Source organism: Sebaldella sp. S0638 (assembly GCF_024158605.1).
Classification (GTDB): Bacteria; Fusobacteriota; Fusobacteriia; order Fusobacteriales; family Leptotrichiaceae; genus Sebaldella.
The window spans coordinates 1-47,940 of record NZ_JAMZGM010000025.1; the positions used below are offsets into that span (position 1 = coordinate 1).

Below are 47,940 nucleotides of genomic sequence, written 5' to 3' on the forward strand. Positions count from 1 at the left end.
GCTGTCTATTTTGTGATACTCATTTTTTTATTTAAAAATTCTTCTTTTTTTCCTTGACATTTTATAACTGGTCTAAAATACATACTTTATTATTTCTTTATTCAGTATTTTTTCTACATCTTCAAAAAGCTTCTTATCTTTCATTCCGCTTCCGAGTTTTAGATTTGATTTATCTGCTTTTATTATTATTATTTCCTGTCCGTTTTTTATTTCGGCACTTGTTACCGGAAATCCTGTTTTCTTGTCAAAAGTCATTATAAGATCAGGAAATGTTGCTATTCTCTTACTGTCTGTCTCTGCCGTCATATACTCATTCCAGAAAGTAAGTTCATATTCATTTACCCACAGACTTCCTACATCGAATCCTCCGGCAGTATTCAGCTGAAATCTTCTTATGCTTCCTTCTGTAAGCACAACACCGTCTAATACTTCTACTACATTTTTTACAGCTTTTTCCGGTGATTCTTCTAACCCGTCATAAAAAGTTTTCCCCAGCTCTATTGCATGATGTATACCGCCTATAGCCGCATTCTTTTTCAAATACTTGGCACTCACAGGATTTCTGGCTACTGCTACTAATCCTCCGGCGCCTATTGCTGCTTGTCTTACCAGCTTTGCCGCATTATCTATACTTCCTTTTATCATTACTTCTGTATACATTCCGTTTTCTTTATTTCCACCTGCTGCTGTCTGATATGTCACATAATTCTCTATATCATGAAGACCGATACTTCCCATTACTCCGGTAGGGTGTGCTCTACCATTACATGGAGCATCTATAAGAGGTATACCGAGTTTTGCAGATTGAAGCCATCCGTTAATTGAAGCTATTCCGCCGTTTTCATTGGTGATAATTCCTGCTATCTCTTTTCCCGAAATTTCCTTTAAAAGCTCTATTGTCCTCACATAATCATCACCTGTTATATATTTGTCTTTAGCGGCTGGTGCGCCTACAGCTGATACTGTTACCACTATATCATCATCCTGCAGCACCTCAAGGGGCATTAATTCCGGACTGCCGTATTTCAGAGCCTCTCTCCCGAGAAGAATTCCTTCTTCTCTTGAGCCGCCGCCTCCGCCGCCGAGTATTGTTCCTCCTACCAACGCATACTTTAATATTTCTTCATTTAAAATCATTGTTAATCCCTGCTTTCTGAGTTTTCTATTTACTCATTATTCCAATGGCAACAAGAAGTGCATAAACGAATCCTCCAAGTCCGTCACCGGCTATTAATCCTGCATCTATAAATTCTATAACTTTATTTCCAAATATAAGTCTGATTATTACTGCTATTATTACTCCTATTCCGTAAATAGGATTATTTATCAGAAGACCAGTGGCAAAAAGCACACCCACCATTCTTTTAGGCCCGCCTATGATCTGCAGTACAGCTCCCGGTATTGCCCAAAGCAGTAATGACTTCAGTACCTGAGGATCTGATGCTTTACTTATAGCCTCTGCAAATGTTTTACTTACAGGAGCCAAAAGCGGTGTTTCATGTCCTAAAACAAACATTTTCAAAGTGGCAAGAACTACTATTATTCCTATAATACCACCTATCATCTCAATTATTACCTGCTGTTTTCTTCCGTATTTCTCATGCTCTACATTTACTCCTCTTCCTCTGATTATCCATCCTGTTTTCAGATCGTATCCCATATCTGCAAAACAAGGTCCTGTAGAACTTATATATCCTGTTAGCAAAGCCAGTGAAATCAACGGAAATTTTAAAAATATCCCTATTGTCATAAATATTGTAGTGATGGCAAAAGCCGGAAACCATCCGGAATGCATTGCAGCCATTCCTACTATTAAAATAGCTACTGTACATGATACAGCTGCCCATAAAACCCATAAAACAAGCATAAATACGCTCATTTCTGTTACTATTCCCGAAATAAATGCTATTACTACTGCTCCAGCTAAATATAATAAAAATCCTGTCATTATTGTCTTCTTAGCCTCAGCCTTTGTAACTGTATTTTTTGTATGTACAGCCGTATCTTTCGTTTTATGTTTTGTATCTTTCAGTATTATAACCAATGACTGAATAAGGGCCATAAGTCCTGCGCCTATCATAATTCCACTTGGTATGGAAGTTTTCCCTAATTCAAGCCCGTTGAACAGTACAGGTGAATATCCCCGTATTAACAAGCCTACTCCAAGTCCTATCATTGAGAAGATATTTGCTATGAATACTATTCCTATTCCGGCAGCGGGTATATTAAAAGGTACTTTTCCAAAAGGAACTTTGAAAAGTCCGCATAATGCCCCTATTACTATACCTATCAGTAATTTTATCCCTTTAGTACCTCCTTCGTCTCCTGCTTCCAGTGCCTGCGCTGTAGCTACACCCGGAGGCCATGCTTCATCTGCAGGAAATATTTCAGAATCAAATATTTTCCCTACCACAAAAATGGAGATTGTTACTCCAATTACTGATCCTATTGCCATAGGCAGTATAAATTCATTTTTCCCAAGAACAATGAATATTCCTACAGCCAGCAACCCACAGTTTGCCGCTGAAAATCCTGCACCTGATACTATTGTCTGCAGCATATTCTGACGTTCAAGTGATTTGAACTTCTTAAATGATGATACTGGTATTCTGGCTATTACCATTGCTATAATTGCACCTATCAGTGATGTATTCGGAGTTACCCCTACTTTTCCTATTATCTGCATACAGATGATTGCTGATAATACAGCCAATACTATCCCCAATATAAGAGTTACCGGTTCAAAAGCACTAATTTTATCGAACTTTCCCCCTGGAGATACGTTACCTAATTTTTTCTCACTCATAATTCCTCCTAAATTCGCATTACATTTACTATTTATATACTAACATTATTTTTCACCTACCGTCTAATATATTCTATTTATGTTGTATTATTTTCATTTATAAATAAAATTACAGGTACTCTTCTTCATTAATTAATTGTGTATTTTTAAAAGAAAATTTGTGTGATATCAGCTTTGATCTGAATATAGAATTGGATTTGTTTTTTTGTATATGAAAAGTAAAAAGGCTGTCTATATAATATTATTAGACAACCTATGTGTTTTTTATTTACTTAGCAACTTTATCAGCTAATTTTTTTCCAACTTTGAATTTTACTACTTTTTTAGCAGCTATTTTAATTTCTTTTCCTGTTTGAGGGTTTCTTCCTTTTCTAGCAGCTCTTTTTTGAACTCCGAAAGTTCCCCATCCCACGAATTGAACTGTTTCTCCTTTAGTTAGAGATTTTTCTACAGTTCCTAAAAATTCATTAACTAATTCTTCTGATCTCTTTTTTGTTTCTCCTGTTGCCTTTGCATATGCCTCAATAAATTCTTTTTTTGACATATAACTACCTCCTAAATTTTAGTCAAATCTATTATACACCTTTTACCTCTCAATTTACAACACTTTTTTACTATTTTTTGCTAATTTATTTTAGAATTACTGTAAAAGGAACATTCCCGAACGATAGACCTCTTTATTTCAGGCACTTCCAGAGATCCAAATAAAAAGCCGGTCACATTAAATATTTCAATTTTTTTTTGTTCTTTCTTCAATTAATTCCTTGATTTTATCCTTTACCTCTTCTGCACTTAAAGAAGTTGAATCTAAAATTACGGCATCTTGTGCAATTTTTAACGGACTTTCCTCTCTATGCATATCATCATAATCTCTTGTTGTTATTTCTCTGAGTATTTCCTCATATTCCACATTTTCACCTTTATTTCTCAGTTCTTCACATCTTCTTTCGGCACGTATTTCTGCATCTGCATTCAGATATACTTTCAGATCAGCATCAGGAAATACTACAGTTCCTATATCACGGCCATCCAGAATCACATCTTTTGATTTTGAAAATGCCCTTTGAAGCTCCACCATCTTTTCTCTTACTTCTTTAACCACAGAGATCTTTGAGGCATTACTGGAAATCTCCCTTGTTCTTATTTTATCTGTTACATCCTCGTTATCCAGATAAAATCTGTTATCTTTCATATCTATATTCAAATCTTCCAGCACTTTTAATTCTTTCTCACGATCAGAAAAATCTATTTTTTCTTTCATTAATTTATATGCAAATAGTCTGTACATTGCACCTGTATCCAGGTATGTAATTCCTATTTCGTCGGCTATCATTTTGGAGACAGTACTTTTTCCGCTGCCAGCCGGTCCGTCTACTGCTATTATCATATCAAAACCTCTTTATTTATATTCAAAAACATAAGAAATCCATTCATTTTCTTCTTTTTCATCTATTTTTCTAAAATTATGCTTTTCAGTTTTTTCCAGTATTTCATGTTTTCTGGTTTTCAGTATACCTGAAAATATTACCAAAGCTCCCTGTTCCAAGACCTTTTCTATATCATCCAAAAGTTCCATAAGAGTATCAGCCAGAATATTAGAAACTACAATATCATATTTTTTATTAATATCATCTACCAGATTTCCTATAACGACGCTGTAATTACTAACCTCGTTATCATCCAGATTTTCTTTGGCTACAGCTTCCACTGCCGGATCTATATCTATTCCGTCTACTTTTTCCGCACCAAATTTTGACCCTACTATCATCAGTATTCCGGAACCGCATCCTATATCCAGAAGATTTTTCTTCCCCGGAACATATTTCTCCAGCATCTTTATACAAAGTGATGTTGTTTCGTGAGTACCGGTACCAAAAGCCATTCTCGGATCTATTTTGATAACAACCTCGTCTTCGTCAGATGTATATTCTTCCCATGAAGGCTTAATCACGATTTTATCTGTTATCTTAGTTGTATGAAAATATTTTTTCCATTCGTCTTTCCATTCATTTTCATCACACTCATTAGTATAAAGAGTAAAAATCATCTCTTCTGTATCAGATAATTCTTCCAGCTTCTCTGAAAACATTTTCAGCTTTAACCGTGCGAATTTATTATTAGGAAAATATCCTATTATTTTCCATGTGTCATTAGCTATGCTCTCCTTGTGAAAATCCAGAACATTTTCAGTAAAAAAATCAATGAACTCAAATTCATTTACTCCGAGTTCAGAAAAAATACCTATGATCTTCTCTTTAGTTTCTTTCAAACGATCAGAATAATAATCTACTTTTACTCTAAGCCATTTCATTTATCTAATTCCTTTTCTATCTGAAGTCCGAATTTTTCATCTGTTAAGTCTAATGCCACAGGTGTAATAGAAACATAATTATCTTTCAGCACATAATAGTCACTGTGATAATTAGACGAATATTCCACTGCATTACCCGTTATCCAGAAATATTCATGTCCATTCGGGTCAAATCTTTTATCAAAATTTTCTTTATAATTTCTGTCTCCCTGAATAGTAAATTTATACCCTTTCAGCTCTTCACTCTTTACATTCGGTACATTTATATTCAAAAGTTTATATCTCGGAAACTGAAAATCTTTTATTTTTTCTATAAAATCTGCTGCAAAAACTGCCGCAGTAAGATAGTTTTTCCCATGATCGAACGGTTCAGATAAAGAAAGGGCTATTGATCTTATTCCCAAAAGTGCAGCTTCTGATGCAGCACCGAATGTACCGGAATAAAACAAGTCTACTCCCAGATTGGCACCTCTGTTTATACCGCTTATCATAAAATCAAACTCTATATCTCTGAATATTTCCCATCTTGCGAGCTTTACACAGTCAGCAGGCTTTCCGTTTACCATATATCCGAAAAAAGTTCCGTTTATTTTATATTTTCTGTATCTCAAAGGTTTATTAATTGTAAGACCATGTCCTGTCCCGCTGGCATCCTCATCAGGAGCCACTACATATACATCGTGTCCTCTCTCAATTAATGTCATAGCCAGTGTTTCTATCCCCTTAGCAAAAATTCCGTCATCATTTGATAGTAAAATTTTCATTTTAAGCTCCTCTTATATTGAAATATGGAGATTTACCCTTTCGATTTTCTCTGTTCTTCCATATTCATTTATATCTACTATTATACCGTTTATTTTTATATTTTCTTTACATACACTCCATCTTGCAGGAAGACCGTCCTTGAATTTCTGTATGCTCTCTTTTTTATTCATGCCGAGTATACCGTCATGTCCACCGGTCATACCTATATCAGTGATATATCCTGTTCCTCTGTGAAGTATTCTTTCATCTGCTGTCTGTGTATGAGTGTGTGTTCCATATACAAGAGACACATGTCCGTCAAGATTCCATCCCATTGCTTGTTTTTCTGACGTTGCCTCTCCGTGAAAGTCCACTATTATATTATTTGTTACTGCTTTTATTTCAGGCAGCAGCTCGTCTATTGCGAGAAAAGGACACGCTATAGGAGGCATGAAAACTTTTCCCTGTATATTAATAACTGCCAGCTTTTTCCCGTTTTTTTCCACTATAGTATAACCTTTACCCGGTGTTCCCGGTGCGAAATTCAGCGGTCTTATCATATTCTCTGTTTCATCTAAATAAGGATAAATTTCTCTTCTGTCCCATGTATGATTTCCCAGTGTTATTACATCTACTCCCAGATTAAATACTTTATTTGCTATCTTCGGAGTTATCCCGAAACCTCCTGCTACATTCTCCCCGTTAACTACAATAAAGTCAAACATATCCCTTTTATTTTCTAAATATCTTGCCAATGCTTCTCTGCCGGGTTCCCCCACCAGGTCTCCTATTATTAACAATTTCATGTAAATATTTTCCTTTCTAAATAACAGAATAAATTTTATAAAATTAAGGACGGTTTTTTCAAACCGTCTGTATTATTTAGCATATTCAACTGCTCTTGTTTCTCTTACCACTGTAACCTTTATCTGACCCGGATACTGCATTTTTTCTTCTATCTCTTTAGCTACTTCCCTTGCTATTAATGTCGATTTATCATCGTCTATTCTTTCAGGGTTCACTATAAGTCTTATTTCTCTTCCTGCCTGAATTGCATATGAACTTTCTATTCCTTCATAGTTATTCGCTATTTCTTCAAGCTGTTCCAGTCTTTTCAGATAATTTGACAATGTTTCCCTTCTTGCTCCCGGTCTTGAAGCTGAAATCGAATCCGCCGCCTGAACAAGGACTGCTTCCACACTCAGCTGCTCTACTTCATTATGGTGTGCTTCCACTGCATTTATAACAGTTTCGTTTTCCTTAGAAAATTTTCTCAGGAATTCTCCCCCGTTTAATGCATGTGATCCTTCCTGCTCATGCGAGAACGCCTTTCCTATATCATGCAGAAGTCCTGCTCTTTTAGCTACTTCCACATTCGCTCCCAGTTCCGCTGCAAGCGTAGCTGCTATATGCGCTACTTCTATTGAATGCTGTAATATATTCTGCCCAAATGATGTTCTGTATTTTAATTTCCCCAGCACTTTCAGAACCTGATTCGGAAGAGTAGGAATTCCTACTTCCAGAATAGCATGTTCTGCTGCATCCATTATTTTTTCGTCTACTTCTTCTTTTGCTTTTTCTACTACTTCTTCTATTTTTGTCGGATGTATTCTTCCGTCTGAAATTAATTTTTCCAGAGTTATTCTTGCTACTTCTCTTCTTACACCGTCAAATGAAGATAATACTACTGCTTCAGGTGTATCATCTATAATCAGATCTACTCCTGTTACTGCTTCTATTGCTCTTATATTTCTTCCTTCACGCCCGATGATTCTTCCCTTCATCTCTTCACTAGGCAGCTGAATTACAGAAATCGTAGAATCTACTACATAGTCCGCAGCAGCTTTTGATATTGCTGTAGACATGATTCTCTTTGAGATTCTTTCTTTATCTCTTTCCACGTTATATTCAAAATCTCTTATCATCACTGCTTTATCATGCTCAAGTTCACCCTGAAGTCTGTTTAATATAACTTCTGCTGCCTCTTCCTTAGTCAGTTCAGATATTTTTGTAAGTTCTGTTTCTTCTTTCTGTATCAGGTCATTAAGGGTATGTTCCTTTGTAACCAGAACTTCTTTTTGTTCTTCCAGTTTCAGTTCTCTTTCTTCCAGTCTTCCGGATCTTACCTCAAGATTTTCTTCTCTTTTCAGTAATCTTTCCTCTTTTACTGATACTTCGGCTTTCATAGCTTTTACTTCTTCGTCAGCCTCTTTTTTTACTCCCAGTAGTTCTTCTTTTACTTTTATCATTTCCTCTTTTTTATAAGATTCCACTTCTCTTTCAACTTCTTTTTTAGTATCATCTAACTCTCTTTTAGCATTGAATATCTCCCCTTTTAAGTTATTCAGCTCTCCATATGTATTTTTATACTCTTTTTCTACTACAGATCTACTAATTAGATACCCTATAAAGAAAGTCAAAAGAAGAAATATTATTACTACTCCAATCCAGACAAATGTCATTCTTCGTTTCTCCTCTCTACTTCCTTTCCGCTACATCCTGTATTTTCCATTCATCGCCGACAAATTTCCATGTTATATTAAAATACATGCTTTCAGATGCATAATTTAGGATCATAACATTTTTAGCTCTTCCGTTTTTTCCGAAATCAGGTTCCGAAATTATTATATTCACTTTTGAAAGACCATATTGTTTTAGATATTTAAGGACTATACTATTCTTAAATGTAGGTAAGAAATACTTTTCTAATTCTTCATATTGATTATTAACCGCAGTTTCCTTAAGTTCAGCAATAGTTTCCCCCAGTAATGTCTTGTTTTCAGTTGTATAATTTATTGCTGCACTTGAACAATTTATATAAATAAGCAATAAAGGTACAAGAAAAAATTTTTTCAATTCTCTTCCTCCGTACTACATGTTATTCATCATGTTATTTTAACATAATAAATCCTTAAAAGCAAGTTACAAATGCTTTGCTTTCCATACTTTAAGAATTTATTCGGTCTATATATAATTATGCTGAAATGTAATTAAACTTACTTTTTTCAGTATAAAATTTTTTACAGACTTTTTTCAAAATGCTGATAATCTTTGAGAGATTTCCATTCTCCTCCCCATGTCCAGCCTCTTTTCTTAAATGCGTTATAGCAGACATCACCCTTCACTATCATACCTTTTCTTATATTTTTTCTGTCAAGATAATCCTTAGAATTTTTTGGTTCTATTATGTTATTTTTAATATAAGGATTTTGCACGGGATTAATATCTATTGCAAAACCGTACGCATGCTTTGAGAAAGATTTTTTCCCAGTCTTCGGTCTCACCGAAAATGCGTATGTGTTATTATCCTCCATGGAAAGTTCGTCAGAATTCCCGTATTCATCAATTAGTCTGATTTTTTCTATGGGAAACTGTGCTTCATATAATTCCTGAAAGATCGCTTCTATATCCCCGGCAAGTTTTTTATTTATGATTATGTTACCGGCTTTTTCCTCATTTTCAAAATTAATATATTTCACCTTAACTAAAACCAGTTCTGACATTTTTACAGGCCCTGTTTCCCTGTAAGAATTACTGCTCATCACTGTTTTTATATCATCCGGAATTTCAAAAATACCTGTCTCTAATGTATTTGCAGATAAAATAAAGTTAAACGCTAATACTGCGAGTAAAATTTTCTTTTTCATTATCAGATTTCCTTCCAAAGTTGTCAAAACAACAGATATTTTATATCGTGTCCACTATTTTTTCATATTTTAAGATTTTTTCGGCTTTTCAGCATATCTCCAAAAGATAATTATTTAAGAATTTTCATTCTAAAACTCTTCCGGAAAAAATTACAAAAAATCAGAACAGCCGTTTTTTTTCAGCAGACATTCTGTATTTCTCACCTACAGTCTGACACTGATATAAAATTTCCAGCAAAATTTCTATTTTTTGCATATTATTTATACATGATTTTCTTCATACAAATCTGACATTTTCGCATTTTCATCGAATATATCAATTTTGCATACCCTCTTACCAATAATACAGCTTATTTTTTCAAAATAATCCGGCAGTACTTATACTACGGATATTTTATAATAACATATTAAATTTTAAAATAAAAGATAATTTTTTTCTGTTATATATATGTGCCAAAAAAAGGATGTTTTTCATATCAATAAAAAACTGTATTTTCAGCTGTTTTCCTGTAAATAATTAAAATAATTTTAGTATAAAAAAACTGTGTCCGCTTTTTCCGACACAGTTTTTTATTATATTATTTTTGCATTTGACAGCATTAATCTTATTCTGTTTATCTGATTTACCTCACTTGCCCCCGGATCATAATCGATAGGCATTATATTCGAGGTAGGATTCAGATCTCTTATTTTCTTTATCATACCTTTTCCGCTGACATGATTCGGAAGACATCCGAAAGGCTGGACACATACTATATTATTTACCCCGTCTTCTATCAGATGGAGCATTTCCGCAGTAAGAAGCCATCCTTCACCCATATTGTTAAGTGAAGACACATAGCCTTCTCTTAATTCTTCCATTTCTTCTATTCTTTTCGGTGCTTTAAATCTTGTATTTTTCAGTTCTGTCATAATAGTTTTTCTGTATCTCTGTAAATATTTAAGCAGGAAACCTGACACTACATTTCTTTTAAAATTTTTCTTATAGTTTCTGTATTCCAGTTTTCCTACCTGTAATGTATACAGGAAGAAATCATATAATTCAGGGACTGAGACTTCTGCCCCTTCTTTTTCAAGAAAGTCCACAAGATAGTTATTAGCAAGCGGCTGGAATTTCACCAGAATTTCTCCCACTATACCTACTTTAGGTTTCAGTTCGTCAGTTATCTCTATATTTTGAAAATCCTTAATTATCTGTTTTACATTTTTATCAAATAATTTTTTACTTTCCGAATTTTCCAGTGAAAATTTTAATTTATCTATCCATTTTTGATAAACCCTGTCTGTTTCACCTTTATTTTTTTCATAAGGTCTTGTTTTATAAACGAGTCTCATTAACAGGTCGCCGTACAATACCCCATGCAGAAAATCTTTTAATATTTTTGGATTCAGCTTAAATCCGGGATTCTTTTCCAATCCCGATATATTGAAAGATATTACGGGAATATGCTCAAGTCCGTTGTCTTTCAGGGCTTTTCTCAGGAAGGAAATATAATTCGTTGCCCTGCATCCGCCCCCTGTCTGTGATATTATAAGTGCCACTTTATCAAGATCATATTTCCCTGATTTCAAAGCATCTATAAACTGTCCTACTACTATGATCGAAGGGTAGCATGCATCATTATGTATATATTTCAGCCCTTCTTCCACTACATTTTTACCTTCATTATCCATTACCTCAGTATTGTAACCCGCTATATTCAGTGCTGTTTCCAAAAACTGAAAGTGAAAAGGAGCCATCTGCGGTATTAATATTTTATGTGTTTTCTTCATTTCTTTAGTAAATACCGGTCTTGTATACTCCTCATTATCAGTAACCGCACAAGAGGAACATTTATCTTCCAGATGTTCTTTCTCATACATGGAAGCCAGAAGTGATCTTATTCTTATCTTTACAGCTCCCAGATTTGTTATCTCATCTATTTTCAAAAGAGTATAAACTTTGTTATTTTCCTCAAGAATTCTTTTTACCTCATCTGTGGTAATGGCATCCAGACCGCATCCAAAGGAATTCAGCTGAATAAGTTCCACATTATCTTCTTTTGCCGCAAAACTTGCTGCCTTATAAAGTCTTGAGTGATATGTCCACTGATCCACCACATGAAGGGGTTTTTTTATTTCGCCGAGATGTGCTATCGAATCTTCCGTTAACACCACCAAATTAAACGAATTTAGTAATTCCGGTATTCCATGATGTGTCTCAGCATCAAGATGATACACTCTTCCTGCAAGTATAACTGATTTCAGATTATTTTCTTTAGCATACTTTAATGCATCCTCACCTGATCTCCGTATATCTTCCTTATATTTATGAAGTTCATCATAGCCTTTGTCTATTGCTTCTTTTAATTCTGATTTTTTTATATTATATTTTTCGCCAAAAATCTTATAAAGTATCTCCACAGTCATTTTTTTGTCGTATATCGGCAGATAAGGACTGATATAATCCAGTTGTTTTAGTTCATCTATATTGGCACCTATCACTTCAGGATAAGAGTTTACAATAGGGCAGTTATAATGATTTGTTGCAGTTTCATCTTCTTTTATATTATATGGAACACACGGATAAAATATAGTTTTTATTCCCTTTGATATAAGATTTTTTATATGTCCGTTAGTGAGTTTCGCAGGATAGCATATAGTATCCGATGCTATACTGTCCATCCCTTTGGTGATTAATTCTTTTGTTGACTTATCCGATAGCACCACTCTAAAGCCCAAATTTGTAAATACAGTAAACCATAGAGGGTAATTTTCATACATATTCAAAGCTCTGGGAATACCTATCTCTCCTCTTGTACTTTTATCTTCCCCAAGCGGTTCGTAATAATCAAAAGTTCTTTTGTATTTATAATCAAACAGATTCGGCAGTTCATGATTTATGTCACCTTTCCCCAGAGGTCTTTCACATCTGTTTCCGGAAATATATTTTCTGCTGCCGAATTTATTTATTGTCATCAGACAGTTATTCGTACAAAGCCCGCATCTTGCCGTGCTGGAATCATGTACAAACGTTTCCAGTTCTTCGGAACTGATAATTGTCGAATAGTCGTTATCATACTTTGCTCTTTCATGTGCGATAAGTGCCGAACCAAAAGCACCCATTAATCCTGAAATAACCGGCCTTATTACTTCTCTTCCAAGAAGCATTTCAAAAGCTCTTAACACTGAATCATTATAGAAAGTTCCGCCTTGTACCACTATATTTTTCCCCAGCTCTTCGGCATTTTTCACCCTTATTACCTTATAAAGAGCATTTTTTACCACGGAAATTGAAAGTCCTGCTGACAGATCTTCTATAGAGACTCCCTCTTTCTGAACCTGTTTTATTTTCGAGTTCATAAATACAGTACAACGTGTCCCTAAATCCACAGGTGCTGATGCTTTCAGCCCTCTCTGCGAAAAATCTTCTATTTCCATGTTAAGTGATTTCGCAAAAGTCTCAATAAACGAACCGCATCCTGACGAACATGCTTCATTGAGCATTATCGACTCTATTACACCGTTATTTATCTTAAAACTTTTCATATCCTGACCGCCGATATCTATTACAAAATCCACATCTGGATTAAAATACTTTGCTGCTTTATAGTGGGCTATTGTCTCCACTTCACCCATATCTAAATTAAATGCATTTTTTATCAATGCTTCCCCGTAACCGGTCACCACAGCTTTTCTTATTTTTATCCTGTTTTTTATAAGCTGATAAAGTTCCGCAAGCTGTTCCTGTACTATCCTTACCGGATTACCTTTGTTACTTCCGTAAAAAGACCATAAAATGCTGTTTTCTTTGTCCAGAAGTATCATTTTCGTGGTAGTGGATCCCGCATCAATCCCTAGATATGCGTCACCTTTATATTCGCTGATATCTCTTTCACTTGCTTTTGCTCTGCTGTGTCTCTCTTTGAAATTATTATAAGCCTCTTCATTTTCAAAAAGAGGATCGGTTTTTTCTATTTCTACATCTGATTTTTTATTTATAATATCAGAATATTTTTTTATAAATTCATTATAATTAACAATACTATTCTCCTCTTCATACAGTGCAAGAGCTGTCCCTATTGCCACATAGTATTGTGAATTCTCAGGAAGAACCACCTGATGATCTTCTAGTTCCAGTGTTTCCCTGAATCTCTCTCTTAATTCCGAAAGAAAGTATAAAGGTCCTCCCAAAAAGGCAACGTTTCCCTGTATTTTCTTTCCCTGTGCAAGACCTGTTATTGTCTGATGCACTACAGCCTGAAATACAGAAGCTGCAATATCTTCTTTTTTTGCTCCTTCATTCAAAAGAGGCTGTACATCTGTCTTAGCAAATACCCCGCATCTTGATGCAATAGAGTACAATCGTTTATGATTTTTAGACAGTTCATTCAGTCCTTGGGCATCAGTCTCCAAAAGTGTCGCCATCTGATCTATAAATGCACCGGTACCTCCTGCACAGCTTCCATTCATTTTCTGATCCAGTATTTCTTCAAAAAAAGTAATCTTGGCATCCTCACCGCCAAGTTCTATTGCCACATCTGTATGTGGTATATAATGTTTTACCGCCTTACTCCCGGCAAGGACTTCCTGTATAAAAGGAACTCCCAGATCTTCAGCCAGTTTCATACCGCCGGATCCTGTTATGGCAACTTTTACATCGCTGTTTCCCAGTATCCCTTCCATATCTTTCAAAATCGTATACAATGTTTCTTTTATCTGTGAAAAGTGCCTTTCATAACGTTTATAAATTATATTTTGCTCTTCATCCAGCAGCACTGCTTTGACTGTTGTTGATCCTGTGTCTACTCCTAAATATGAAATCATCATTCTCATCTGCCTTAATTTTTTTTATTGTTGTAATATTTATTTATATGTATTTTATCACAAATATTTTTTTATACAAGTATTTTGTTTAACCTTAATCTATAATACTCTTAGCTATATAATATCATTTCTTTGACATAGTGTCAATACGACTTTTTTTATTCTTTTATTAATCAAATGCAAATTTTATCTTCCAAACGTTTAGTAAAAATAAAGATTTCCTTTTTTTCTTTAATGAAACATTGCAAAAAACTATTTACACAAAAGAAGATTTTTTATAAATAATATTTCTCGTAATTATTTTATTTTTTATATTTTTCTGATATGTTCATAAAAAAAGAGAAACTCTCTCTTACAGATTTTTCTCTTTTCCTGTTAAAATTCATAAATTTATTATCTTAATTTTCAAAATACTTTTATTCTGCGATATCTTCCGTTTTGGCGCCATTATTGCAGATTTTTTTCATTTCTATACTCCATTTATCTGCCAGACCGTCCAGTTCCTTTCTCATGGCAGAAAAGAATTCTTCATTTTTATAATTCAGAGAAATTAATGTCGGGCCAGCTCCGCTTATATATTCTCCCAATGCTCCGTGTTTTCTTGAAAAAGAAAATATATCTTCCGAATTATTTATTAAAGAAAATCTGTATGGCTGATGTACCTTATCATCAAGAAGAAATCTCAGATTATCATATCTTTTATTATGAAAACTGTCCACAAGAAGTCCCAGCTTTGATGCATTGCTTATCAGATCGGAAACTTTATATTCTTTAGGCAGAACTGCTCTTGCCTTCTCGGTAGAAAGCCTGAAATCAGGAATCATAACATAAAAGTAGACATTCTCATCAAATGGTATCCTTGAGTAATAAAAATTTTCACTGTCATGTGATGCGAGTATCATACCGCCGAAAATAGCAGGGAGTACATTATCAGGATGTCCTTCTATTTCTGTTGCCAGTTTTGCCATTTCCTCTTCAGATAATATCCCGCCGAGAAATTTATCCGCTATGAGAATACCGGCAATTATTGCACTGGAACTGCTTCCCAGACCTCTGGATACCGGAATTTCATTCTTAATTATTTCTACTTTATAATTAGGAACTTTTTTATTATATTTTTCCTCTATTAATTTTATTGTGGAATAAATGTAGTTCTCTTCAAGGGAAATAGAAAACTCCTCGCCATTTTCCAGATATTCTATAGTTTCATTTTCCGATACCATAAGTTCCAGATAATAATCCAGAGCCACTCCGAGACAGTCATATCCTATTCCTATATTTGCACTTGTTGCCGGAACTGTTACTTTAAATTTTTTCATTTTTCCTCCTGTTTTATGCTGTCAGCAAATCAGTACTGTGCAGAATTTTTTGCACATATAAATTATGCCGGCTACAGATTCAGATATTTTACCTTTCTTATCTGTTCAAATTCCTCCAGCTTTTTAATTGACTTCTCTTCTACCACATCGTCTACTGTAAGAAGCATAATAGCACTGTCTTCTTTTCTTCCCACATGCATTGTAGCTATATTTACGCTTTCTTCTCCGAGTATTCTTCCCACATTTCCTATAACACCCGGTACGTCATTATTTTCTACAAGAAGCATATTTTCAGATATCACTACATCTATAGGATATCCGTTTATTTCTACTATTCTCTCTTCCTGATTACCTCCGATTATCCCAACAATGCTGAATTTTTCTCCTTTTTCATCCACTACTTCTATTTTTATTACATCCGGATAATTATAATACTTCTCTTCTTTCTTTATAGAATGAAATTTTATGTCTCTTTTATCTGCAAGAACCAGAGAGTTTATATAATTAACCTCTTCTTTCAGCACAGGATATAAAAGCCCTTTCATAAAAGAAGAATCTATTATTGCTGTTTCCTGACTGCTTATATTACCGTAATATATAAGGTTTACGAATTTGATCGCGCCTTTCTTTACCTGATAATATATTTTCCCTAGCTTTTCCACAAACTGTATATATGGTTTTATTACGGCAAACTCTTCTCTTCCCATTGTAGGCAGATTTACTGCTGTTTCTACTATCTCGCCGTTTAATCCGTTTATTAGCTGTTTCACAACCTGTTTCCCTACATTTTCCTGAGCTTCATGTGTTGTTGCTCCTATATGCGGCGTTGTTATTACATTATCAAATGCGTATAAAGGACTCTCGCTTCTAGGTTCCTTTTCATGTACATCAAAACCGTAACTGGCTATTTTTCCGCTTTCCAGACCTTTGGCCACGGCAGCTTCGTCAAAAACTCCTCCTCTGGCTGCATTTACCAGTCTCACTCCGTCCTTCATCTTCTTTATCTGGTCATAACTTATTATCTTTAACGTTTCTGCTGTTTTAGGCGTATGAATAGTCACAAAATCAGATACTTCCAGAAGTTCGTCAAGAGTTTCTGCTTTTTTACATTCATATCTTCTGAATCTTTCATCTGATATATAAGGATCATATGCTATCAGATCCATCCCAAAAGCTTTCATTCTCGTAGCAACAAGCGACCCTATTCTTCCCAGTCCGATTATTCCCAGTGTTTTATGAAAAACTTCATTTCCTACGAATATTTCTCTTTCCCATTTTCCTGATTTCAAATATCTGTCTGCTGGAAGAATGTTTCTTGCAGTAGCAAGAAGCAGTGCTATAGCTAGTTCACATGCTGAAACAGTGTTGCTGTCAGGAGTATTCGCCACTATTACTCCGTGATTCGTGGCTTCTTTTACGTCTATATTATCTATCCCGTTTCCTGCACGCCCCACTATTTTCAGATTCTTTCCTTTGTCCAGTAATTCCTTATCCACTTTTATAACACTTCTGACTATTAATGCATCATAATTTTCTATAATATCCAAAATTTCTTCTCTTGATATTCCTATTTTGATATCCGTTTCTATATTTTTCTGTGCTTTCAAAATCTTGACTGCATTGTCATCAATAAATTCTCCTACTAAAACCTTGTACATAATACACCTCTTCCTTTATTTTCAATAGCTTTCTATCTGAATTTTTTCCAGTTCAGATTAAATATATCTGTTAAGTCTCCAAATAAATTTATTATATATTGTGTAAAACTATTTTCCATTCTCCATAAATTATTTATATATTACCAGACTTTTTCTATTATTTCAATTCCCAAAATGATATAATTTTTATATGTCATTATTATTTTCTTATATAAAATATACCTGACGTCTATCTTTAAGGCTGTATCTGTGAACTATACACATATTTACAAATAACATCTTTTTTTCTTTATGTACAGTTCACAAGAAATAAAATAATTTCATAAACTTTATATTTTTAAAGGATTTTTTTCGATATTAATTGTAAAATATAAAAAATTATTTTTTTACACAAAAAAGATTGAATATGACACTCTGTAAAATTATAAATAAGTTTAAAAAATCGCTATTTTTGAAAAAACAGAAAAAAAATTTTACATCATTCAGTCCTTTAAACTCAATGTTTAAAGCAGATAAGTATAATCTAAGGTTTGACAACTTAATATATATATGGTAAACTTTAGTATCAATTTTTTAGGAGGAAAACAATGAAAAAATTATCATTAATTATATGCATACTTACGTTAACAGTTGCATTGTATGCTAAAAGGAGTGATAATAATGGTGTCAATAACTTCATAAACAGAGATGAATCATTTGCTTCAAGCTTAGATATAAAAGTAAAGGATCCTAATACTGCTAAGGCTTCTTACAGTAATACAGATTCAACAAAATCAGGTGCTGTCAGAGACAGAATTATAGATTTTGCAAAAACTAAATTAGGTTCCACATATGTATGGGGCGCTACAGGACCAAATGTGTTCGATTGTTCAGGATTTGTAAAATTCGTATTCCAGAATGCTGCTGACATTAGTTTACCAAGAGTATCAAGTGATCAGGCCACATATAAGCCTAGAATATCTTCTATGAACATGAGAAAAGGAGATTTAGTTTTCTTTGAAACTACAGGAAGAGGTCAGATTTCACACGTAGGTATCTACATGGGAGACAGTCAGTTTATTCACGCATCTTCTGGTGGAAAAAGAGTTATGGTTTCAAGTCTTGATGGTGGATACTATAACAAAGCATTTAGATGGGCTATAAACCCGTTTTAAGATAAATGATGTTAGAGTATACATCATTTTACTATAGTAAAACCGCTGTAAAATTACAGCGGTTTTTATATTTCAAAGCTGTACTTAGAAAAGTACGGCTTTTTATATTTATTAATTAAGATTTATCTTCACACCCACAGAGAATATATTATTCGATATTTTCTCTCTTTCTATCTGCATGTCATAATTTGCATACCACGACCATCCTGAATCTGTATTGGTATTTATTCCTATTCCTGTCCATACAGAGGTACCAGAAAGCCCTATTCCCCTCACAGTGAACTTTTCTTCAGGCATACCTGTATATACTAAGATCTTCGTTATTCAGGCTTTTTTTCACTGTAACATGACCTGATACTATACTCTTACCTGCTGCCCATCTAAAATTCCCCTCAGTTCTTATTCCGGCTATTGCAGAAGTTTGATTATATGTTTTACTTTCTGCTTTCAAGCCCATTAGATTGCTGCCTTCTGAAAAACTTCCCCTTTTCAGACTGTCATACTGCATTCCCAGAAATGGTATTACAGCTGAATTTTTTGCGGTATCAAATCTGTAACCTGCTTCACCGTATGCTGACAATCCATAGTCATCATGCGATACATCTGTTTTTTTGCTGCTTTTCCCTGTTAATATTTCTCTTTCCACATCTGATGATATGTAAGCTGCACCGGCTCTCCCCATTATATACAGATTTTCCCCGTTAAAATTATGTTTCCCGTATACAGAAATTCCTATATTCTGACTGTCTGATTTTCCTGCATATCTGTCAAAATCAGCCTTGGCTTCTGAAAAAGCAACCGCTAATCCTAACACAGTATTATCTGTCACATATTTATCAATTCCGGCCTGTGCACCGTATAAATATGTATCAGCTTTTGCATATCCCGATTCATACAAACGTCCCGCCGCACCTATTCCGCTGAACCATATTCCTGTTCTGCTGTTTTTATTGCCAAGCATGCTCATTCTGTTTGCCAGTTCTCTGTTTACTGCCTGTGACTGCTGAAATGTCAGTGCCTGTGAAGACGCATATATCTGTCCTGAGATACTATCTAAAGCGGCGGCTAATTCACCCGCATTCATTCTCTGTATTTCTGCTGCCTGCATTTTGAATTCCCCGTTTTCATATGACTTATCCAAAACTTGGAATATCTGCTCAAGATTTTCAGAAGAATTTAGCCGTGTTTTGTCTGAACCATATTCTGCTATTGCATAGCTAACTGTATCTTTTCTCTTTATACTCAGCTCTACATAACTAGTTTCATATTTAAGTTCGGGATTTAACAATTCGGAAGCTTCTACTTTTCCGAATTTGTCGGCTATCCCTTTTTCTGCTGTTATCATCACTTCTTTTCTTCCGGTTTCGTTAATATAACCGTAGTTATCCCCGCTGCTCTCAGGTAGAAGTATTCTCAATTTCGATCCGCCCAGAAGTGCTTCTCCTGTTATGCTTAATTTTGCTCCTATTTCATTTTCAAAAACCGACTCAGAACCACCTATATAATCTCCGCTTATTTCCCCGCCGTTCCCTGTGTTCCTAAAATTCCCGCTTTTATTAATAACACTGTTTAATATTTTTCCCCCGTTAGTTGAAAATGTTCCCCCGCTGTTTATATTTATCTGTGATGCCACTTCTCCGGTTACTCTTAATTCTCCGCCGTTTATTATACTTTCCCCTGTATAAGTATTTTTCCCCGACAAAACTAATATTCCGCTTCCTACTTTTATTATTCCCGCATTTCCGCCTATATCATTTTCAAAAATTGACGTAACTTCCTCAAAATCCACATGTACATGTTGGCCTAAAGCAAGACTTGTATCAAATAATGACGGTCCTTTTATTGCTTTTGCCGCGTTAACAAGTCCCCATCCGTATACTTCATCCACTCCTGATGCTCCCATATCAGAAGCTGTTGACAATATAGTCTGTCTCAAAAGATCACCGTTCATCCAGGGATATTTTTGGTTCACCAGTACCGCTACACCTGTAATAACCGGAGCTGAGAATGAAGTGCCAGCTCCCGTTACACTTCTCGCGTTAAATATGTAATCACCTACGGCGGATACACACCAGTTTTTTGCCACACCGCATCTGTTGGCATAATCACTGATAACTCCTGTTTTGGAATCTATCGCTGTTACTGCTATCCATCCTTTTTCCATCTGCGGATATAAATATGGAATTCCAGCTTCAAGCTGAGGCTGCTTACTACCCTGATTTCCCGTGGACCATATAAAAAGACTGTCACTTTTTGATTTTTTTTCATAAAAATTATTTAGAGAATTTAAAAGAGAAAAGTTTGATTTGCCTGCATTTGTTATTGAAAGTGATTCTGTCCCGAAAGACTGGTTATAAATTCTGACCCCTTCATTATAAAGTTGGGTATACATATTCAGATTTGTTTTTATGCAGCGGTCTTGACCGTCAGAACATATTGCTCCCGCAGGTGCTCCTATGATTTTCACACCCGGTGCCACCCCCATTGTTCTGCCGCCTATTATTTCCGCTACCAGAGTTCCGTGTATATTTTTACTTTCTACATCTTTCATATCTGCGCTTAATCTGGATTTCCCGTCTTTATCACGGAATTCCCAATTATTTATGTCAAATGTCGAATCCACGACTCCGACTGTAACATTGCTTCCGTCATAACCCTGCTGCTGTATTTCTCTTACTGTATGAGGATCATTCTTATTATAAGGTATTGAAGGATTAACAGGTGATGGCTGGCTTGTTTCTCCTGAGCTTTCGCTTCCGGAACTTCCACAGCCTGCTAAGAGTATTAAAATTACAGGTAATAATAGAATTTTTTTCATAATTACCTCCTGTTTCCATTAAAAAATTATTTCATACAGAAATGAAAATGAACAAGAATTTTTAGAAATGTCTGAATATTTTTACAACTAAAAAAGAAATTTTCATCATAACAAATAGGGAGATTTTTTACAGATCGGCTGATAATTCTGATTTTTAAAAATTTTCGAAATGAAGTGAAAAGAATTCGGATAATACCAAGTTTTTATACCCTGTTCTTCAAATTAATTTTACTATTTATTTTTAGAAACGTCAACTTTTTTTATAAATAAATTTTTTCAGCTTTTTAACATATATTGTCAATATTTTTCCTTTTTTCATTGATACCTGTTTTATTTGTATATTATAAAAGCCAGGACTACCAACCCTGACTTCAAATAAAAAATTATTATTATCTTTTCTAGCATCTATATATTACAATCTTTTTCTTATAATTTTATTATTTTTATCTTTTTTTAGCGTTTGGGGATTTTCCCTTTTCTATTTTGGAGAGAATATACTTTTTTGCACTTTATTATTGAAAAAAATATATAATTTTTTTTATTTTTTTTTACTCTAAAACCCTTTATTTTCAAAGTATATATACCAAAATTAAATTTTCATTCAACAAAAAAAAGTTTATATTACTTGACTTTAAGTTTAGTATTTGTTAAACTTTTTTTGTATATTTTTTTTTTAAGGATGTGATGTTTAAATTGAAAAAATTATTTTTGATGAGCTTTATGCTGCTTACTATATTTTCATGCGGCGGAAAAGATGCTAATAAAGAGTCTAAAACTCTAAGTATCTACACTTGGACATATTTTATCCCGCAGGAGGTAATTGACGGCTTTGAAAAGGAAACCGGTATAAAGGTTCAGCTGGATTATTATGATACTAACGAACAGATGTATGCCAAGCTGAAATCAGGTGCTAGAGGATATGATATAGTTTCTCCTTCTACTGATATTCTGTCTATTATGAGAGAAGAAGGTATGCTTGAAAAACTTGACAAAGAAAAGCTGAAAGATGTTTATTCGAATTTGAAAATGGATGAAATCGTTAAATTTTCAGAATCTTATGACCCTCAGTTTCAATACTCGCTTCCATATACATTCTCAGCTACTGGAATTGCAGTAAATACAAAATATGTAAAAGATTATCCGAAATCATTTGATATCTTCGCTATGTCGCAGTATAAAGGAAGAATGACTATGCTTGATGACATGAGAGAAACACTTGGAGCTGCGCTGCAGTATCTTGGATATTCTGCCGAAACTTCTAATGATCAGGAACTGGAAGCTGCTAAGAATAAACTTCTTGAATGGAAGAAGAATCTAGCAAAATTTGATTCTACTACTTTTGGTAAAAATTTTGCCAGCGGGGAATTTTATATTTCTCACGGCTATGCAGAAAACTATTTTGAAGAATTATCTGAAGAAGATGCGAAAACTACAGATTACTTCATACCTAAAGGAGCTATGATGTATATTGACAGTATGGCTATCCTTGCTAATTCTCCTAATAAAGAAAATGCATATAAGTTTTTAGAATATTTATACAGACCTGAAAATTTCAAAAAAGTCTATGAAGTATTTAAAGCTCCTTCTGTAATAAAAGGTATTGAAGAAAGTTCTTCTATAAAGCCTTATGTTACATTTGAAGATGTAATTAATAATTCCACTCTGCCAAAGGCACTTTCTAATGAAGCGCTGGAAAAGCAGCAAAAAATATGGGAATCTATAAAACTTCAATAAAATAAATAAAAGACCTGAAATAATTTATATTTCAGGTCTTTTTATTTATTGATTAAAATGAGAAAATGACCCCGGTTTTTCTTATTATCCCGTTTTCAAAAAAACTTTTTAATTTTCTGATTTCAGGTACATCGCATTCAAGACATTTCTTCAAAAGAAAATCTCTTGCCTTATGAAGGTTCTCCCCTGTAAACTCCACATCATCGAATCTGCCTATATCAAGATTACATACTTCTCCCAATTTTTCCCAGATGTTAAGCTGCCATAATTTTTCAAATTCATTATCAGTTAACTTCCACTGCATGAAGCAATTATCTTTGTCCCTCTCATTACCCGGATATGAAGCAGAAGTCCTGTAAATTGCTATTATTTTCTCTCTCATATGTGTCTCACCATCCGTTCTATAATAACGTCTGCATCTTTGGGAATTCACATCTTATTTTTACGTTTTATATTGATTATTTAAAGTGAAAACTTCCCCGAAGAAAATTTATTGCAGCTTTATTTCCGCTCTGACACTTACACATCTTATATTCTAAATGTAGTCTATCATAATTTCTTCGGTTTTTCGAGCTTTTTTATTTAAAGAGAAAATTCGGTGTTCCGGTTACTTTTCTGAAGAAGTTTAATTTTCTGTTTTGTTTCGGATCATTTTTGCTATACTTTATTACTTTCAAAAGATAATTATAACTAATTGACAATAATTTATATATATCATTATTTTGTTTGTTTTCCATTTTTCTTACATTAAGATTTAATTCCAAAAATGCTTTTGGATTGGTTATATTTCCGCTGTTTATGAAAGTATATGTGTAAAGCCACACTTTTCTTAATAATGCCAGACTCTCCCGCTCATCTTTGGTAAGAGCTTTCAGATCTATAGACATATGGAGTGCTATAAGTCTTTCTGTTATTATAGTGTCCATACCTAAGAATTCTATATTTTCTTTATCAGGTTTTTTTCTAAGCTGAAAAATGATTTTTTCCCTGTACATATTTGAGTTTATCATAAGCCTGTCAAATTTTCTGTTATCTCTGGCTCCTTTATGTCGGTTCAGAATTATATCCAACATTTCTACCCTTATTTTCAACAGATTTGTAAAATTATATTTTATTTCTTTCTGTGCTGTACTTTTAAATATATAACTTACTAAAAATGAATACAGCCCGGCGAGAAATGTCATCACTCCCCTGTTCCAGAATAATACTTCCTGAGTCTGCACTCCTTTGGTAGAAAGCATTGCTGTTACCGTAATTACTATTACCGCTATAAAATAGTTCAGTCCTACTATAAGGAATATAATATAGTTAAGTATGAGAACCAATGTGTATATTAATGTCTGTGAATTTATATCCTTAAAGAGATATGAAGCAATAAACAATCCTATAAATGTCCCTATTACTCTTGCTACCACTCTCTTGTATGTCTCTTCAAAATACGGCTGTGAAAGCAGTACACTGGTCATGGGCAGCCAGTATCCCATAGGGGAGTTCAGCAGTTTTGCAGTTATGAATGATGTTGTCATCAGTATTGCCAGTCTCATTGAATATCTGAACAGTATTGATTTTCTGCTGAAATTCGATTTAAACCAAAAGATGAATTCATCTTTTCTATAAACAGGAAAAAATTTCAATTTGATTCCTACTTCATTTTTTTCGTATACTTTACTTTTCAGATTATACACATCTTGAAAGAAGTCAACTTCTTCCTCGTCGTTCCAGACAAAGTCGTTTTTGTCTAATTTATTATTTTCATGCAGAAGTAATCCGAAAAAATAAAGCATCTCTGTCATTTTTTTCTTATCTGAGTTTGGATTTATTCTTATGTTTTCTATAAGAAAATGCAGCTTCAGCATTAACCGCATTATTTCCCGGCTTAATAACGATACAAGATATATTCCTTCACTGGATTTATAATATTCTTTCAGACATTCATTATAAGCTTCGCGGGTATTTTCTATTACTCTGTCATATTCCTGTTTATTCCCTGCCAAATACTGTTCTATTTCCTCTATTATAGTCTGTAAATATTTATCTATACAGTTAGTTATTCTGTCTATTGGTTTTCCTTTATTCATTACCATTCCATATACTGCCGCAATAAAGACTGCCGCAAACATTACTTCTATTTTTGTGAATACAAGGGAAAGTGTCGGAAGATTCCCCTGATAAATAGCAAATACATATAATGTAGGAAAATAATCTTTTAATCCCGGTATGTATTCTTCCATTCCGAAAAAAGTTATCAGGAATGTAATCAGGAAACCGAAAACTATTAGTAAAATCCAGTTATGTGTAGAAAAATAACATATAAAAAGTAAAACTGACAAAGATAAAAAGTACATCACATATCTTTTCAATGCTCTGCTTTTACTAAAACCTTTTTTATTTGTATTATAACAATAGACACCCACAAAAATGGCTGTCATCACATTACCCAGCGGAAATAGTCTGGGCAGAATCAGTATATAAATAAAAACAAGACCAAAAATATAATTTGTCTCTTTAAATGGAATCTTATCCAGTATCTCTTTCTTTAATTTCATCTTCATCCTTCTTTTTATATGTTCTCTTTATTCTATAATACCATTAAGCAGCACTTTATACGCTTAATTTTACCTTAGTGTTTTCTTTAGCCGCTCTAACCTTTGTTTTTAGAATCTTATATATTCTCATCATGTATAAACAGTATACCATTATAAAATTTTTTCTAAAATAAAAATATTCCCCTAACATTGAAAAAAGAGGAATATTTTCTTTTTCAGGTATTTGTTCCGAATTGTAAATTCAATACAAATCCTGTATTTATTTAATTAACTAAAAGCCTTTGTCGAATAATTAGTTCCCTATTATTTAATAGTTTTGCCAATATTGTTTCTGTTTCACAGTTTATTGTCTTTCTTTTTTTAATAATATGGTTTCTTCAAAAATACGGCTGTTACTCCTCGTCTCCTATTTTTACCTTGTTATAAATCTCTTTTAATTCCCTTTTTCCCACATGTGTATATATCTCGGTAGTGGAAATATTAACATGACCGAGTATTTCCTGCACAATCCTGATATCAGCACCGTTATTAATAAGCATAGTAGCTACCGAATGCCTGAATATATGCGGGTAAACATTTTTTTCTATTTTGGCATTTTGTGCATATCTTTTTAGTCTTTTCCAGAAATTTTCCCGTCTTGTTCCCAAAAACAGTTTATACTCCAGTTCATGACTTTTTTTCTTACTCTTATTATCTTTATTACTGTTTTCTGCTTCTTTCTCTTTTTTCTCCTGAACCAGAATTTTTCTGTCATTTTCTATATAATCCTTGATTTCGTCCTCAAGCTGTGAATATATAGGTATAAGTCTGTACTTTGACCCTTTTCCCAGAACTCTGATAAACTCATAATCCTGATTTTCCACATCTTTTATTTCAAGTGATAATACTTCTGATATTCTTGCCCCTGTTGCTACGAGTATTTTTATTATGAGCTTATCCCTGACACCTTCCGGTGTATTTGGTATAGCATCAATTATATCTTTTATTTCGTTTAATCTCAATACTTCCGGAAGCTTAAATTCCCTTTTCAGGTTTTTCAGAGATTCTGTAGGATTGTCATTTATATACTTGTTCATATAACAGAATTTATAAAATGTTCTTATTGAAGCTATTTTTCTAAGAACAGTATTTCTTTTTACTGTTTTGGACAGTTTATCCACATACTCTATAATGTCTTCATCTTCTACATCCTGAAACAGCTTCGGAACATCCGAAAAAAACAAATTCAAATCCCTGTTATAGCTGCTCAGTGTATTTTCAGAATTTCCTTTTTCATATCTCAGATAGTCCAGAAATTCTAATATTATAGTTCTGTTTTCCATACTAAACACCTAATATTTCTTTTGCATGCTGAATAGAAATATCTGTATAGTTATCACCTGATATCATTCTCGCTATTTCTCTCACTCTTTCTTCCTCATTCAGCGGTACTACCTTTGTTTCAGTAAGTTTATTTTCCACTTCTTTCTTAATAAAGAACTGCTGATTTCCCTTAGCTGCTATCTGCGGAGAGTGTGTAACACAAATGACCTGTACATCATCTGAAATTGTTTTCAGCTTTTCAGCTACTTTTTTTACAGTTTCTCCAGCTATCCCCGTATCTATTTCATCAAAGATCAGAACTGATATATTATCTACCTTGGAAAAAATGATTTTTAATGCAAGCATGATTCTCGAAATTTCTCCGCCTGATGCTATTTTCCCCAGAGGTTTCAATTCTTCCCCAAGGTTGGCAGATATCATAAACTCTACACTGTCTGTTCCTTTTTCCCTGAGTTCCTCTTTTTTCTCAAAATGTACTTTGAAAACGGCATTTTCCATTTTCAGGTCTTTAAGCTCTTTTTTCAGCTTAGTTTCAATATTTTTTGCCACTTCTTTTCTTTTCTTGCTCAATTTTTCCGCAAAAGAAAAATATTTCTCGGTTCTTTCCTGCTTTTCTGCTTTTAATTTATCCAGCTCGTCATTTTCAAAGCTTATCATCCCGAGCTTCTCTTCTATATCTTCTTTATATTCCAGTATCTCTTTTATTGTGGAACCATACTTCATCTTCAGCTTATTTATGCTGTCAATTCTGCTGACTACCGTTTCCAGCCTGTTTTCGTCAGTAGAAACTTCATCCAGCATATCTTCCACTGTGTAAGAGATATCATCCAGTTCATAATAAATTTTTTCCAGATTATCATAAACTTCCTGATAAGAAGCACTTATATTCAGAAGTTGTTCAAAATTCTTACGCGTTTTCTGTAAAGTACGTAAAATTGATATTTCACTGTCTTTTAGATTCAAAATGGAATCTGCAAGCTTATCTTTTATTTTTCCTGCATTAAAAAGTATTTTATACTCTTCTTCCAGTTCGTCATCTTCTCCGGGTTTCAGTTCCAGAGCATCTATTTCACTTAAATGAAATTCGTAAATATCTTTTTTCTCTTCTATTTGTCTTTTTATTTCCTCTATTTCATTTATTTTTTTACTTAGAGTGCTTATTTTTTGTATTGTTTTCTTTATTTCATCTTTTAGTTCCAAACCGCTTTTATCAAGAAATTTATCAAGCAGTGACAGATGATAATTTTTATTCAGCAAATACTGGTGATTATGCTGTCCTACCAGATCCAGCACATGGCTCATAATTTCCTTTAGTTTCGATACCGGAACTCTCATTCCGTTTACTACTACTTTGGATTTTCCGTCCCGTGACAGATTTCTTGTTATTATGAGCTCTTCTTCCTCTATATCAAAGTCCAGATCATTCAGTATCTTTACCTGCTCTTTTGTCAGATCAAACACCGCTTCTGCGGTAAGTTTTTCCTCACCTGACCTTATCATGTCCGAACTGCTTCTCTCACCTATTAAAAGAGATATTCCATCCAAAATAATGGATTTTCCCGCTCCGGTTTCTCCCGTCAGAGCCACAAATCCATTTTCAAAATTTAAATCAACATTTTTTATAATAGCCAAATTGTTTAATCTGAGTTCTCTTAACATATTTTTACCCCGTCTAAAATATTATATGGAATCTCCCCACTTTAACTTTTCCCTTAATATCATGAAATAATCCCTGTTTTCAGGCTTTATAAGTCTGACTACCTTATCTGACAGCTGTGTTTCTATTTTATCATCTTTATTTACCTTAAAGTGAATCTGCCCGTCAATATTCAGATGTATATCATTATCCCTTGAGTCCAGTTTAAATGAAAGAACTTCCTTACCATCCACTATTATCGGTCTTGCATTCAGACTCTGAGGTGCAAGCGGTGTCAGTGAAACAGAATTCAGTCCCGGATGCACTATAGGCCCTCCTGCTGAAAGTGAGTAAGCTGTGGAACCAGTAGGAGTGGCAACTATAATTCCATCTGCTCTGTATTTATTTATCAAAGTATTATTAGCATAAACATTTACAGATAAAAGTGTTGATTTTATTCCTCCCTTGGCGATAACCAGTTCATTCAGAGCATAATGCGTCTTTTCATTATGTCTTACTTCCAGAAATCTTCGCTCCTCTATTTCATAATCATTATTTAAAAATTTATCCAGTACATATACTGCTTCGCTGTCTCTGGTATAAGCAAGATAGCCGAGACTCCCCATATGGACAGCAAGCACAGGGACATTTTTTTTCAATACCTGCTGTGCTGCTGCCAGTATAGTACCATCTCCGCCAAATGTAACTATCAGGTCACATTCATCTATCTGATGTACTATCTCTATTTTCTTTTCCTCTAAATATGAATAAAATGCTTTTAGAAAATGACTGTCTTTTAAGCCATCTTTCTTAATTATTTTTATCTTCATTTCGAAACCTCTTTATAAGTAATTCATCGGATTTACCGTATTTACTCCTTTTCTTGTTTCAAAGTACAGATTTGCCTCTCTGTTTATATCACGTCCGAGAGTTCCTATCGTCTGCCCCTTTGTGACTTTCTGCCCTTTGGAAACACTTACTCCAGACAGATTCCCATATACTGTAATAAGATTTCCGTGATCTATTATAACTACATTTCCCAGATTATTCAGCGATCCCGAATATATTACATTTCCTGAATCAGCTGCTTTTACTGCCTGTCCCACACTTCCTCTTATTTCTATACCTTTACTTGTAAGTCCCTGAATTTTTTCCTGTCCGTAATTTGTAACTATACTTCCGGACATAGGCATCATAAGAGCTCCTGTTCCTTTAGGAGGGCTATATGTACTTGCTGTTGTTGTTGTAGTTTTCGTAGTAGTAGTTGTCGTCGTCGTTGCTTTTTCCCCCGAAAGGCTGGAATTGTTTCTTTCTCCGCTTGCCCCGCCTTTTTCAGCTTCTCTTTTTATTCTTTCAGCTTCAGCCAGTCTTATTCTTTCTTCCTCGGCTTTCTGCGCTGCTATTTGCTGTGCTCTTAGTTCTCTTGCTATGATAGCCTGAATTTCTGCTTCCAGTTTCTTTCTTTCTGAAACAAGTTTACTGTTTGACTGCTGTATAGTTTTATTTTCAGTTGAAAGTTTACTCTGCTTTGTTCTAAGTGTAGCTATAATTCTATTTTTTTCCTGTTTAGCCACATTCAGCTGTTTATTTTTTGATTCCAGATCATTTCTTGCAGCCATAATACGTGATGCCTGAGCCTGATTTTGTGATTTCAGACTTTCTACCTGTCTTTTTTCACCTTCCACGCCCTCTTTTGTTTTCTCCACTACTTGAATATACTGCTTCTGTTTATTCAAAAATATTTTCAAATCATGATTTCTTTTATCCTGAACAACTATCCCCGAATCTGCAAACAGTCCGAGAGTTTCTTTTCTTCTTCTGACTCTGTCCCAGATTATCATCTTTTTAGCCAGATCTTCTTTATTTACATTTATTATCTCGGAATTTTTATTTATTTCGTTTATGTCTCTTCGTATTTCATCATCATTTTTCCCTATTTCACGAAGTACATCAGTATATCTTTTCTGGGCGTCATCATATTCGGCCTGTAATTTTTTTATTTGAGCTTCTATATTTTTCAGCTGGCTTGTTGTTACATTTTCATCTTTTTTGGCCTTGTTGATTTCACCGGAATTTTTGTTTATTTTCTGGTTATTCTGATTAATCTGTGTATTTATCTGTTTAATCCGGTCATTATTTTTATCTTTCTGGTCTGTATAGATAATTGAGAAAACAAGAATAAAAATAAATGCAACCTTTGTTTTTTTCCTCATAATTATCTACCTCTTATAAAACTTAAGATATCTTCTTGTACTTGAAAAATTTACCACAGCTGTAATAAAGATTCCTAACACAAATGACATTAAAAATAATGCTATAAGTTCGCCTCTTGATGCTCTTGGTACAACACTTGAATTTAGTAAATTAATTCCCTGAAGTATAAAGCCGTACAGCTTTCTGAATATCAGAAAACCTCCCATTGAAGCAAGTCCTATTAAGAATGCTCCTTCCAGAAAATATGTAAGTCTGATAAAGTTGTTGCTTACACCAATATGTGTAAGTGTTCCTACATCTTTCTTTCTTGCTTTTATACCCACACTTGTCAGGTTAAATATTAGTATTACCGCAAATATGCCAATTCCTGCCAGTCCGAATAACAGTATATTGTCCAGACTTTTATCAAATTTTATTGAATTTTCTATTGCTGCTGTTCTCATATCCAGTTCCAGTACTTCAGGATAAGATTTTATCGTATTTTTTAATTCTTCTACATTTGCATCTTTTGATACATAGAGATAAAAACTGTCGCTTAACGGATTTTCCTGATCTGTAAGTTCCACTCCCAATTCACTCTGTAATTTTTCCAAAGCTCTTTCTTTCGGCTCGAATTTTATTGCTTTTATCCCTTTTGTAGAATTCAGCTTTACCTGAAAATTTTCCAGATCAGGTTCTGCCATTGTCTTTACATAGATTATTACCTGATTTGATACATCCAGCTTTGCCTTAAAATCATTCAAATTATAGAAAAAGATTAATAATACGTCAAGCAGGGTAAAAACTACCATCAGAGATATCAATGATGAGAAAAACATTCCCTTTTCTTTGCTTACATTTCTAAACATTTCACTAATCGGATTCAACATCAGTTTTACCTCCATCTAAATCTATAACCCTTATTCTTTCATCGAATAAATTTTCTTCGGAAGTAACAGCTATAACAGTAGTTCCTTCCTCGTTTATCTTGTAAAGATGCTTTAACAGCTTATCTTTATTGTCTCTTTTTAATTTTTCAAATACTTCGTCCAGAATCAGCACTTCCGGCTTCTTTACCAGTTCTCTTGAAAGTTCCACAAGTATTTTTTCCTGATAAGAAAGCTGCCCGATTTTATGTTTTCGTATACTTCCCAGCTCAAAATATTCTAATATCTCTTCCACACGCTCTTTTCTTTCTTTGCTTTTCATTTTCAGCAAATCAGTGGAAATCTTAATATTTTCATAAACAGTTCTGTCGTCTAAAAGCCACAGATCCTGATCTACGTACCCTATTTTTCTTCTTATTTTTGCCCTTTGAAAATTAAACTTTAGCTTGTTTAACTCTTTTTCTCCATAAAAAACTTTTCCCGATGTCGGCCTGTCCATTAAATAGATAAAATGCAATACTGTTGACTTCCCTTTTCTTCCTTTCAGATGTATAAATTCCCCGTTGGAAATTTCCAGATTCAGACCGCTCAATACTTCATAATCGGCGTTCTTATATTTTTTATGAATATCTTCAAATTTAATCATGGTTACTCCTTATTAAATCTTTTAATTTTATAAACTGTTATTTTATTATTATAATTCAGAATCTTCCTTTTCTTTCTTCAAAAAGTAGAATAAAAGTGATAACACGAAAAATCCCAGCGACACCATTATAGCTATGTAAATCCCCTGTGATGTGGCGTATCTCAGTCCTTCACTGTCTTTTTCACTTCCTATTACCAGTACATTCAGCTGTATTGCCTGCTGTACAAGAAAGGCCATTTTCAGAAAAAATCCCTGTATCCCGAACAAAAGTCCTTCTACACTGACTTTATGCCTGCTCGAAATCGATACTGCTATTTCACTTATCATTGCCTGCGGAAATATAAATGCTGCTCCGCTTAAACCTATTCCGCAGATAAAAAATAATATATATGCCAGAATGCTGTTTTCGCTGTTAATAAACAAAAGTCCGGCTCCTCCGAGAATAAGTATAATTATATCTGCTATAATTACTTTCTTGTATGAGTATTTTTTCGACAGTTTGTTTGTAATCGGGAAACATAACGCTGCTGAACCGAACAGTATCACTGATATAAGGGTAATTATCCCCTTCGGCTTCTGCATTATACTTACTACGTAATAGTTTATCATCCCGCGCAGCAGGTTAAACCCTACAAAAAAGAAAAAGAATGCTGCAAAATAAATAACTATATCTTTTTTTAGTATATATCCTGATGACTCTTTAAATTTTACGCTTTCTGTTATTTTGTTATTGCTTATATTTTTTTCATCCAGAAAGAATATACATATGTATATTCCTATAACTGCAATTATACTTAATAAAATAATTGTCAACCTCAAACCCTTTTCCGTGTTATTCCCGCCCAGTAAAGGAATCAGCAGTCCCGGCAGTACCATCGCCACAGCTGTAAATATAAGTCTGAAAACTGACTGTACCGTGGACAGATCAAGTCTTTCCTCTTTGCTGTTGGTAATATCGGGAATTAAGGCGTTATACGGGCCGCCTACCATTGTGTAAAAGATAAAAAATAATCCACCTACAATAGTAAGACTTATGAAAGTTGTCATTGTCGTCATTTTTAGAGGGAAGAAAAATAAAACCATTGTGAATCCCAGCGGAATTCCTCCTAAAGCTATAAAAGGAGTTCTCTTTCCCCATTTTGAATTTGTTTTATCTGATAAGTAACCTACCAGAGGATCTGAAACTGCATCAATAAACCTCGATAAGACAAGTGCCAGCGTAATCAATCCTGCGGGCAGCAAAGGACTAAGTCCCGTTTCTTCCTTAGGCGGAAGATAATAATACGGAAGCCATTGATTAAACAGCTGATCCATTATAAAGTATGAAACTCCTATGCCATATATCCAATATGTTTTTTTATTTAGTCTGCTCTTCATTATCTTCATTCTCCAAAAATTTTCTTACTTCCTCGGTATATTCCTGCTTATTATCTCTGTAGATTCTCACATGTCCGCTGTTTTCAAATACTTTTAATGTCACATTTTTGTATTGGGCTATTTCATTATACTCTTCCATAAGCATTCCGTATGTAGTAGCTTTATCCTGCTTCGACTGCAGAAGAAGAGTGGGTATTCTTCTAAGTAAATATGAAAGTCTCATTTTATGAAGATTTTTATGTACTCTCAGATCAAATATTCTTGAAACTATACTTGTAATAAGTTTTGGAACTTTTCTTTTTCTTGCATCTTCTTTTATTCTTTTTCTCGAATTGGAAATAGGGCTGTCCAATATTAATTTTGTCACTTTCATTCCGCCTTTTCTTATCTTATCGCTAAAAAGCTTAGCCGCAATTGCAGAACCCATTCCGCCCTGAGAAAAACCATAAAGTATAAACTCTTTTTTTCCGTATCTTTCTTTCAGCATCTCCATTGTGTGAAGAATATCCAGCCCGAATCCGTATCCCATGAAAGTTTTCGCTACATCTGCCCTTCCTGAATTTCTCAGATCAGGAAGAAAAATACTGTATTCCTTATCCAGTCCTACTTCCCTGACAAGCTCAAGACACTGAAGAACCGCCAGTCTGTTTGTACCTCTTCCATGTGAGATTATCAACGCTTTATCAGTATTTTCATTTTCTATAAACCATCCGAAAAGTTTTATTTTTTTGGAATTATATTCTATTTCTTTATAGTTAAAACCATAATCCAAAGGATTTATTTTATCTTCAATATTATATTTCTGTCTGTCTTTTTTACTGTTATATATATCTTCAAGTGTTATTCTGGGATATTTTTCTATCTGATTCAAAAAGTATTTTATTGCCAGATATGCCACTGCAAAGAAAAATATCATAAATATTATGTTTATTGCTATAATTATTCCCATGTGCTACCTCTCTTTTATTATTGAATTTAATTTTTCTTTCCGTTTTAACATCAGCTCTTTTAGCAAAAAACCGTTTTTTTCCGTTTTTACTTTTGCGGTATTGAGTTTTTCTATGTCTTTCCAGTTTGTATATATTTTCTCTTTTTTATTTGTCTTTATCAGCCTGCGGAGATGTTCCCTGCCTCTTTGGTTAAAACCGAGTATTCTTATGTACTCCGGTTCAGAATCCTGTATATCTTCTTCTTTTATATCCAATAATATATTCAGAATACTTCGTTTTATTCTGGAAACAGAAAAATTCCTGCTTTTCATATTATCTAAAAAACTGTTATATGTATCACTGCATGCAGCCTGATAAACAAGTCTGTTCAGCAGTTCTTCCCTGATATCATATATTTGCTCAAGCTCTTCTCTTTTACAGGTAAGTATCTTGTATCTGAACAGTTCATAAAGTCTCTCTTCTATACTGTTCTCTTCTGATGTTTTGTTTTTTATTATGTTGTATACTTCTTTTGGGAAGACATTTTTACTTTCTTCCAGAGTATTTTCCCTGTACATTTTTCTTATATTCGAAGCACTTGTAATATTTCCTTTTACCTCTGTTTCGTTATATCCTGTATTTTTTCGCTCTACTATATACGGCTTTATATGAAATCCTTTACTGCTTATAGTTTTCATATACTCCATAGCCAGTATATTATTTGATAAAAAAGTATCCCCCATACCGAATTCCGTCAGTGTTTTGTGATGAGAAACCGAGTAGTTTTCACCATTTTTCAAATATTTTTTTAAAAGTCTAGCATACGAATCTGTGTTTTGTATTTGAATAATCTCATTCAGCTTATTAATATTTCCTGTTTCAGCACCGAAAACCTGAGTATCTGCTTCCATATATTCCAGAATCTTCACTGCTTCCCTGCAAAAAACCTCTGCATTCTGTATCGAATAATACAAAGGCAGCTCTATTACCAGATCCACCCCGTTATTCAACGCTGTTTCGGTTTTTTCCCATTTATCTATAAAAGAAAACTCACCTCTCTGGACAAAATCACCGCTAACTACTGTCATTACCAGCTCAGGATTATTTTTTCCCACTTCGCTGATCTGGTATAAATGTCCGTTATGAAAAGGATTGTATTCTGCTACTATTCCTGCTCTCATACCCTAAAATCACCTTCATTATTATAACATATTATCAAAGGTTTTGACAGTTTAAATTGAAAAAATCAGCGAAAAAGAGTATAATAGCTTATAAGTTTTATGAAATTATTTTTTTAGTTAGGAGAAAATATGGAAAAAGGTATGACCTTTACTTCCCTTGTATTAGGTATTATCGGGGCAGTTTTTATTTCGGCAAGTTCATTTTACGTTGTTTTGAAATATGGAGCTCTGCCATGGCCGACTATAGTGGCCGCACTTATATCAATGTTCTTTCTTTCGGTTTTCGGCAAGAGAAACAAAAATGAAATAAACGTCACTCATACTATAATGAGCGCAGGTTCTATGGTTGCCGGAGGTGTTGCTTTCACTGTACCTGCATATATACTTCTTGGCGGAGATGTAAATGACATTGACCCTGTAATTCTGCTTATCACTATACTTATAGGAAGTGTTATCGGAGCTTTGCTCTCTTTTATGATCAGAAAAAAGCTGATTGATGACAGTTCTCTTGAATTTCCCATTGGAACAGCGGCATACGAGCTTGTCAATAACGGAAATGACAAAAAAAATATGCTGTATGTACTTTTAGGTTCTTTATTCAGCGGGATTCTTTCTATATTCAGGGATATTTCCTTCAGACCGGGAAAAGCACCTTTTATCCCCACTACTTATGTATTCAGAGACGGCTTGTTTTCATTTTATGTTTCGCCGCTTTTAGTGGGAATTGGCTATATATTAGGATTTTTAAATACTTTCACATGGTTTTTAGGAGGAGCATTGACTTACTGGTTAGCCAGACCTTATGCACTGAAAAACGGCATTAATGATTTTGATATTATGAAAAACAGCTTCGGTATGGGTTTCATTATCGGGATTGGGCTTTCTATAATAGTAAAAATAGTCTTCTTTAATAAAAATAAATCAAAAGAAAAAAGTTCAAAATTTTATATTATTTTTACAGCACTTGTATTTGTGGCGGTACTCACTTTTGTTTATAAACTTCCTGTATTCTTTGCACTGCTTGTTATCCTTATCACGGTTATTTCAGCAGTTATAGCAGGATATACCACAGGAAAAACCGGGGTTAATCCTATGGAAATATATGCTATTATTACTATACTGGCAGTTACTTTTCTGAGTTCCCTGTTTAACACCATTAATATTGATAATACTATCTTTAGTGTGCTTTTCAAAGGTCAGATACCTGAATTGATTTTATTTTTACTGGCATGTATTGTTTCTGTAGCCTGCGGTCTTGCAGGAGACGTGCTTAATGACTTCAAGGCAGGAAGCAAACTAAAGACTAATCCGCATGCACAGCTTGTGGGAGAGATAGTAGGTGCAGTTGTCAGCTCGTTTGTTATTACATTTTTATTCTTTGTATTTTTCAGAGTATATAAAAATATCGGGCCTTCTTCTCCGAATCCTGATCTTATAGTTTTTCAGGCTTCGATTATTTCTTCCATAGTGAAAGGTATTCCGTTTATGAATATTTTTCTTATAGGAATAGGGGCAGGATTTATACTAAATCTGTTAAGACTTCCTGTTTTGACATTCGGGATAGGCATATATCTTCCTATAGCATTGACGATTCCTGTATTTTTGGGCGGATTTATCAGTTTTCTTTTTTCGGTATTCCCGAAAAAGCCTGCTGACAGTGCTATGTTCTTTGCCAATGGTCTTATGGCAGGAGAAGCTATAATCGGAGTTATAATATCAATAATTGCATATATTAAACTTTTTTATTAGGAGATGGAAATATGATTTTAGCCTTTGATATTGGCAATACACATATTGTTCCCGTATTTTTCGATGAATACGGAAATATAATTGAAAGTTTCAGAATCCCTACGAATCTTATTATGACTGAGGATACTCTGTTTGGAATTCTGAAATCACTTACAGAATACAAAAATATTAATCTGAATGAAGTTCATAAAGTGATTATTTCATCAGTTGTTCCTCATATGAATGAAATATTCGCATATCTCAGCCAGAAATATTTTAATGCAACACCAGTATTTGTTACATTAAATAAAATTAAAGATGAGATAATACTTATGCCTGATACCGAAAGAGGTCTCGGAGCAGACAGAATCATAGATATTTTACAGGCGAAGGTACTTTTCCCTGATAAGGAGCTTATAATTATAGATTTCGGCACAGCTACTACATTTGATGTAATAAAAGATTCTGTTTATCTGGGCGGATGTATCCTTCCCGGCATAGAGCTTTCTATTGAGGCATTATTCAAGAATACTGCAAAGCTGCCAAAAGTATACTTTCAGGAACCAAGTACAATTTTTGGAAAAAATACAATAAATCAGATAAATGCCGGAATTTATTACAGCAATATCGGCGGTATAAAGGAAATTCTCTCACAGTACAAAAAAGGACTTCAAACACCTTTTGTAATAGCAACAGGCGGTCAGGGCAAAAATATCTCGGAAGTCATTGAAGATATTGATGTTTATCTGCCTGACCTCAGTATGAACGGACTTTATACATTTGCCAAAAAGTTTTCGTAAATTATTATATACTACAGATTTTCATGGGAATATCACTTCTCTGAAAATCTGTTTTTATATTATAAAATAAATCAAAAAATGTACACAATATACTTGACCATATGTGTACATTTTCTATTATATATTAAAATCCAAATTATCCTGCAAGTCCGTTACTCTTTATATTCTTTTCCGTATCCACAAAAACATGCAGTGCATGATAAGCGAAATAATCAGGGCTGCAGGCTATAAAAAGCTCTAATTCAGGATTTCCGGCATTGTTTCTAAAGTCCAGTGATATGCTTTCAAAATACAGACTTTTTGTAAAATCTTCCTCAGTTATAGGAAAAAACACTTTTTGCCCGTCTTCCATAATATAGCATTCCTGCTCTTCATCCTCTGCTTCTTCTGCACTGCTTGCCCAATCTTCTGCAAGTGACACAGAATCATCATCTATCAGAGCTTTCTCTATCTTTACCCTGTTTTCTTCTATCCATTTTAAGTATTCAATTATTTTTTCCTCTAAAATATCAAAATATTCACCTTCAGGTTTATCTTTTGGAAAATTCAGCGCTACCGAGGTATTTTTCCCCCATAACTGAATATTTCCTTCATAAGAAAATACATCTGATATTTTGAAATCTGTTTTTTCCAATTTCATAAATAACCTTTCTTTTCTTCATATCTATTTTTTGTGAAAACATATTTTCTGAAAATCATACTTTTATTTCTCACCAAGAGTAAAAGAAAAACCTGCTTTTACATTATGATTCTCAAAATTATCATTTTTTTCATATTCATATCCTGCTTTTACTGAAAATTTTTCAGTTACCTTATAATCCACATCGGCACTTGCAGTCATAGTTCCTTTACTGTAATCCAGTTTCTCCATTTTGTAGTCATTGCTCATGTCTCTTGTTTCATGAAAAGTATCAGTAAAATTCTGCTTATATCCAATACCTGCATTCCATCTTAGTTTTCCTTCATCGTTCCCGATGTCTACACCTGCTTTTCCCACGAAACCGTTTCCGTCAGTACCTGAAATGTTATCCATTCCGTCGGTTGTTATAACACCTTCTTTTACATATACATAATCAACACCTATGTTTGGTCTGATTTTTATATTTGAGCCTATTTTCTGGTTATATCCTGCTGATATCCCTCCCTTTAATACATGGGAATTATAGCTGCTTTCCTTTGTTCCCGTCCCGAGCCAGTCGGCATTCAGCTCATGTTCATTATACCCGTATTGTACATGTGTATCTATATCAAAATTTTCTTTTGCATATCTTCCGAATATATTAATATTAAATGACCTTACTTTCTCATCATCATCATTTGAATACGATACACTATTATTCGTATACCCCAAAGTAAACCCGCTGTAAAGATTTTCCGTATGTTTATGGAGTGTTGTTCCCATTATTCCGTTTGTCTTTACATCATAATCATAATTATACATATTTTCTGCATCAAATTTTGACTTTAACCCTAAGTATTCTATTGATTGTCTTCTCTCTCCGGGATTCATATCTTTGGCTTCCATATTTAGAAATCTTTCAGATGCCCAGCCGATCTTATTGGCATTATCTAAATCTACTCTGTTTCTTGGAACGGGATTTAGCTTAACATCCATATCTGTCTGCGGATCCGGGTCTGGATCAGGTCCCGGAGCGGGAGTCAGACTTATTTTACTGTATACCTGATCTACCACAGTTACTCCGTTTTCCACTCTGGAAACAGCTTCTCTTACCCAGCCTCCTGCTTCTTTTAATTCCTGAGTTACTCCAAAATTAAAATTCGGATCTACTGCCTGCATTTTGTTTGAAGTAATAATATTTTTTATTGTTATCTTGGTTTTTTCCGAAGTCTGCGCTGCTTCGTCCAGTATATTTTTTGTCGTACTTCCTGCATTTGTCAAAACTATTTTACCGCCGTTCAAAATTACACTTCCGGCTATAATCTTTCCTGTTTTCGCAGTTTCAGCATCAATCCCGTCATAGTCAACGCCTACATTAAGAGTTCCGTTTATTGTCATATCTCCCACAGAAGTATCTGCGGCAAGATCAGCTGAAATACTTTTGGCACTGCTGAACGCACTAGTATAATAAGTATCAGTGTCTGCTGCCGGCTTCAGATTTACTGTACCGTTTATAACAGAATTCCCCGATGAAACTATTTTCTCAAAATTATTAGCTTCATCAAAGGTAACATTCCCGTTGCTTATCAAAATATTCTTGCCTGCTCCGCCGTCTATTTTCCCTGAAACCACTGAATTATTTGCTAATTCCAGAACACTGTCCCCGCCGTCAAATTCTATTGCTGTTCCACCTGCTGTTCTGGCTGTTATTATTCCTGCATTCAAAAAATGACTGCTGTACTGACTTGACCCTGAAATTATTTTTACAGTATAGTCAGAAGATACTATTGTTCCATAATTTTTTGTTTCTATATTATTATTGGCATAAAGAGCTGTCCCATTGTTATTAAGCTCTATTAATATATCCCCGTTATTTACTACTTTTGAATTTTCAGAATCCAAAACTTTGTTTCCGTTATACGAAAGCAGCATCCCGTTAAGCTCCACACTTGATGAATCAGTTTTTACAGCTGTTCCTTTTTCTGTTACTACTATTCCGTCTACTGTCAGCTCAGAATTATTTTCTACTCCTATTCCCGTTATATCGCCTTTTACTAATACCAATGATGAATTATCAACTTCGATTTTCCCGTTGTCAGGGGCATATATCCCGTAACTGTTTCCGGAAGTATTGGCATATATAAACTGTGAATCTTTCATAAGTAATGAGGCATTCTTCTCAAGATGAACTCCTTCGCTGACTCCTCTATATTCGACTGTAGACTCATTCCATTCCACTGACAAATTCTCACCTATAAAAAATCCCATTCCCGGACCGCTTAATTCATTGTTTAATAAAACTCTCAACCCTTTCAGCCTGAAAAAATCAGGCTCGCTTGGCTCTACACGAAAAACCAGATTATTAACAGGAGTGGCAGTAATCGTAGACGGATCTATAGAGTAATCGCCGAGTCCGTCTGAAAACGGGTACCCTGCTCCGAAATTTGTACTGCTTCCAACCCCGAAAAAAAGTGAGTACCCAGGCTGTCCTATCTCTGCCATTGTTCCAAGATGTCCCATAGTCCATGTATAAAATCCATACGGAGCGCTTGAATCTAATACCCCGAATAATGCGAACTCATTAGCACCTGTAACAGTTATCTCCCTGTTTTCCCCTGCTTCATAATTACTATAGTCATTAAATGATACTGAATAAGCACTGCTGGTAAGTAAAGCCGAAAGAGCAAACAAATGTTTATATCTGCTTTTTTTCATAGAATCCTCCAATTTTCTTCATATAATTTTTTTATTTTTTTACTTGTTAATATTTTTGAAATTTATGCTTTCATTTACATGTTATCTATTCTCAAAAATTACCAATTAATATTTTTATAAAATATCTTTTTACTTACTGCTTCTCCTCCTTATTTCCCATAAATGCACTACAAATTTAAACTATTACAATTTTGTAGCTTACACTAAATTATATCCCATTTTCTTTCCTTTAACAACTAAAATATCAGATTTAAATATTATATTTATATTAAAAGTCCTGATTTTACTTTACTTTCCATGTATTTACATATATAATATGTATGGTACCATACTAGAATTCAAGTATTAAAAGGTAACTTTAGTTACAGCTTTTTTTCAAATTTATCAGTATAATGTACATAATTAAATAAGAAGTTATCAGTCATACATTTTTTTAGTCAATATTTTTTCACGTGAGTTAAAATACTTTGACTTTCAAATAGAAATGTTTTAAAATATTTGTGTATAAAATTTATTTAAATAATGTTCAACAGTTTTAGAAAGGGAGTGTTCGTATTGAATGCATGGAACAATTTTAATAAAGGGGCTTGGGTTGACAATATTAACGTAGGCGACTTTATTCAAACAAACTATACTGAATATCTGGGAGATGAAAGTTTTCTTACCTCTCCTACAGATGCAACTATGAAATTATGGGATTCTTTAACAGAAATGTTTAAAGTGGAAAGAGAAAAAGGAATTTATGATGCTGAAACTAAGATTCCTTCTCAGATAGATGCCTATGGTCCCGGCTATATCAACAAAGATTTAGAAAAAATAGTCGGTCTTCAGACAGACAAACCGCTAAAAAGAGGAATTTTCCCGAACGGCGGACTCAGAATGGTAAAAAACAGTCTGGAAGCTTTTAACTACACACTAGACCCCATTACTGAAGATATTTTTTCTAAATACAGAAAAACTCACAATGACGGGGTTTTCTCAGCTTACACAAGCAGTATCAGAAAAGCGAGAAGCAGCGGTATTATAACAGGACTGCCTGATGCATACGGAAGAGGAAGAATCATAGGTGATTACAGAAGAATAGCACTTTACGGTACTGACAGACTAATAAATGAACGTGAAGAAAGATACAAAAGATGTGACCCTAATGAAATGACAGAAGATGTTATCAGATTAAGGGAAGAAATACGTGATCAGATCGATGCCCTGAAAGCATTAAAAAGAATGGCACAGTCATATGGATTTGATATATCGCATCCTGCTACTACTGCTCAGGAAGCTATACAATGGACTTATTTCGGGTATCTCGGAGCTATTAAAGACCAGAACGGTGCTGCAATGAGTATCGGACGTGTATCTACTTTCCTTGATGTTTACATTGAAAGAGATATGAAAAACGGAACTCTCACTGAGCAGGAAGCTCAGGAACTTATGGATCAGTTTGTTATGAAATTAAGAATTGTCAGATTCTTGAGAACACCTGATTATGACCATCTGTTCTCGGGAGATCCTGTATGGGTTACTGAATCTATCGGAGGTATGAGTGATTCAGGAAAATCCTTTGTTACAAAAAACAGTTTCAGACTTCTTCATACTTTATATAACTTAGGACCTGCACCAGAACCAAACCTGACAGTTTTATGGAGTGAGAGACTTCCTGAAATGTGGAAAAATTATTGTTCTAAAGTGTCTATAGATACTTCATCTGTACAATATGAAAATGATGATCTGATGAGACCTGAATTTGGTGATGATTATGGTATAGCATGTTGTGTTTCTCCTATGAGAATAGGAAAGCAGATGCAGTTCTTCGGTGCAAGGGTTAATCTTCCAAAAGCACTGCTTTATGCTATAAACGGCGGTAAGGATGAAAAAACAAAAGCTCAGGTTACACCTGAAATATTTGAAAAAATTTCTTCTGACTATCTTGAATTCCATGAAGTCTGGGAAAAATTTGACAAACTCCTTGACTGGCTGGCTGAAACATATGTAAAAGCATTGAATATTATTCACTATATGCATGATAAATACTCGTATGAAGCTCTGGAAATGGCTCTTCATGATGTAGATGTATACAGAACACAGGCATTCGGTGTAGCAGGAATTTCTATTATTGCCGACTCGCTTGCAGCTATAAAATATGGAAAAGTAAAAGTAATAAGAGATGAAGACGGAGACGCAGTGGATTACGTTGTAGAGAAAGGATATGTTCCTTTTGGAAATAATGATGATAATACAGATAAACTTGCGGTGAAAGTCGTAGAATTGTTTATGAATAAAATAAGAGCACATAAAATGTACAGAAATGCCACACCTACACAGTCAGTACTGACAATTACATCAAATGTGGTTTATGGTAAAAAAACAGGAAATACTCCTGACGGAAGACGTGCCGGTGAGCCGTTTGGTCCGGGGGCAAATCCTATGCACGGAAGAGACACAAGAGGTGCTGTAGCTTCACTTGCCTCTGTTGCAAAACTGCCGTTTGAACATGCTAATGATGGTATTTCATACACTTTTGCAATAACACCCGAAACTTTAGGTAAAAATGAAAATGAAAAAAAGAACAACCTTACAGGACTTCTTGACGGATACTTTAATCAGGCAGGACAGCATTTGAATGTTAACGTTTTTGGAAAAGAACTGCTGGAAGACGCTATGGATCATCCGGAAAACTATCCTCAGCTTACTATAAGAGTTTCAGGATATGCGGTAAACTTCGTAAAATTGACTAAAGAACAGCAGCTCGATGTTATAAACAGAACAATTGCAGATAAATTTTAATTAGAATGGAAGTTGTAAAAAATGAAAGGTTATATTCACTCTTTTGAATCCTTTGGAACTAAAGACGGACCCGGAATAAGATTCGTACTTTTTCTTCAGGGCTGTCCTCTGCGATGTCTGTATTGTCATAATGTAGACACATGGGACTTGAAAAATAAAAAATATATGCTTACACCAGAAGAAACTATGCATGAAGTTTACAAAGTCAGAGGTTTTATAAAAAGCGGCGGTATTACTGTTTCAGGCGGTGAACCTCTGCTCCAGCCGGAATTTATTCTTGAGCTTTTCAAGCTCTGCAAAAAAGAAAATATTCATACTGCTGTTGATACTTCCGGTTATCTTCTGAATGACAGGATAAAAGAGGTGCTTGAACTTACAGATCTTGTACTGCTTGATATAAAGCATATTGATCCAGTTAAATATCAGGCTTTGACATCTGTGGCGCTGAAACCTACGCTGGAATTCATGGAATATTTATCAAAAATAAATAAACCTGTCTGGCTTAGATATGTTCTTGTTCCCGGTTATACTGACAATGAAAAAGACCTGAATGCATGGGCAAAATATGTTTCTAAATTCAAAAATATAGAAAGAGTGGATATACTTCCTTTTCATCAAATGGCTTCCTATAAATGGGAAAGTCTCGGAAGATCTTATGAATTAAAAGATACTCCTGCTCCTTCCAAAGAAGAAATAAAAAAAGCCGAAGATATTTTCAAATCTTTCGGTTTAAACACACTTACCTGAATTATATTGAGCTGTTTTTACGAACAGCTCTTTTTATATTTTATACAAAAACAGAACTGCCGGAATTCTGCTTATACAGAAAATTTCCTTTAGTTCTGCTTATATCTTTGATATTATTTTATATTTCTGATTTAAAAGTTTTAAAAGGTGAAGCCCATTCTTCACTATCATTTAAGATTTTACCTTTATTATGTTCATATTCAAGCTCTGCCTCTATTCCTAATTCTGTTACTTCTGCCGGATGTTTATAGCTATCCGCATCTTCATCTATTCTTTGTTTTATAGTATTTGGATATTCGTCTACAACAATTGATTCCATGACTATTTTTGGACGTTCCAGTATAGAATAATTCGTGACACCTTCGTAATCAATAAAATTATTATAAGCATTTTCCAGTTTATTACTGCTTATTGTTTCATTATCAAAATGACCTGATTCCATTGCATTAAGTGCGATCATACCTTTTATATCCGTAATTTTTTCTATTGAAGCATCTGAGTGGTTTTCATGGGACTTAGAATCTACTAGATTCAGAAATTCCTCATTACTCACAGGGAATTCATGTCTGCTTTCGGTATTATCAAAAGAAATATCCAGATCCATTTCCTCTAGTTCTTCTTTTCTCTCTTTTGTTTTTATCATTTCTCCTCCTATTGCCTTATGGCTCTCTCTTGATTATTTATATATTATATTCTCATATATTGCTTTGTACACATATTATAATAGATGTCATATTAGTTTTAGCTTTAAATTATCTTTTTGTTTTCTGTGTAAGAAATTTATATCCTTTTCAGTCATTTTTCTGCAAGTTTTCACCTACTTTAATAAAGAAAAATAAATTTTATTACCTTTCTATTAAATATATGTTATAATAAAACATCTTATTCTTGAAAGGAGACAGACAAATGGATAAAAGATTGATCAATTATATCTTTCAGACAGTTTCTGAATGTAATACATTTCTGGAATGTGCTTTAAGAAATAAAAATGATCTAACGGTATCACTACACTTCTCTAATCAGGCCTTCTTCTGCATTAAACAACTTCAAAATTTAATTTATTCCAGCGGGGTAGAAACTGCATACTTTGATTCTTATTATCAACATTTTATATTTTTAAATCAAACATTTATTGAAAATACGTCTCATATTCAGGAATATGAAATTTTGAAATCCAAATGCAAGGATTTTGAAGATAACTTAAACTTTATGATTAAACAAGATATTACTGCATCTGAAAACATGTTTTTCATATGAGCATAAATATATTGTTTACACTTCCTATTGAAGCTGCCTTATTTTAAGGCAGTTTTCTTATTTAGCTGCATTCCGGCGCTATATACATATCTTTTTATTCTTTTTGATTAAATAAGGAACTGCTTTCTATATTTTTGTTAGTAGAAAGTCTGATTTTTGCAGATTTTTATATTACAGATACTACAAAATTTATCTCCAGAATAATTCTGTTAGTACCCATATTCCAAATGTCAGGCCTATAAAATATGAAAGAATATTGTATTTGCCTGAAATACTTCTTAATCCTATTTTCAATGCACTTTTTTTAGGGCATTCAGTGATACAGGATAAGCAGTTTATACATTTTGGGCTTACTATATTTTCACATTTAGAAATTTTTATATTTACCGGACAGGCTTTGTCGCATTTTCCGCAGTTTACACATGTTCCATTATCTCTTTTTATAGTCAGGACTCTTCCCATTCCTAATATCCCGAATTTAGCTCCCGCGGTGCAAAACCATCTGCAATAAGGTCTTTCTATAAAAAGTGAAAGTACGAGAAATGCCGCTAGTATAATCAGTGAAAAAAACATTATCTGCTCCCCTTTCAATGCACTAAACACTGCTCCTCTGGCATCAAGCGGATTGACAATAAAGAGAACAGCTGAAATCAAAAATATATAACGTATCGATGATAATATTTTATCAACTTTCTCCGGAACATTATAAGTTTTTTTTATGATTCTTTTTCTTAATTTATCTATATATTCCTGTAGTGTTCCAAACGGACAAACCCATCCGCAATAATAACTCCCTACTAAAAATATGGCTCCCAGTACAAAAATTTTTGATATTGAATGATCTAAAATCGCTATGGAAAATATCATAAAACCTAAAAATAGCATTTGTATTAATATTCTGAATTTAATTAGTTTTTTCATGGATATGTTCTCCTCTCTAATAATACATATACTTTAACATGGTAATATGGCAGTTTCGTGTTTTCTGTTTTTAGTTTGAAATTCCCTAAAATATTTTTTTTATTCGTATGCTGATTTTTACTTGCTTTTATCTTTTTTATTATTTGTGTTATAATATTTATATCTTGTAAAAGGAGGCTGATTATGAAACTTAGTGCTAGAAATCAATTCAAAGGTAAAATTATCTCTATTACGGAAGGTGCCGTAAACGGAATCGTAACACTTGACATTGGCGGAGGAAATATAATTACTTCTACAATTTCAATGGATTCTATTAAAAGTCTGAATTTGAAAGTTGGTTCAGATGCTTATGCAATTATCAAAGCTACATCTGTAATGGTTGGTATTGATGATTAACAGGAACTTTCTTTTATTTTCATGTTTCTAAAATATTTGATTTTCTTTGTGAAGCAGGCATTCTGTGATTAATACAATTTAATATATGTTATATTTACTTGGATTTTAAATATAACACACTAAAAAAAGGACTGTATTAAATAGAAATTTTTAAACACATGAACACAATATATCAATTTTATTGAGCCTGTGATAAAAAGTCTGTAAATAAAAAAATCTTTTTATGATAAACTAAAAACAGGAGGACTTTATTATGAA

At 33.8% G+C, this 47,940-nt stretch carries 38 protein-coding genes; 8 read left to right on the top strand and 30 right to left on the bottom strand.

The annotated features are described in order from the left end of the window. Positions 1 to 72 precede the first annotated feature (72 nt). The 13 genes from NK213_RS08635 to serA all read right to left on the bottom strand — a co-directional run bounded on the left by NK213_RS08635 (position 73) and on the right by serA (position 17,291). Positions 73 to 1,137, bottom strand: coding sequence for a DUF917 family protein (locus NK213_RS08635; RefSeq protein WP_253348526.1), 1,065 nt, complete (start codon positions 1,135 to 1,137; stop codon positions 73 to 75). Positions 1,138 to 1,162: 25 nt separating this feature from the next. Then, on the bottom strand, positions 1,163 to 2,806 hold the full coding sequence (locus tag NK213_RS08640) for an OPT/YSL family transporter (RefSeq protein WP_253348529.1): 1,644 nt from the start codon (positions 2,804 to 2,806) through the stop codon (positions 1,163 to 1,165). A gap of 268 nt (positions 2,807 to 3,074) precedes the next feature. Beyond that, complete coding sequence (locus NK213_RS08645) at positions 3,075 to 3,350, bottom strand: HU family DNA-binding protein (RefSeq protein ID WP_253348530.1); 276 nt, start codon at positions 3,348 to 3,350, stop codon at positions 3,075 to 3,077. Positions 3,351 to 3,536: 186 nt separating this feature from the next. Then, the gene (gene cmk / locus NK213_RS08650) at positions 3,537 to 4,193 is read right to left on the bottom strand and encodes a (d)CMP kinase (RefSeq protein ID WP_253348532.1); all 657 of its coding nucleotides are present in this window, start codon (positions 4,191 to 4,193) and stop codon (positions 3,537 to 3,539) included. A 12-nt stretch (positions 4,194 to 4,205) separates the two neighbouring features. Further along, positions 4,206 to 5,117 carry a 50S ribosomal protein L11 methyltransferase gene (gene prmA, locus NK213_RS08655; RefSeq protein WP_253348534.1) on the bottom strand — a complete coding sequence of 304 codons (912 nt, stop codon included), beginning with the start codon at positions 5,115 to 5,117 and terminating at the stop codon, positions 4,206 to 4,208. Then, positions 5,114 to 5,881, bottom strand: coding sequence for a 5'/3'-nucleotidase SurE (gene surE / locus NK213_RS08660; RefSeq protein WP_253348536.1), 768 nt, complete (start codon positions 5,879 to 5,881; stop codon positions 5,114 to 5,116). The genes prmA and surE overlap by 4 nt, the downstream gene beginning before the upstream one ends. A 12-nt stretch (positions 5,882 to 5,893) precedes the next feature. Further along, positions 5,894 to 6,667, bottom strand: a complete 774-nt coding sequence (locus tag NK213_RS08665) for a TIGR00282 family metallophosphoesterase (protein ID WP_253348537.1) — start codon at positions 6,665 to 6,667, stop codon at positions 5,894 to 5,896. A gap of 72 nt (positions 6,668 to 6,739) precedes the next feature. Then, positions 6,740 to 8,323: a ribonuclease Y gene (gene rny, locus NK213_RS08670; RefSeq protein ID WP_253348539.1), complete on the bottom strand. Its 1,584-nt coding sequence runs from the start codon at positions 8,321 to 8,323 to the stop codon at positions 6,740 to 6,742. Positions 8,324 to 8,339: 16 nt separating this feature from the next. Beyond that, the gene (locus tag NK213_RS08675) at positions 8,340 to 8,717 is read right to left on the bottom strand and encodes a hypothetical protein (RefSeq protein WP_253348541.1); all 378 of its coding nucleotides are present in this window, start codon (positions 8,715 to 8,717) and stop codon (positions 8,340 to 8,342) included. A gap of 164 nt (positions 8,718 to 8,881) precedes the next feature. Continuing rightward, on the bottom strand, positions 8,882 to 9,508 hold the full coding sequence (locus NK213_RS08680) for a M15 family metallopeptidase (protein ID WP_253348542.1): 627 nt from the start codon (positions 9,506 to 9,508) through the stop codon (positions 8,882 to 8,884). A gap of 573 nt (positions 9,509 to 10,081) precedes the next feature. Then, positions 10,082 to 14,317 (bottom strand): 2-hydroxyacyl-CoA dehydratase, encoded by a 4,236-nt coding sequence (locus tag NK213_RS08685; protein ID WP_253348543.1) that lies wholly within the window; start codon positions 14,315 to 14,317, stop codon positions 10,082 to 10,084. 413 nt (positions 14,318 to 14,730) lie between these two features. Beyond that, positions 14,731 to 15,633 (bottom strand): homoserine kinase, encoded by a 903-nt coding sequence (gene thrB, locus NK213_RS08690; RefSeq protein ID WP_253348545.1) that lies wholly within the window; start codon positions 15,631 to 15,633, stop codon positions 14,731 to 14,733. 71 nt (positions 15,634 to 15,704) lie between these two features. Then, positions 15,705 to 17,291 carry a phosphoglycerate dehydrogenase gene (gene serA, locus NK213_RS08695; RefSeq protein WP_253348547.1) on the bottom strand — a complete coding sequence of 529 codons (1,587 nt, stop codon included), beginning with the start codon at positions 17,289 to 17,291 and terminating at the stop codon, positions 15,705 to 15,707. Positions 17,292 to 17,926: 635 nt separating this feature from the next. Here serA and NK213_RS08700 point away from each other — a divergent pair. Next, complete coding sequence (locus NK213_RS08700; RefSeq protein WP_253348549.1) at positions 17,927 to 18,445, top strand: C40 family peptidase; 519 nt, start codon at positions 17,927 to 17,929, stop codon at positions 18,443 to 18,445. A gap of 111 nt (positions 18,446 to 18,556) precedes the next feature. Here NK213_RS08700 and NK213_RS08705 read toward each other — a convergent pair whose 3' ends face one another. Both NK213_RS08705 and NK213_RS08710 read right to left on the bottom strand, forming a co-directional pair. Further along, entirely contained in the window at positions 18,557 to 18,742 is a 186-nt protein-coding gene (locus NK213_RS08705; protein WP_253348550.1) for an autotransporter outer membrane beta-barrel domain-containing protein, read from the bottom strand. Continuing rightward, positions 18,735 to 21,263 (bottom strand): autotransporter domain-containing protein, encoded by a 2,529-nt coding sequence (locus NK213_RS08710; RefSeq protein WP_253348552.1) that lies wholly within the window; start codon positions 21,261 to 21,263, stop codon positions 18,735 to 18,737. Before NK213_RS08710 ends, NK213_RS08705 begins: the two co-directional genes overlap by 8 nt. Positions 21,264 to 21,947: 684 nt before the next feature. Here NK213_RS08710 and NK213_RS08715 point away from each other — a divergent pair. Next, positions 21,948 to 22,997 (top strand): extracellular solute-binding protein, encoded by a 1,050-nt coding sequence (locus NK213_RS08715; RefSeq protein WP_253348553.1) that lies wholly within the window; start codon positions 21,948 to 21,950, stop codon positions 22,995 to 22,997. 52 nt (positions 22,998 to 23,049) lie between these two features. On the opposite strand, the gene NK213_RS08720 is transcribed toward NK213_RS08715, so the two are convergent. From NK213_RS08720 to NK213_RS08770, 11 genes are all read right to left on the bottom strand, one after another. Continuing rightward, positions 23,050 to 23,379: a hypothetical protein gene (locus NK213_RS08720; RefSeq protein ID WP_253348554.1), complete on the bottom strand. Its 330-nt coding sequence runs from the start codon at positions 23,377 to 23,379 to the stop codon at positions 23,050 to 23,052. Positions 23,380 to 23,575: 196 nt separating this feature from the next. Next, a complete protein-coding gene (locus tag NK213_RS08725) occupies positions 23,576 to 25,543 on the bottom strand; it encodes an FUSC family protein (protein ID WP_253348556.1) in 1,968 nt (655 codons plus the stop codon). 392 nt (positions 25,544 to 25,935) lie between these two features. After that, positions 25,936 to 26,865, bottom strand: coding sequence for a tyrosine-type recombinase/integrase (locus NK213_RS08730; RefSeq protein WP_253348557.1), 930 nt, complete (start codon positions 26,863 to 26,865; stop codon positions 25,936 to 25,938). Position 26,866: 1 nt separating this feature from the next. Beyond that, complete coding sequence (gene recN / locus NK213_RS08735; RefSeq protein ID WP_253348559.1) at positions 26,867 to 28,525, bottom strand: DNA repair protein RecN; 1,659 nt, start codon at positions 28,523 to 28,525, stop codon at positions 26,867 to 26,869. A gap of 21 nt (positions 28,526 to 28,546) precedes the next feature. After that, a complete protein-coding gene (locus tag NK213_RS08740) occupies positions 28,547 to 29,332 on the bottom strand; it encodes an NAD(+)/NADH kinase (RefSeq protein ID WP_253348560.1) in 786 nt (261 codons plus the stop codon). Between the two features lie 12 nt (positions 29,333 to 29,344). Then, positions 29,345 to 30,715, bottom strand: coding sequence for a murein hydrolase activator EnvC (locus NK213_RS08745; protein WP_253348561.1), 1,371 nt, complete (start codon positions 30,713 to 30,715; stop codon positions 29,345 to 29,347). A gap of 6 nt (positions 30,716 to 30,721) precedes the next feature. After that, the gene (locus NK213_RS08750) at positions 30,722 to 31,585 is read right to left on the bottom strand and encodes an ABC transporter permease (protein WP_253348563.1); all 864 of its coding nucleotides are present in this window, start codon (positions 31,583 to 31,585) and stop codon (positions 30,722 to 30,724) included. Continuing rightward, a complete protein-coding gene (locus tag NK213_RS08755) occupies positions 31,569 to 32,228 on the bottom strand; it encodes a cell division ATP-binding protein FtsE (RefSeq protein WP_253348564.1) in 660 nt (219 codons plus the stop codon). Before NK213_RS08755 ends, NK213_RS08750 begins: the two co-directional genes overlap by 17 nt. A gap of 48 nt (positions 32,229 to 32,276) precedes the next feature. Beyond that, a complete protein-coding gene (locus NK213_RS08760; RefSeq protein ID WP_253348566.1) occupies positions 32,277 to 33,605 on the bottom strand; it encodes an MFS transporter in 1,329 nt (442 codons plus the stop codon). Continuing rightward, positions 33,586 to 34,554 carry an alpha/beta hydrolase gene (locus tag NK213_RS08765; RefSeq protein ID WP_253348568.1) on the bottom strand — a complete coding sequence of 323 codons (969 nt, stop codon included), beginning with the start codon at positions 34,552 to 34,554 and terminating at the stop codon, positions 33,586 to 33,588. Before NK213_RS08765 ends, NK213_RS08760 begins: the two co-directional genes overlap by 20 nt. Positions 34,555 to 34,557: 3 nt before the next feature. Further along, positions 34,558 to 35,715, bottom strand: a complete 1,158-nt coding sequence (locus tag NK213_RS08770; RefSeq protein WP_253348570.1) for a nucleotidyltransferase family protein — start codon at positions 35,713 to 35,715, stop codon at positions 34,558 to 34,560. A gap of 129 nt (positions 35,716 to 35,844) precedes the next feature. Between NK213_RS08770 and NK213_RS08775 the strand changes: the two genes are divergently transcribed. Further along, positions 35,845 to 37,464, top strand: coding sequence for an OPT/YSL family transporter (locus tag NK213_RS08775; protein WP_253348573.1), 1,620 nt, complete (start codon positions 35,845 to 35,847; stop codon positions 37,462 to 37,464). 11 nt (positions 37,465 to 37,475) lie between these two features. Continuing rightward, positions 37,476 to 38,243 (top strand): type III pantothenate kinase, encoded by a 768-nt coding sequence (locus tag NK213_RS08780; protein WP_253348574.1) that lies wholly within the window; start codon positions 37,476 to 37,478, stop codon positions 38,241 to 38,243. Positions 38,244 to 38,379: 136 nt separating this feature from the next. On the opposite strand, the gene NK213_RS08785 is transcribed toward NK213_RS08780, so the two are convergent. Together NK213_RS08785 and NK213_RS08790 are read right to left on the bottom strand one after the other, a co-directional pair. Then, entirely contained in the window at positions 38,380 to 38,883 is a 504-nt protein-coding gene (locus NK213_RS08785; RefSeq protein ID WP_253348575.1) for a DUF2262 domain-containing protein, read from the bottom strand. A 63-nt stretch (positions 38,884 to 38,946) separates the two neighbouring features. Continuing rightward, positions 38,947 to 41,577: an autotransporter outer membrane beta-barrel domain-containing protein gene (locus NK213_RS08790; protein ID WP_253348576.1), complete on the bottom strand. Its 2,631-nt coding sequence runs from the start codon at positions 41,575 to 41,577 to the stop codon at positions 38,947 to 38,949. Positions 41,578 to 42,132: 555 nt separating this feature from the next. Between NK213_RS08790 and pflB the strand changes: the two genes are divergently transcribed. Beyond that, positions 42,133 to 44,361, top strand: coding sequence for a formate C-acetyltransferase (pflB, locus tag NK213_RS08795; RefSeq protein WP_253348578.1), 2,229 nt, complete (start codon positions 42,133 to 42,135; stop codon positions 44,359 to 44,361). Between the two features lie 21 nt (positions 44,362 to 44,382). Continuing rightward, entirely contained in the window at positions 44,383 to 45,108 is a 726-nt protein-coding gene (gene pflA / locus NK213_RS08800; RefSeq protein ID WP_253348580.1) for a pyruvate formate-lyase-activating protein, read from the top strand. Between the two features lie 118 nt (positions 45,109 to 45,226). Here the strand turns inward: pflA and NK213_RS08805 are convergent, their stop codons facing one another. Further along, the gene (locus tag NK213_RS08805) at positions 45,227 to 45,751 is read right to left on the bottom strand and encodes a hypothetical protein (protein WP_253348581.1); all 525 of its coding nucleotides are present in this window, start codon (positions 45,749 to 45,751) and stop codon (positions 45,227 to 45,229) included. 263 nt (positions 45,752 to 46,014) lie between these two features. Between NK213_RS08805 and NK213_RS08810 the strand changes: the two genes are divergently transcribed. Further along, the gene (locus NK213_RS08810; protein WP_253348582.1) at positions 46,015 to 46,365 is read left to right on the top strand and encodes a hypothetical protein; all 351 of its coding nucleotides are present in this window, start codon (positions 46,015 to 46,017) and stop codon (positions 46,363 to 46,365) included. 189 nt (positions 46,366 to 46,554) lie between these two features. Here the strand turns inward: NK213_RS08810 and NK213_RS08815 are convergent, their stop codons facing one another. Then, a complete protein-coding gene (locus NK213_RS08815) occupies positions 46,555 to 47,286 on the bottom strand; it encodes a 4Fe-4S binding protein (RefSeq protein WP_253348584.1) in 732 nt (243 codons plus the stop codon). Between the two features lie 183 nt (positions 47,287 to 47,469). On the opposite strand from NK213_RS08815, the gene NK213_RS08820 reads away from it, so the two are divergent. After that, on the top strand, positions 47,470 to 47,682 hold the full coding sequence (locus NK213_RS08820) for a molybdopterin-binding protein (protein ID WP_253348585.1): 213 nt from the start codon (positions 47,470 to 47,472) through the stop codon (positions 47,680 to 47,682). Positions 47,683 to 47,940: the final 258 nt, after the last annotated feature.

Bases quoted from the DNA above. Each gene is read 5' to 3' on its own strand.
- NK213_RS08635 (WP_253348526.1), bottom strand. From the start codon at position 1,137: ATGATTTTAAATGAAGAAATATTAAAGTATGCGTTGGTAGGAGGAACA.
- NK213_RS08640 (WP_253348529.1), bottom strand. From the start codon at position 2,806: ATGAGTGAGAAAAAATTAGGTAACGTATCTCCAGGGGGAAAGTTCGAT.
- NK213_RS08645 (WP_253348530.1), bottom strand. From the start codon at position 3,350: ATGTCAAAAAAAGAATTTATTGAGGCATATGCAAAGGCAACAGGAGAA.
- cmk (WP_253348532.1), bottom strand. From the start codon at position 4,193: ATGATAATAGCAGTAGACGGACCGGCTGGCAGCGGAAAAAGTACTGTC.
- prmA (WP_253348534.1), bottom strand. From the start codon at position 5,117: ATGAAATGGCTTAGAGTAAAAGTAGATTATTATTCTGATCGTTTGAAA.
- surE (WP_253348536.1), bottom strand. From the start codon at position 5,881: ATGAAAATTTTACTATCAAATGATGACGGAATTTTTGCTAAGGGGATA.
- NK213_RS08665 (WP_253348537.1), bottom strand. From the start codon at position 6,667: ATGAAATTGTTAATAATAGGAGACCTGGTGGGGGAACCCGGCAGAGAA.
- rny (WP_253348539.1), bottom strand. From the start codon at position 8,323: ATGACATTTGTCTGGATTGGAGTAGTAATAATATTTCTTCTTTTGACT.
- NK213_RS08680 (WP_253348542.1), bottom strand. From the start codon at position 9,508: ATGAAAAAGAAAATTTTACTCGCAGTATTAGCGTTTAACTTTATTTTA.
- NK213_RS08685 (WP_253348543.1), bottom strand. From the start codon at position 14,317: ATGATGATTTCATATTTAGGAGTAGACACAGGATCAACAACAGTCAAA.
- thrB (WP_253348545.1), bottom strand. From the start codon at position 15,633: ATGAAAAAATTTAAAGTAACAGTTCCGGCAACAAGTGCAAATATAGGA.
- serA (WP_253348547.1), bottom strand. From the start codon at position 17,291: ATGTACAAGGTTTTAGTAGGAGAATTTATTGATGACAATGCAGTCAAG.
- NK213_RS08705 (WP_253348550.1), bottom strand. From the start codon at position 18,742: ATGCCTGAAGAAAAGTTCACTGTGAGGGGAATAGGGCTTTCTGGTACC.
- NK213_RS08710 (WP_253348552.1), bottom strand. From the start codon at position 21,263: ATGAAAAAAATTCTATTATTACCTGTAATTTTAATACTCTTAGCAGGC.
- NK213_RS08715 (WP_253348553.1), top strand. From the start codon at position 21,948: ATGTTTAAATTGAAAAAATTATTTTTGATGAGCTTTATGCTGCTTACT.
- NK213_RS08720 (WP_253348554.1), bottom strand. From the start codon at position 23,379: ATGAGAGAGAAAATAATAGCAATTTACAGGACTTCTGCTTCATATCCG.
- NK213_RS08725 (WP_253348556.1), bottom strand. From the start codon at position 25,543: ATGAAATTAAAGAAAGAGATACTGGATAAGATTCCATTTAAAGAGACA.
- NK213_RS08730 (WP_253348557.1), bottom strand. From the start codon at position 26,865: ATGGAAAACAGAACTATAATATTAGAATTTCTGGACTATCTGAGATAT.
- recN (WP_253348559.1), bottom strand. From the start codon at position 28,525: ATGTTAAGAGAACTCAGATTAAACAATTTGGCTATTATAAAAAATGTT.
- NK213_RS08740 (WP_253348560.1), bottom strand. From the start codon at position 29,332: ATGAAGATAAAAATAATTAAGAAAGATGGCTTAAAAGACAGTCATTTT.
- NK213_RS08745 (WP_253348561.1), bottom strand. From the start codon at position 30,715: ATGAGGAAAAAAACAAAGGTTGCATTTATTTTTATTCTTGTTTTCTCA.
- NK213_RS08750 (WP_253348563.1), bottom strand. From the start codon at position 31,585: ATGTTGAATCCGATTAGTGAAATGTTTAGAAATGTAAGCAAAGAAAAG.
- NK213_RS08755 (WP_253348564.1), bottom strand. From the start codon at position 32,228: ATGATTAAATTTGAAGATATTCATAAAAAATATAAGAACGCCGATTAT.
- NK213_RS08760 (WP_253348566.1), bottom strand. From the start codon at position 33,605: ATGAAGAGCAGACTAAATAAAAAAACATATTGGATATATGGCATAGGA.
- NK213_RS08765 (WP_253348568.1), bottom strand. From the start codon at position 34,554: ATGGGAATAATTATAGCAATAAACATAATATTTATGATATTTTTCTTT.
- NK213_RS08770 (WP_253348570.1), bottom strand. From the start codon at position 35,715: ATGAGAGCAGGAATAGTAGCAGAATACAATCCTTTTCATAACGGACAT.
- NK213_RS08775 (WP_253348573.1), top strand. From the start codon at position 35,845: ATGGAAAAAGGTATGACCTTTACTTCCCTTGTATTAGGTATTATCGGG.
- NK213_RS08780 (WP_253348574.1), top strand. From the start codon at position 37,476: ATGATTTTAGCCTTTGATATTGGCAATACACATATTGTTCCCGTATTT.
- NK213_RS08785 (WP_253348575.1), bottom strand. From the start codon at position 38,883: ATGAAATTGGAAAAAACAGATTTCAAAATATCAGATGTATTTTCTTAT.
- NK213_RS08790 (WP_253348576.1), bottom strand. From the start codon at position 41,577: ATGAAAAAAAGCAGATATAAACATTTGTTTGCTCTTTCGGCTTTACTT.
- pflA (WP_253348580.1), top strand. From the start codon at position 44,383: ATGAAAGGTTATATTCACTCTTTTGAATCCTTTGGAACTAAAGACGGA.
- NK213_RS08805 (WP_253348581.1), bottom strand. From the start codon at position 45,751: ATGATAAAAACAAAAGAGAGAAAAGAAGAACTAGAGGAAATGGATCTG.
- NK213_RS08810 (WP_253348582.1), top strand. From the start codon at position 46,015: ATGGATAAAAGATTGATCAATTATATCTTTCAGACAGTTTCTGAATGT.
- NK213_RS08815 (WP_253348584.1), bottom strand. From the start codon at position 47,286: ATGAAAAAACTAATTAAATTCAGAATATTAATACAAATGCTATTTTTA.
- NK213_RS08820 (WP_253348585.1), top strand. From the start codon at position 47,470: ATGAAACTTAGTGCTAGAAATCAATTCAAAGGTAAAATTATCTCTATT.